Here is a 55,221-nt window from a genome sequence, read left to right as displayed (position 1 = left end):
CATCCAACATCCCACCCGCACCATTGATAGCAATCAGCCTTCGAGCTTGCTTTTCAGCAGTTCGTTGACCTGTTGCGGGTTGGCCTTGCCTTTGGACGCTTTCATGGCCTGGCCGACGAAGAAGCCGAACATCTTGCCGCGTTTGGCTTCGTCTGCCGCGCGGTATTGTTCAACCTGTTCGGCGTTGGCCGCGAGCATTTCGTCCAACACTGCCGAGATCGCGCCGGTGTCGGTCACTTGCTTCAGGCCGCGCTTGTCGATGATCTCGTCCGCGCTGCCTTCGCCGTTGGCCATGGCTTCAAACACCACTTTGGCGATTTTGCCGGAGATGGTGTTGTCGGTGATGCGCAACAGCATGCCGCCCAGTTGCTCGGCCGAGACCGGCGACTGGTCGATGTCCAGGCCCTGTTTGTTCAACAGGCTGCCCAGTTCAACCATCACCCAGTTGGCCGCCAGTTTGGCGTCGCCGCCGATGCTCGCGACTTTCTCGAAGTAATCGGCTTGCTCGCGGCTGGTGGCCAGGACGCTGGCGTCGTAGACCGACAGACCGAACTGCGCCTGGAAGCGCTCGCGTTTCTGCGGAGGCAATTCCGGCAGAGTGGCGCGCACGTCGTCGAGGAACGAGTTCTCGATGACCACCGGCAGCAAGTCCGGATCGGGGAAGTAACGGTAGTCGTTGGCTTCCTCTTTGCTGCGCATCGGACGGGTTTCGTCCTTGTTCGGATCGTACAGACGGGTCTGCTGGATCACCCGGCCGCCGTCTTCGATCAGCTCGATCTGACGTTGCACTTCGGTGTTGATCGCCTTCTCGATGAAGCGGAACGAGTTGACGTTCTTGATCTCGCAGCGCGTGCCGAACTCAACCTGGCCTTTCGGGCGGATCGACACGTTGCAGTCGCAGCGCAGCGAGCCTTCGGCCATGTTTCCGTCGCAGATGCCCAGGTAACGGACCAGCGCGTGGACCGCCTTGACGTAAGCCACGGCTTCCTTGGCGCTGCGCATGTCCGGCTCGGAGACGATTTCCAGCAGCGGTGTGCCGGCACGGTTCAAGTCGATGCCAGTGGCACCGTTGAACTCTTCGTGCAGGCTTTTACCGGCGTCTTCTTCCAGGTGCGCGCGGGTGATGCCGACGCGCTTGACCGTGCCGTCTTCCAGCGCGATGTCCAGGTGGCCTTTGCCAACGATCGGCAATTCCATCTGGCTGATCTGGTAGCCCTTGGGCAGGTCCGGGTAGAAATAGTTTTTACGGGCGAACACGTTGTGCTGGCCGATCTCGGCATCGATCGCCAGACCGAACATCACCGCCATGCGCACCGCTTCCTGGTTCAGCACCGGCAATACGCCGGGCATGCCGAGGTCAACCAGGCTGGCCTGGGTGTTCGGCTCGGAACCGAAGGTGGTGGAGCTACCGGAAAAGATTTTCGACCGGGTAGTGAGCTGGGTATGAATCTCCAGCCCGATCACGACTTCCCATTGCATGTGTTTCTCCTCAGAAGCCGGTTGGGGTGCGGGTGTGCCAGTCAGTGTTCAACTGATACTGGTGCGCAACATTGAGCAAACGGCCTTCCTGGAAGTACGGGGCGAGCAATTGCACGCCGACCGGCAGACCATCGACAAAACCGGCTGGCATGGACAAGCCCGGCAGGCCGGCGAGGTTGGCGGTGATGGTGTAGACGTCTTCCAGGTACGCAGCAACCGGGTCGCTGCTTTTGGCGCCAAGCTTCCAGGCCGGGTTTGGCGTGGTTGGGCCGAGGATGATGTCGACCTCATTGAAGGCCGCCATGAAGTCGTTCTTCACCAGGCGGCGAATCTTCTGCGCCTTCAGGTAGTAAGCGTCGTAGTAACCAGCGGACAACGCGTAGGCGCCGACCATGATCCGGCGCTGCACTTCCGGGCCGAAACCTTCGCCACGGGAACGCTTGTACAGGTCTTCCAGGTTTTTCGGGTCTTCGCAGCGATAGCCGAAACGCACACCGTCGAAACGTGACAGGTTGGAAGACGCTTCTGCCGGAGCGATCACGTAGTACGCAGGGATCGCGTGTTGCATGTTCGGCAGGCTGATTTCCTTGACCACGGCACCGAGCTTTTTCAGCTCTTCGACACTGGCCATGACCAGGTCGGCGATGCGCGGGTCGAGACCGGCGCTGAAATACTCTTTAGGCACGCCGATGCGCAGGCCTTGCAGCGAACCGTTGAGGCCGGCGCTGTAATCCGGCACGGGCTCGTCGATGCTGGTGGAGTCTTGCGGGTCGAAACCGGCCATGCCTTGCAGCAGGATCGCGCAGTCTTCGGCGGTGCGGGCCAATGGGCCGCCCTGATCGAGACTGGACGCGTAGGCGATCATGCCCCAGCGCGAAACGCGACCGTATGTCGGTTTCAGACCGGTCAGGTTGGTAAACGCGGCGGGCTGGCGGATCGAGCCGCCGGTGTCGGTCGCCGTGGCGGCCGGCAACAGGCGAGCGGCCACGGCCGCGGCCGAACCACCGGACGAACCGCCGGGCACGTGTTCCAGGTTCCACGGGTTTTTCACTGCGCCGTAGTAGCTCGACTCGTTGGCCGAACCCATGGCGAATTCGTCCATGTTGGTCTTGCCCAAGGTCACGGCACCCGCGGCGGCCAACTTGGCAACGACAGTGGCGTCGTACGGTGCTTTGAAGTTGTCGAGCATCTTCGAGCCGCAGCTGGTGCGGATGCCCTGGGTGCAGAACAGGTCTTTGTGGGCAATCGGCGCACCGAGCAGGGCGCCGCTCTCACCATTGGCCCGGCGTGCATCAGCGGCTTTCGCCTGCTGGAGCGCGAGGTCTTCGGTGAGGCTGATGAAACTGTTGAGCTGCGGATCGAGCTGGGCGATACGCGCCAGCAGGGTTTTGGTCAGCTCTTCGGAAGAAAACTTTTTATCGGCGAGACCGCGGGCGATCTCGGCCAGAGTCAATTGATGCATTGCAGGCTCTTTCCCTTTAGTCGATGACTTTCGGAACCAGGTACAGGCCGTTTTCGACCGCTGGTGCGATGGACTGATAAGCCTCGCGATGATTGGTCTCGGTCACGACGTCCGCACGCAGGCGCTGGCTGGCTTCCAGTGGGTGGGCGAGCGGCTCGATACCGTCGGTATTGACCGCCTGCATTTCGTCGACCAGCCCCAGAATGCTGTTCAGGGCCGAAGTGATGTGTGGAAGATCGGCATCATCAAGGCCAAGACAGGCCAAATGAGCGATTTTTTCCACGTCGGAGCGTTCAAGCGTCATGGGATTCTCCAGTGGAAGGAAAACAGAACGGATGCTATCCGTGTGTTAGATTGTCGGAACACTACCGCATTTCTACGGTCATAAGGCCGCGATTGTGGGGGTTGGTGCACAGAAAAGCGGCCAATTTAACATATTGGCGCCTTGCCCAAAATCCCTGTCGTTGTTAGAGTTTGCCGCACTTTTTTACCCACGCGTTGCCTAGGGTCCTTTCCCCATGTTCAAGAAACTGCGTGGCATGTTTTCCAGCGATCTCTCCATTGACCTGGGCACTGCCAACACCCTTATTTACGTGCGCGAGCGCGGAATCGTTCTGAATGAGCCATCGGTTGTGGCTATTCGGACACACGGTAACCAGAAAAGTGTCGTTGCTGTCGGCACCGAGGCCAAGCGCATGCTCGGCCGTACGCCGGGCAACATTGCTGCCATTCGTCCGATGAAGGATGGCGTGATCGCCGACTTCAGCGTTTGCGAAAAGATGCTGCAGTACTTTATCAACAAGGTTCACGAAAACAGTTTCCTGCAGCCTAGCCCTCGTGTGCTGATCTGTGTTCCATGCAAGTCCACCCAGGTTGAGCGTCGTGCCATCCGTGAGTCGGCCCTCGGTGCCGGTGCCCGTGAAGTGTTCCTGATCGAAGAGCCAATGGCGGCTGCGATCGGTGCCGGCCTTCCGGTTGAAGAAGCTCGCGGCTCGATGGTTGTCGATATCGGTGGCGGTACCACCGAAATCGCACTGATCTCCCTGAACGGTGTGGTTTACGCTGAATCCGTACGGGTTGGCGGCGACCGCTTCGACGAAGCGATCATCACTTACGTGCGTCGCAACTACGGCAGCCTGATCGGCGAATCCACTGCCGAGCGCATCAAACAGGAAATCGGTACTGCCTACCCGGGCGGCGAAGTTCGCGAAGTCGACGTTCGTGGCCGTAACCTGGCCGAAGGCGTTCCGCGCGCATTCACCCTGAACTCCAATGAAGTGCTGGAAGCTCTGCAAGAGTCCCTGGCCACCATCGTTCAGGCCGTGAAAAGTGCACTGGAGCAATCGCCTCCGGAACTGGCTTCCGATATCGCCGAGCGTGGTCTGGTACTGACCGGTGGTGGCGCCTTGCTGCGTGACCTCGACAAGTTGCTGGCCCAGGAAACCGGTCTGCCGGTGATCGTTGCCGAAGACCCGCTGACCTGCGTTGCTCGCGGCGGTGGCCGTGCGTTGGAAATGATGGATAAACACACCATGGATCTGCTTTCCAGCGAATAAGTCGCCGGATCGCCTCTATGCTGTTGGCGCGCAGGCAGCACTTTGCAGTGCTGCCTGTTGGCGTTTATCTTCTGTCAGTCTGCATCCAGGCCGGTTTGATGCCGTATGAATAAAGAGAACATTTGCCTGGGAGGAGCGGCTTATTAAACCGCTTTTCACCAAAGGGCCTTCACTGGGCGTGCGCTTGTTGGTGCTGGTCGTGCTATCGGTCGCACTGATGGTGGTCGATGCCCGCTTCACACTGCTCAAGCCAGTGCGTAGCCAAATGTCGCTGGCACTGATGCAGTCTTACTGGATCACTGACCTGCCGCAGCGGCTATGGCAGGGTGTGGCCAGCCAATTTGGCAGCCGGACCGAGCTCGTCGCCGAAAACGAAAAACTCAAAACCGAAAACCTGCTGTTGCAGGGCCGCATGCAAAAGCTTGCAGCCCTCACCGAGCAGAACGTTCGGCTGCGCGAGTTGCTCAACTCCTCCGCGCTGGTTAACGAGAAGGTCGAAGTGGCCGAACTGATCGGCATGGACCCCAACCCCTTCACCCACCGCATCATCATCAACAAAGGTGAGCGCGACGGCGTGGTCCTCGGTCAGCCGGTGCTCGATGCCCGTGGCCTGATGGGCCAGGTGGTCGAGTTGATGCCGTACACCTCTCGTGTGCTGTTGCTGACTGACACCACTCACAGCATTCCGGTGCAGGTGAACCGCAACGGTCTGCGGGCGATTGCCAGCGGCACCGGCAACCCGGAACGCCTGGAGCTGCGTCACGTGGCCGATACCGCCGATATCAAGGAAGGCGATCTGCTGGTCAGCTCCGGTCTGGGTCAGCGGTTCCCGGCGGGTTACCCGGTGGCGACGGTCAAGGAAGTGATTCACGATTCCGGTCAGCCGTTCGCAATCGTGCGCGCCGTGCCGACCGCCGCCTTGAACCGCAGCCGTTATCTGTTGCTGGTGTTCACCGACGGCCGCACAGCCGAAGAGCGCGCCAACGAAGCTGCCCAGGCTCAAGAAGCCTTGGACCAGCATGGTGGTGGCCCGATCATTCCAGCGACAGTACCGAAACCTGCCATCGTCCCGGCTGCTGTTGCTGCGCCCGTGACTGCGGTGGCGCCGACGGCTGCCCCGGCTGCCGCAACCCCGCCCAAACCTGCGGCAACTCATCCTGTCGCTGTGAAACCTGCTGCCAGCAAGCCGCCCGCGGCGCAACCTGCGGCGGCTAAACCGCCGGCCACGCCAGCCGCTGCTGTGAGGCCTGCTGCCAAACCGCCTGTTTCTGCGCCGGCTACCACTGGGGGACGAGAATAATGGTTGGTGCTACTGCCTCCCGAAACGGCTGGATAGTCTGGCTGACATTCGCCATAGGCCTGCTGCTCAGCGTTTCGCCGCTGCCGCAATTCATGGAAATCCTCCGTCCACTGTGGCTGGCCTTGCTGCTGGCATTCTGGGCGTTGGCCATGCCGCAGAAGGTCGGGATGGTCACCGCGTGGTGCCTGGGCCTGGCCGAAGACGTGCTTTATGGCACGCTGCTGGGCCAGAACGCGTTGATCCTGACGCTGATCACGTACCTGGTGCTGGCGCTGCAACAGCGCCTGCGCATGTTCCCGATGTGGCAACAGAGCCTGGTGATCCTGGTGATCTTCGGCCTCGCGCAGCTTGTTCAACTGTGGCTCAGCGCCCTGACCGGCAATCGTCAGCCGACGCTGGCGCTGGTCTTGCCGGCACTGGTCAGCGCATTGCTCTGGCCCTGGATCAGCTACGGTTTGCGCGGTTTGCTTCGACGCTACAAAATCAATTAATTCGGTCAGGCATTTGCCCGCACCTCGACAGGGAGATGTCTGGATGAAACAGCTTTACCTTGCCTCAGGCTCACCGCGTCGACGTGAGCTGCTTACGCAGATCGGCGTGCCGTTCTCCGCCGTCAGTGCGGACATCGATGAAACCCCTTTGGAAAATGAGACCCCGTCGGCCTATGTCGAGCGCCTGGCGCGCGGAAAGGCCGAGGCCGGACGCGGCGCGCTCGTGTCCGACGCAGATTCTTGTGTGCTGGGCGCCGATACCGCTGTGGTGCTGGACGGGAAAATTCTCGGCAAGCCGGTGGACGAAGCCGAGGCGTGCGCCATGCTTATGATGTTGTCCGGGTGTGAACATGAAGTCCTGACGGCGATTGCGGTACTCGACGGTGAGCGTTGCGAGTCTCGGGTGGTGCGCAGTCTGGTGCGCTTTCGTAGCATCAGTCGCGCCGAAGCGTTGGCCTACTGGGCCAGCGGCGAGCCGCAGGACAAGGCCGGCGGCTACGGCATTCAAGGGCTCGGCGCGGTGTTTGTTGCCGGCCTCAATGGCAGTTACTCGGCGGTGGTCGGGTTACCGCTGTGCGAAACCGCTGAGCTGCTCGGCCATTTCGGCATACCCTGTTGGCAAACCCTTAACGCGCGTTGAGCGTCGTACTGACAAGATGCGGCCATTATCGTGAACATGCCTGAACGAGACCCTGCCATGAGTGAAGAGATCCTGATCAACATCACGCCGATGGAATCGCGCGTGGCGGTGGTTGAAAACGGTGTTCTGCAAGAGGTCCACGTCGAGCGCACGCAAAAGCGCGGGATCGTCGGCAACATCTATAAAGGCAAGGTCGTGCGGGTATTGCCGGGCATGCAGGCGGCCTTCGTCGACATCGGCCTGGACCGCGCCGCTTTCATTCATGCCTCGGAAATCTCCCTGCGCGAAGGCCCGGCGGTCGAGAGCATCAGCGCTCTGGTTCACGAAGGCCAGAGCCTGGTGGTGCAAGTCACCAAGGACCCGATCGGCTCAAAAGGCGCACGCCTGACGACTCAGTTGTCGATTCCATCGCGTTATCTGGTGTACATGCCGCGCACCGCACACGTTGGCATTTCGTTGAAGATCGAAGACGAAGCCGAGCGCGAACGTCTCAAACAAGTGGTCACCGATTGCGTGGCCAAAGAAGGTATTCAAGAAGTCGGTGGTTTCATCCTGCGTACCGCTGCCGAAGGAGCTGGTGCCGATGAAATCCTCATGGACATTCGCTACCTGCGTCGTCTCTGGGATCAGATCAACGAGCAGATCAAAACCATCAGCGCGCCGAGTGTGATCTACGAAGACCTCGGCCTGGCGCTGCGCACCTTGCGTGACCTGGTGAGCCCGAAGATCGAGAAGATCCGGATCGACTCCCGGGAAACCTTCCAGAAAACCACACAGTTCGTCGCCGAGCTGATGCCGGAAATCGCCGATCGTCTTGAGCATTACCCGGGCGAGCGGCCGATCTTCGACCTGTACGGCGTCGAAGACGAAATCCAGAAAGCCCTGGAACGCAAAGTCCCGCTGAAGTCCGGCGGTTACCTGGTGGTCGATCCGGCGGAAGCCATGAGCACCATCGACGTCAACACCGGGGCGTTCGTCGGTCATCGCAATCTCGAAGAAACCATCTTCAAGACCAACCTCGAAGCTGCGACCGCCATTGCTCGCCAGCTGCGCCTGCGCAACCTGGGCGGGATCATCATCATCGACTTCATCGACATGGAAGATGAAGAACACCAGCGTCAGGTGCTGCGCACCCTCGAGAAGCAACTGGAGCGCGATCACGCCAAGACCAACATCATCGGCATCACCGAGTTAGGCCTGGTGCAGATGACTCGCAAGCGCACCCGCGAAAGTCTTGAACAAGTACTGTGCGAACCGTGCAGCAGCTGTCAGGGACGCGGCAAGCTGAAGACCCCGGAAACCGTTTGCTACGAGATTTTCCGCGAAATCCTCCGAGAAGCTCGCGCCTATCAGGCGGAAGGCTATCGTGTATTGGCAAACCAGAAAGTGGTCGACCGTTTGCTCGATGAAGAATCGGGCAATGTCGCCGAACTCGAAGGTTTTATCGGACGCACCATCCGGTTCCAGGTGGAAACCATGTATTCCCAGGAACAATACGACGTGGTGCTGCTCTGAATCGCTGTCTTTCAACCCGGACAGAACGGCTGGCCTCAGCTTTTTGCAGTTTTTTTGCCATGGGAGCCAACTGACATGGAGCGTCTGACACGCATTTTGGCCGCACTGACCCGCTGGGGGCTGGGGCTGTGTGCGTTGGTCTTGGTGGCGTTGGCGTTATATGTCAGCCTCGGCCGAGAGCTGACCCCGCTGGTGGCCGAGTACCGTGCCGAAGTCGAAGCCAAAGCCAGCGCGGCCTTGGGCATGCCGCTGAACATCGGCGAGCTGGAAGGTAGCTGGAGCGGTTTTGCTCCGATCATGCTGGCTCACGACGTGATGGTCGGCGAGGGTGCCAATGCCCTGCGTCTGGATCAGGTGCGCGTGGTGCCGGATCTGTGGGCCAGTCTGATGGCTCGTGAAGTGCGCGTCGCTCATCTGGAACTCAGCGGCCTGAAGATCAGCCTCAAGGAAGGTGAGGACGGCCATTGGGCGCTGGAAGGTTTACCGGTGCAGCAGGATCAGCCGCTGGATCCTGAGCAATTGCTCAATCGCATGCAGATGGTTCAGCAACTGTCGGTACTCGATAGCCAAGTCACTTTGCAGCCACTGCAAGAGCAACCGCTGACCCTGACTTACGTCGGACTGAGTCTGAAAACCGGCGTCTCCCGCCAGCGACTCGACGCCCGTTTGACCCTGCCTGACGGGCAGCCGGTGGCCATCAGCCTGCGTACCCGTCTGCGCGCCAGCGAATGGAAAGACGGCGAGGCTGAAGCTTATTTGAGCCTGCCGCAAAGCGACTGGTCGAAATGGTTGCCTGAGCGCTTGACCCAACAATGGAATTTTTCCGAGTTCAAGGCCGGCGGCGAGCTTTGGGTGAACTGGAACAAGGGCGCCCTGCAGAGTGCGGCGATTCGCTTGAACGCGCCGCAACTCAAGGGCGCGTACGCCGAGCGCAAGCCGATCCAGATCAACAACCTGGCGCTCAACGGCTATTTCCAGCGCAGTTCCGAAGGCGCACTGATCACCCTGGATTCGCTGGCCATGAACCTTGGCGAGACCCGTTGGGAATCGCATCTGCAACTCAAACAGACCAAGGCCACAGAAAAGTCTGAAGAGCTTTGGCACCTGCAAGCCGACCGCCTCGACCTCACCCCGGTCACCCCGATATTGAATGCCTTGGGACCGCTGCCCGAAGGCGTTGCTACGGCCGTCGAGCGACTCAAGGTGACCGGTGGCCTGCGCAACGTGCTGATCGACTTCCGACCCAATGCCACCGACGACAGCAAATTCAGCTTTGCCGCCAACCTGGATCGGGTCGGCTTCGATGCCTATCACGGCGCACCGGCGGCGCGAAATGTCAGTGGCAGCATCAGCGGCGATCTGGGTAGTGGTGAGCTGCGCATGGACAGCAAGGACTTTTCCCTGCACCTGGACCCGATCTTTGCCAAACCATGGCAGTACATTCAGGCCAATGCCCGTCTGACCTGGAAACTCGATAAAGAAGCCTTCACCTTGATCGCGCCATACCTGAAGGTGCTGGGCGAGGAGGGCAAGATTGCTGGCGACTTCCTTATTCGTCTGCATTTCGACCACACCCAGGAAGACTACATGGACCTGCGGGTCGGTCTGGTGGACGGCGACGGTCGTTACACCGCCAAGTACTTGCCGACGATGCTCAGCCCCGGGCTGGACGAATGGCTGCGTACGGCGATTCTCAAAGGTGCGGTGGACGAAGGCTTCTTCCAGTACCAGGGTTCGCTGAACCATGGGGCCGCCGACACAGCCCGCAGCATCAGCCTGTTCTTCAAGGTTCACGATGCCGAACTGGCCTTCCAGCCAGGCTGGCCACATGTCAGTAATGTCACGGGTGACGTATTTGTTGAAGACAGCGGTGTGCGGATCCTGGCCAGCAAGGGCCAACTGCTCAATACCCAGGTCAATGACATTTACGTCAATATTCCCCGTGCGCCAGCGGGGCAAAGCGTCCATCTGTTCCTCGATGGCGGATTTGCCGGCGGGTTGGGCGATGGCCTGAAGATTCTCCAGGAAGCGCCGATCGGCACCGCCGCCACCTTTGCCGGCTGGGAAGGCGAGGGCGATCTGCGAGGCAAACTGAAACTGGACATTCCATTGGTCAAAGGCGAACAGCCAAAGATCCTCGTCGACTTCAAGACCGCCAAGGCTCGCCTGAAACTGGCTGAGCCAACCCTGGAGCTGACTCAGCTCAAGGGCGATTTCCGTTTCGACAGCACCAAGGGTTTGAGCGGGCAAAACATCACCGCGCGAGCCTTTGATAAACCGGTTAGCGCGCAGATTTTCGCCGAGGGCAGCCCCGGCAACCTCAAGACTCGCGTCGTCGGCTATGGCCAGGTCGAGGTCAAGAAACTGACTGACTGGCTGAGTGTTACTCAGCCGTTGCCAGTGTCCGGTGTGATCCCTTATCAGCTGCAACTGAACCTTGACGGGGCCGACAGTCAATTGATGGTCAGCTCCAACCTGAAGGGTGTAGCAGTCGATTTGCCGGCGCCTTTCGGCATGACGGCCGATGTCGGCCGCGACACCACATTCCGAATGACCTTGCAGGGGGCGGAGCGGCGCTACTGGGTCAACTACGGTGAGCTGGCTAACTTTACGTTTGCGGCACCGCCCGGCAATTTTGCCGATGGGCGCGGCGAGTTGTTCCTGGGGGGCGGCAATGCCGTGCTACCTGGCGCTAAAGGCTTGCGAGTGCGCGGTGTGCTGTCGGAACTGGATGTCCGCCCCTGGAAGGACCTGGTCGACAAATACGCCGGCCAGGATCCGGGCGGCAACGCCAAGCAGTTGCTGAGCAGCGCGGACTTCAAGGTCGGCAAACTCAGCGGTGTCGGCACCACGCTCGATCAGGCGTCGGTGCAGTTGAACCGCAAACCTGCCGCGTGGGCTTTGCAACTCGACAGTCAGCAGGTCAAGGGCAGTGCCGGCATCCCCGACGCGAAAGGCGCGCCCATTGCGATCAATCTGCAATACGTGCGTTTGCCGGCACCAGACCCCACGGTCCTGGCCGACGAAAATTCGCCGGATCCGCTGGCCTCGGTGGATCCGACGAAGATCCCGGCACTGGATATCACCATCAATCAGCTGTTCCAGGGCAAGGACCTCGTCGGAGCGTGGTATCTGAAAGTCCGTCCGACCGCCAAGGGCATTGCGCTTAACACGCTGGATCTGGGCCTCAAGGGCATTCTCCTGCAGGGCAGCGGCGGTTGGGAAGGTGTGCCCGGTTCCAGCAGCAGTTGGTACAAGGGCCGGATCAGCGGCAAGAATCTCGCCGATGTGTTGAAGGGCTGGGGTTATGCGCCAAGTGTCACCAGTGAAGAGTTTCATATGGATGTCGATGGTCGCTGGCCGGGTTCTCCGGCCTGGCTGGCCAGCAAGCGGTTCTCCGGCACCCTTGATGCATCGCTCAAAAAAGGCCAGTTCGTTGAAGTCGAGGGCAGCGCCCAGGCCTTGCGGGTATTTGGCCTGCTGAACTTCAACTCCATTGGTCGCCGGCTGCGACTGGACTTCTCCGATCTGTTCGGCAAAGGCTTGAGTTATGACCGGGTCAAAGGCCTGCTCGTCGCGACCAACGGCGTTTACGTGACCAAGGAGCCGATCCAGATGACCGGTCCGTCGAGTAATGTTGAACTCAACGGCACGTTGAACCTGGTGGGTGACCAGATCGATGCCAAGTTGCTGGTGACGTTGCCTGTGACCAACAACCTGCCGATTGCCGCGCTGATCGTCGGCGCGCCGGCTATTGGTGGTGCGCTGTTCCTGATCGATAAGCTGATCGGTGACCGTGTGGCGCGTTTCGCCAGCGTCCAATACACGGTCAAGGGGCCGTGGAAAGAGCCGAAGATCACCTTCGACAAGCCTTTTTGACTGTCTTTTTGAAAAGCCATGCACGGGGCCGATGGAGTAGCATGACCACACAGAGCGGCGCAGATCTCCTGTAGCAGCTGGCGAAGCCTGCGTTCGGCTGCGCAGCAGTCGTAAAATCAGACACCGCGGTCTTTCAGATAAACCGTGCATCCCGGATTTACGACTGCTGCGCAGCCGAACGCAGGCTTCGCCAGCTGCTACAGGTCGGTGTACAGATTTCAAGAAGGAAAGGCCATGTCTGTAGCGGTGATTCAAATGGTCAGCCAGAGCGATGTGCTGGCCAATCTGGCCCAGGCCCGTCGGCTGCTCGAGCAAGCGGCAGCCGGTGGTGCGCAACTGGCTGTGCTTCCGGAAAATTTCGCCGCCATGGGCCGTCGCGACATTGCCGACATCGGCCGCGCCGAGGCGTTGGGCGAAGGCCCGATCCTGCCATGGTTGAAACAGGCCGCCCGTGACCTCAAGTTATGGATCGTGGCCGGCACATTGCCGTTGCCGCCGGTGGATCAACCGACGGCCAAAGTGCATGCCTGCTCGCTGCTGGTGGATGATCACGGCGAAACCGTTGCACGGTATGACAAAGTGCACCTTTTCGATGTCGATGTGGCGGACAATCGCGGGCGTTATCGCGAATCCGATGACTATGCTTATGGCAGCGGGGTAGTCGTGGCGGACACGCCCGTCGGTCGAGTCGGGCTGACGGTGTGTTACGACCTGCGCTTCCCGGAGCTGTACAGCGAATTACGCGCCGCCGGTGCAGAGTTGATTACCGCGCCGTCGGCCTTTACCGCGGTGACCGGCGCAGCGCATTGGGAAATACTGATTCGCGCGCGGGCCATCGAAACCCAATGTTATGTGCTCGCGGCCGCCCAGGGTGGGACGCATCCGGGGCCACGAGAAACCTTTGGTCATGCCGCGATTATCGACCCGTGGGGACGTGTGCTGGCGCAACAGGATCAAGGCGAGGCCGTGCTGCTGGCCGAACGCGATAGCAGCGAACAGGCGTCCATCAGGGCGCGGATGCCGGTGTCCAGTCACCGGCGCTTTTTCTCGCAGGGCGCCCGGCGACCTGCCTCAGAACGATGAATTTAAGGCGTAAAGCATATGAGCGAGTTGTTGTCCTCAGTCAGTGAACACCTCCTGGCGCCCGGCGGCGTAACCATCGAGAGCCTGCAAGGTGTGCTTGGCGATCTGGCCGGCCCGGGCATCGATGCGGCCGACCTGTATTTCCAGGGGCAGATTTCCGAGTCGTGGGCGCTGGAAGACGGGATCGTCAAGGAAGGCAGCTTCAATCTCGACCAAGGTGTCGGTGTGCGTGCGCAATCGGGTGAGAAAACCGGTTTTGCCTACAGCAATGCCATTACCCTCGAAGCCCTCGGCGCCGCGGCCCGTGCTGCACGTTCGATCTCCCGCGCCGGTCAGAACGGCGCGGTGCAAGCCTTCACCACTCAGGATGTCGCCCAGTTGTACGGGCCGGATAATCCACTGGAAGTGATGAGCCGTGCCGAGAAGGTCGAACTGCTCAAGCGTATCGACGTCGCGACTCGCGCCCTCGACCCGCGTATCCAGCAAGTCACCGTAAGCATGGCCGGCGTCTGGGAACGAATCCTCGTGGCCTCGACCGACGGCGGCCTGGCTGCCGATGTACGGCCGCTGGTACGTTTTAACGTCAGCGTGATCGTCGAGCAGAACGGTCGCCGTGAGCGCGGCGGTCATGGCGGTGGCGGTCGTACCGATTACCGTTATTTCCTCAGCGATGACCGCGCCATGAGCTATGCCCGTGAAGCGCTGCGTCAGGCGTTGGTGAATCTGGAAGCCATCCCTGCGCCGGCCGGCACGTTGCCGGTGGTATTGGGTTCGGGCTGGTCCGGCGTGCTGCTGCACGAAGCGGTCGGCCATGGTCTGGAAGGCGATTTCAACCGCAAGGGCAGTTCGGCCTACAGCGGGCGCATGGGCGAAATGGTTGCGTCCAAGCTCTGCACCATCGTCGATGATGGCACGCTGGCCGGTCGTCGCGGCTCCCTGAGCGTCGATGATGAAGGCACGCCGACCGAGTGCACGACGTTGATCGAAAACGGCGTACTCAAAGGCTATATGCAGGACAAACTCAACGCCCGCCTGATGGGCGTGGCCCGTACTGGCAACGGTCGTCGCGAATCCTACGCGCATCTGCCAATGCCGCGCATGACCAACACCTACATGCTGGCGGGCGAAAGCGACCCGGCAGAAATCATCGCCTCGGTGAAACGCGGCATCTACTGCGCCAACCTCGGCGGCGGGCAGGTGGACATCACCAGCGGCAAATTCGTGTTCTCCACCAGCGAGGCGTACCTGATCGAAGACGGCAAGATCACGGCCCCGGTCAAGGGCGCGACATTGATCGGTAACGGTCCGGAAGCGATGAGCAAGGTGTCGATGGTCGGTAACGATCTGGCGCTGGACAGCGGCGTGGGGACGTGTGGCAAGGATGGGCAGTCGGTGCCGGTGGGTGTCGGCCAGCCAACGCTGAAAATCGATGCGATCACTGTGGGTGGCACAGGATCTTGAGGGATGGAGCTTTGGGTGAACCGCTTGGCGGCTCACCCGAGAAGGGACTTAACGCAGACCGCGTTGAGTCTCGTCCAGCTCACGGATGTACTTGAAGATTTTACGGCTCGATGCCGGTGGCTTGTTGGTCGCCAGTTCGTGCTGGGCCTGACGGATCAGGGAGCGCAATTGTTGACGATCAGCCTCCGGGAAGTCGACCACGAACTTCTCCAGGACCGCATCGTCGCCCGCGATCAAGCGATCGCGCCAGCGTTCCAGGCCATGGAAACGTTCGTTGTACTGCCGAGTGGAGGCATCGAGTTGATCGAGCAGCGTCAGAATGGCGTCAGTGTCCTGATCGCGCATCAGTTTGCCGATGAACATAAGGTGCCGTTTACGCGCGATATTCGCGGTGTGCTTGGGCGCATCAGCCAGTGCCCGGCGCATAGCGTCGGTCAACGGCAGTTTTGCCAGCAAGTCAGGCTTGAGCGTTGTAAGGCGCTCGCCGAGGTCAACCAGAGCATGAAGCTCGCGTTTAACCTGGGATTTGCTTTTTTCTCCCGTATCGAGGGAGTCGTCGTAAGAATCAACCATGGTGGCCGTCCGCAAAGAAACGCCGCCATGATAACCAGTCGGGGGCCGCTTGTCCGGCCCGGTCGCTCGAAGGCCCTAGCCGAAAGCAGAATTTGAGTGGAGAACAGCATGAGTGCAGTTGAAAGCGTCGGCCCACAAGCGTTGCCGGCACTGCAAGAACAAGTCGAGCAGATCATCGCTGAAGCCAAGCGCCAGGGCGCCAGTGCCTGTGAAGTGGCGGTGTCCCTGGAGCAGGGCCTTTCCACCTCCGTGCGTCAGCGTGAAGTCGAAACCGTCGAATTCAACCGCGATCAGGGCTTTGGCATCACCTTGTACGTCGGTCAGCGCAAAGGCTCGGCCAGCACGTCCGCCAGCGGTCCGGAGGCGATTCGCGAAACCGTCGCCGCCGCCCTGGCCATCGCCAGGCACACGTCAGAAGACGAGGCTTCGGGCCTGGCGGATGCCGCCCTGATGGCGAAAGATCTGCAGGATTTCGACCTGTTCCACCAATGGGACATCACCCCGGAGCAAGCCATCGAGCAGGCCCTGGCCTGTGAAGCGGCGGCGTTCGCCACGGACAGCCGGATCAAGAACGCCGACGGCACCACCCTCAGCACCCATCAGGGCTGCCGTGTCTACGGCAACAGCCACGGTTTTATTGGCGGTTACGCGTCGACCCGGCACAGCCTGAGCTGCGTAATGATCGCCGAGGCCGACGGCCAGATGCAGCGCGATTACTGGTACGACGTGAACCGTCAGGGCAATTTGCTGGCCTCTCCAGAGAGCATCGGCCAGCGTGCCGCGCAACGGGCGGCGAGCCGTCTGGGCGCACGTCCGGTTCCGACCTGCGAAGTGCCGGTGCTGTTTTCCGCGGAGTTGGCCGGTGGCTTGTTCGGCAGTTTCCTCTCGGCGATTTCCGGCGGCAGTCTGTATCGCAAATCCTCATTCCTTGAAGGGACGTTGGGGCAGAAACTGTTCCCGGAATGGCTGACCATCGATGAGCGTCCGCACCTGATGCGAGCCATGGGCAGTTCTGCATTCGATGGTGATGGGCTGGCCACTTACGCCAAGCCGTTCGTCGAAAAAGGCGAGTTGGTTTCCTACATTCTCGGCACGTACTCCGGCCGTAAGCTTGGAATGCCGAGCACCGCCAACGCTGGCGGCGTGCACAACCTGTTCGTCACCCATGGCGACGAAGACCAGGCAGCCTTGCTGCGCCGCATGGGACGCGGCCTGCTGGTGACTGAATTGATGGGCCAGGGCCTGAACATGGTTACTGGCGATTACTCCCGTGGCGCGGCGGGTTACTGGGTCGAGAACGGCGAAATCCAGTTTGCGGTCCAGGAAGTGACCATCGCCGGCAACATGCGTGACATGTTCAAGCAGATCGTTGCGGTCGGTAATGACCTGGAACTGCGCAGCAACATTCGTACAGGTTCGGTGCTGATCGAGCGGATGACGGTGGCGGGTAGCTAACCCGTACCGACACACAAAAAGGCGTGCCACCCATTGGGTGGCGCGCCTTTTTTTATTGTTGCTGCACGATCCCCAGTGGGAGCGGGCTTGCTCGCGAAGGGGACTTCACATCCAACATTTTTGTTGGCTGGTAAACCGCCTTCGCGAGCAAGCCCGCTCCCACAATAAGCACTGAGCGTTTTGCTACTCTTGTGTTGGTTCTCATTATCATCTAATAATAAATCTCATTACCGAATGAGCCCGGATCATGAGTTCTGCCTTGCACGAGCAGCCTTACCTCGAAAGCTGGCGCTGGATGAGTCGCCAGATCCGTTGCGCGATGGACCCTGATGAACCTCGCCTGATCGAACATTACCTGGCTGAAGGCCGGTATCTCGCCTGCTGCACGGCAACCTCGCCCTGGACCATCGCCGAAACTTCTTTCCGTCTGTTGCTCGACACCGCCGCCGATGTCGCGCTGCCCTGGCACTGGCGAACCTACTGCCTGGATCAGGCCTGGCGGCCGTTGCGCGATCTGGAACGCCTCTCATTGTGCAAGTGTCGCCTCAAGCGCTGGCAGAGCTACACCTGGCAACTGGCGACCTGCGAGTTGCAGCCCTCGATTCCTCTCATAGAACTGGTGCAAGGATTTACAGATGACCAAGACTCGTATTGAGCGCGACAGCATGGGCGAGCTCCAGGTCCCGGTGGACGCCCTTTATGGCGCGCAGACCCAGCGTGCGGTGGATAACTTCCCCATCAGCGGCAAACCGATGCCCGTGCAGTTCATTCGTGCGCTGATCCTGGCGAAAGCCGCCGCTGCCCGAGCCAACGTCGAGCTCAAGCAAATCAGCGAGTCCCAGGGCAAAGCCATCGTCGATGCGGCACTGGGCCTGCTTCAGGACGACTTCATGCAGCACTTCCCGGTGGATATTTTCCAGACCGGTTCCGGCACCAGTTCGAACATGAACGCCAACGAAGTGATCGCCACCCTGGCCAGCCGCCTGCTCGGTGAGCCGGTGAACCCCAACGATCACGTGAATTGCGGCCAAAGCAGCAACGACATCATCCCAACCACCATCCACGTCAGTGCCGCGTTGGCTTTGCATGAGCAATTGTTGCCGGCACTGGTGGGTCTGGTTCAGGTGATCGAGCGCAAGGCCGATGAGGTTCATCACCACGTCAAAACCGGCCGCACTCACCTGATGGACGCCATGCCGGTGCGCATGAGCCAGGTGCTCAACGGTTGGGCGCAGCAGCTCAAGGCCAACATCGGTCATCTGAACGATTTGCTGCCGAGTCTGCAATCCCTGGCTCAGGGCGGCACGGCGGTGGGCACAGGGATCAACGCTCACCCACAATTCGCAGCGCGTTTCAGTGAGCAACTGAGCAAGCTGACCCAGGTGCAATTCAAACCGGGTGAGGATCTGTTTGCGCTGATCGGCTCTCAGGACACGGCGGTCAGTGTTTCCGGTCAGCTCAAGGCCACGGCCGTTTCGCTGATGAAAATCGCCAACGACCTGCGCTGGATGAACTCCGGCCCGTTGGCCGGTCTTGGTGAAATCGAACTCGAAGCCTTGCAGCCGGGCTCTTCGATCATGCCAGGCAAGGTCAACCCGGTGATCCCGGAAGCGACGGCCATGGTCGCCGCACAGGTCATCGGTAACGACACGGTTATCACCATCGCCGGTCAATCGGGCAATTTCGAGCTGAACGTGATGCTGCCGATCATCGCCCAGAACCTGCTGAGCAGCATCGAGTTGCTGGCCAACTCCAGCCATTTGCTGGGTGAAAAAGCCATCGCCAGCTTCAAGGTCAACGAAGCCAGGCTCAAGGAAGCGTTGTCGCGTAACCCGATTCTGGTCACCGCACTCAACCCGATCATTGGTTACCAAAAAGCCGCGGAGATCGCCAAGAAGGCCTATCAACAAGGCCGGCCGGTGATCGATGTCGCTCTGGAACACACCGACCTGACGCGCAGCCAACTGGAAGAGTTGCTCAATCCAGAGAAGCTCACCGCAGGCGGCGTGTAATCACCGCTACCGCTTTGGAGGCTCACCATGGAGCACTGGAAACGCACGATCGAAAGGGCTAATCGTTGTTTCATGCTGGGCGAACTGGTCGATGCCCGCGAGGCTTACTTGCAGGCATTGGCCCTGGCCCAGGTGTTGTTCGAGCGCTGGGCGGATGCCGACGAAGCGGTGGCAGCCTGCGTGATTTCCCACCACAACCTGGCAGACCTGCATTTGCGTCTGAACCAGCCGGAGGAGAGCGCCGAGTACCTGTGCGCCATCCATCAGCGATTGTTGCAGACCATGCAGGATCCACGACTGGCGCCCGCCCTGCGTGAAGCAGCGTTGCGCCAGAGCAGCAAAACTTACGTCGAGCTGCTGAATTTCATCAGCGAACACGGCGAATACCCGCGTACGCATCGACTGCTGCACATCGATGCCGCCTCGCCTGTGCCCCTACATCACGGAGTTCATTGAAATGGCTTTTACCTTGCCTGCCTTGCCCTACGCCTACGATGCCCTGGAACCGCACATCGATGCGCAGACCATGGAAATCCACTACACCAGGCACCACCAGACCTACATCAACAACCTCAACGCTGCGGTCGAAGGCACCGAGTTTGCCGAATGGCCGGTGGAGAAACTGGTGTCTGCGGTCCAGCAGCTGCCGGAGAAGCTGCGCGCGGCGGTGATTAATCAGGGCGGCGGGCACGCGAACCATTCGCTGTTCTGGAAAGTAATGGCGCCCAACGGCGGCGGCGAGCCCGAAGGCTCACTGGCGGCGGCGATCGACGAGCAACTGGGCGGCTTGAGCAGCTTCAAGGAAGCCTTCACCAAAGCCGCGCTGACTCGTTTCGGCAGCGGCTGGGCGTGGCTCAGTGTGACGCCGCAAAAGATGCTGGTCGTTGAAAGCAGCGGCAATCAGGACAGTCCATTAATGAACGGCAATACGCCCATCCTCGGCCTGGATGTCTGGGAGCACGCGTATTACCTGCAATACCAGAACCGTCGCCCGGAATACATCAACGCGTTCTACAACGTGATCAATTGGCCTGAAGTCGCTACGCGCTATCAGGCTGCACTGGTTTAAGACTTCTGCAAAAGCAATCCAGGGCTGGCTATGAGCACTGAAACACTGGCGATCGGTAGTGGACGAATGTTTCGTTACGCGTTCGGATCGCTGTTACTGCTGGCAGGCATGACGTTGTTGGTGGCTCAAGGCCTGGCGTGGCTGGACCTTGAGCCGAAACTGCTGCGCGCGTTGCAAGGCGGGGCGATCTGCGCCTTGGGCACAGCCTTGGGCGCGGTGCCCGTGCTGGTCATTCGACGGATGCCTCAAGTGCTCAGCGATACGCTGCTCGGCTTTGGGGCCGGGGTGATGCTCGCAGCGACAGCGTTTTCGTTGATCGTTCCGGGGATCACTGCCGCTGAAAGCTTGGGGCTGACGCCTTGGGCGGCCAGCGGACTGATCAGTTTCGGCATCATGCTGGGGGCGTTTGGATTGTTCCTGGTGGATCGCAAGGTGTCGGGTGCATCGCCGGAAATGCTCGTAGGCACGCTGGAACGACCGGTCATCCCGCCGCGAATCTGGTTGTTTGTGTTTGCGATCATTGCCCACAACATCCCCGAAGGCATGGCGGTCGGTGTGTCAGCGGGAGGTGGCATGTCCGACGCCGATAGCCTGGCCATGGGCATCGCCTTGCAGGATGTGCCGGAAGGTCTGGTGATCGCGTTGGTACTGGCCGGGGCAGGGATGTCGCGGGTCAAGGCGTTCCTGATCGGAGCTGCGTCAGGTCTGGTCGAGCCGGGCTTTGCGTTGTTGTGCGCCTGGCTGGTGAGCCTGGCCGAATTGTTGTTGCCCTTGGGGTTGGCGCTGGCGGCCGGGGCAATGTTGCTGGTGGTCACCCATGAAGTCATTCCCGAGTCGCGCCGCAATGGTCACGACAAGCTTGCAAGTCTCGGGTTGCTGATCGGGTTTTGCTTGATGATGGTGATGGATACGGCGTTGGCTTAGCGCGGATATGTAGCAGCAGGCTTCGCCGGCTGCTACAGGGCGAGGTGTTATTCGCCTTCGCCGAAGTAGTCATTGATCAAATTCACCAATGCCTGCAGCGCCTCATCAGCCTGTTCGCCTTCGGTGCTCAGGTGGATTCTGGTGCCCTTGCCCGCAGCGAGCATCATCATTGCCATGATGCTTTTTCCGTCGACCGTGGATTCCGGCGTGCGTCCTACCCTGATCGTGCAATTCTTGAACTCACCGGCGACGCCAACGAATTTTGCAGAAGCGCGGGCATGCAGGCCCAGCTTGTTGATGATTTCAATTTCCAGAGCAGGCATCGCGGTGTGAATCCTTTAGCTGAGGTCGCGGTGGCGAACCTGGACGTTCTTCAGGGATTTTTGCAGGGCCTGGCCCAGACGTTCGGTCAGGTAGACGGAGCGGTGATGGCCGCCGGTGCAGCCAATGGCAATGGTGACATAAGCGCGGTTGCTGGCGGCAAAGCGGGGTAGCCACTTTAACAAGTAGGTGGAGATGTCCTGGAACATCTCTTCGACGTCCGGCTGTGCCGCCAGGTAATCGGCAACCGGTTGGTCGAGACCCGATTGATCGCGCAACTCTGGCTTCCAGTAAGGGTTCGGCAGGCAGCGCACGTCGAACACCAGATCAGCGTCCACCGGCATTCCACGCTTGAAGCCGAAAGATTCCACCAGGAACGCCGTACCGGATTCCGGCTGGTTCAACAGGCGCAGCTTGATGGTATCTCGCAGTTGATACAGGTTCAGGTTGGTGGTGTTTACCTTGAGATCGGCGAGATCGGCAATCGGCCCGAGCAGGGCGGTCTCATCGTTGATGGCCTCGGCCAGCGAGCGATTGGAATTGCTCAGCGGGTGACGACGGCGGGTTTCCGAGAAACGCTTGAGCAAGGTTTCTTCGTCGGCGTCCAGATAAAGCACATCACACTGGATATGCCGGCTGCGCACTTCTTCCAGCAGTTCGGGAAAACGCGACAAGTGACTCGGCAAGTTGCGCGCATCGATCGATACGGCCACCAGCGGTTGCGCCAGCTCAGTATGGATCAGCGCACGTTCGGCCAGTTCCGGCAGCAGGCCGGCGGGCAGGTTGTCGATGCAGTAGAAGCCGTTGTCCTCGAGAACATCGAGTGCGGTACTTTTACCTGAGCCGGAACGGCCACTGACGATGATCAAGCGCATGATTAATGACCGTTTTGCTCGTCCAGGACAACCTGATACAAGGCTTCATTGCTCGGGGCGCTGCGCAGCTTTTCGCGCACTTCCTTGCGGTCGAGCATGCTGGCGATCTGGCGCAGCAACTCCAGGTGCGCATCGGTAGCGGCTTCCGGGACCAGCAGAACGAACAGCAGGTCAACCGGGGCGCCGTCGATGGCGTCGAAATCGATGGGTGCATCAAGGTGCATCAGGGCGCTGATGGGCGAGGTACAGCCCTTCAGGCGGCAGTGGGGAATGGCAATGCCGTTGCCAAAGCCGGTTGAGCCGAGTTTTTCACGGGCAATCAGAGCCTCGAAGACATCTTGCATCTCCAGATCCGGTACTTCTTTATGGATAAGGTTGGCAATTTGCTCGAGGGCTTTCTTTTTACTGCCGCCCGGCACGTTCACGAGGGAACGGCCGGGGGTCAGGATGCTTTCAAGTCGGATCATGGGTAGGGAGTGTTAACGACCGGTCGCGCCCTGGAGGAGGCTTTGGGTCTTTTCCTTATGCTTTTTGAGTTGTTTATCCAGCTTGTCGGTCAGTGCGTCGATCGCCGCGTACATATCGGTATGCTCCGCGTTTGCGACCACTTCATTGCCGGGAATATGCAGCGTGGCTTCGATTTTCTGCTTGAGCTTTTCGACCGTCATCGTGACCTGCACGTTGGTGATTTTGTCGAAATGCCTCTCTAATCGTTCGAGTTTTTCGCCGATGTAAGTGCGAAGAGGTTCGGTCACTTCCAGTTGGTGTCCACTGATGTTGACTTGCATACAGCTTCTCCTTCGTTGCCAGTGCATAAAGCGGCAGGCAGAAATACCTGCCACTGGAACGCTGTGGCGTGGCTCTACATCAACCGCTTGCGTTCGCTCGAAGGCGCGATCCCGAGGGATTCGCGGTACTTGGCGACGGTGCGGCGAGCCACCTGAATGCCTTGTGCCTCCAGTAAACCAGCGATCTTGCTGTCACTCAACGGCTTTTTCTGATTTTCCGCGGCAACCAGTTTTTTGATGATCGCGCGGATTGCCGTGGACGAGCATTCACCGCCCTCGGAGGTGCTGACGTGGCTGGAAAAAAAGTATTTCAGTTCATATATGCCCCGTGGGGTATGCATGAATTTTTGCGTGGTTACCCGTGAAATCGTCGACTCGTGCATCCCTACCGCTTCGGCGATGTCATGCAGGACCAGCGGTTTCATGGCTTCGTCGCCGTATTCAAGGAAACCGCGCTGATGCTCGACGATTTGCGTGGCCACTTTCATCAGGGTTTCGTTGCGGCTTTGCAGGCTCTTGATGAACCAGCGGGCTTCTTGCAACTGATTGCGCATGAAGGTGTTGTCGGCGCTGGTGTCGGCGCGGCGCACGAAGCCGGCGTATTGAGCGTTGACCCGCAGTCGTGGCACGGATTCCTGGTTCAGCTCCACCAGCCAGCGCTCGTTGTCCTTGCGTACGATCACGTCGGGAACGACGTATTCGGCTTCGCTGGACTCGATTTGCGAGCCTGGGCGCGGGTTGAGGCTCTGCACCAGTTCAATCACCTGACGCAGTTCGTCTTCCTTGAGCTTCATGCGACGCATCAGCTGGCTGTAATCGCGACTGCCGAGCAGGTCGATGTACTCGGTGACCAGGCGTTTGGCCTCGACCAGCCAAGGTGTCTTGGCGGGCAATTGGCGCAATTGCAGCAGCAGGCATTCGCCCAGGTTACGGGCGCCGATACCGGCAGGTTCGAATTGCTGGATACGGTGCAGGACGGCTTCGATTTCGTCCAGTTCGATGTCCAGTTCCGGGTCGAAGGCTTCGAGAATCTCCTCGAGGGTCTCGTCCAGGTAGCCCTGATTGTTGATGCAATCGATCAGGGTCACGGCGATCAGGCGATCGGTGTCGGACATCGGCGCCAGGTTCAGTTGCCACAGCAGGTGGCTTTGCAGGCTTTCGCCGGCCGATGTCCGGGTGGTGAAGTCCCACTCGTCGTCATCGTTGCTCGGCAGGCTGCTGGCGCTGGTCTGGTAGACGTCTTCCCATGCGGTATCGACGGGCAGTTCGTTGGGGATGCGCTCGTTCCAGTCACCTTCATCGAGGTTATCAACCGTCGGGGCGGTTTCCTGGTAGGAGGGTTCCGAAACATCGGCGTTGGGTAGCTGTTCGGCTTTGTCGGCCAAGGGGTCGGCGTTATCGAAGTCGTCGCCTTCTTCCTGGCGTTCGAGCATCGGATTGGACTCCAGGGCCTCCTGGATTTCCTGTTGCAGGTCCAGGGTCGACAATTGGAGCAGGCGGATGGCCTGTTGCAGCTGCGGTGTCATCGTCAGCTGCTGGCCCATTCTCAAGACTAGCGATGGTTTCATGGCAGGGGCTTAACACCTTATTCGCCGGCGCACATGCGCCATCCACTACAGGGCGCCGGAGCGCCAAACATAAGCAAATTATATGCCCGAAACTGCAGCGTTTGCCTAGAGCGCTGTAACAATAAAAAAATGTTGATTTTTTATCGAGACAAGCGCCCGGGCAACCAGCCAGACACCTGAGTGCTTACAGGCGGAACTCATGGCCCAGATACACTTCCTTGACCAGGTCGTTGGCCAGGATGGTGGCAGAGTCACCTTCGGCGATCAGCTGGCCATCGTTGACGATGTAGGCGGTTTCGCAGATATCCAGGGTTTCACGGACGTTGTGGTCAGTGATCAGCACACCAATGCCCTTGGCCTTGAGGTGATAGATGATCTGCTTGATGTCGCCCACCGAAATCGGGTCCACGCCGGCGAATGGTTCGTCGAGCAGGATGAATTTCGGGTTGGTAGCCAGTGCCCGGGCGATCTCCACGCGGCGGCGTTCACCACCGGACAGGCTCATCCCGAGGTTGTCGCGGATGTGGCTGATGTGGAATTCCTGCAGCAGACTTTCCAGCTCCTGGCGACGACCGGCCTTGTCGAGTTCCTTGCGGGTCTCGAGGATCGCCATGATGTTGTCGGCTACCGAGAGTTTGCGGAAGATCGATGCTTCTTGCGGAAGATAGCCGATGCCGGCCTTCGCACGACCGTGCATAGGCTGGTGACTGACATCCAGGTCGTCAATCAGTACGCGGCCCTGATCGGCCTGTACCAGGCCGACAATCATGTAAAAGCAGGTGGTCTTGCCGGCGCCGTTGGGACCCAGCAGGCCGACGATCTGACCGCTGTCGATCGACAGGCTGACGTCACGCACGACCTGGCGGCTCTTGTAGCTCTTGGCCAGATGCTGAGCTTTCAGAGTTGCCATTACTGGGCCTTTTGCTCGTCGGTTTTCTTCTTCGGCTGGATCACCATGTCGATGCGCGGACGCGACTCGGTAACCTTGTTGCCCGTCGCACGACCGGCGCTGGCAAGCTTTTTCACCGTGTCGTAGACGATTTTCTCGCCTTGGGTGACGTTGTTGTCCTTGTCGATGACTTTGGCGCGATCGATCAGTACGACGCGGTTTTGCGAGGCGTGGTACTGGATGGTCACTCCGTAGCCCTGAACCGGCTTGGTGTCGCCAGCCGTCTGCATCTGCTCGAAGTAGGCCAGATTGCCCACCGATGTCACCACGTCGATGTCGCCGGCCGGCGTGCGGGTGATGGTCACAGTATTGCCTTTAACGATCATCGAGCCCTGGGTAATGATCACGTCACCTTTATAGGTGGCAACACCATTCTTGTCGTCCAGCTGGGCATCGTCGGCCTGGATGCGGATAGGCTGCTCTTGATCGTTCGGCAGAGCCCAGGCGCTCACGCTTCCCAGTGCTGCGCTCAGACCGAGCAAAATAGGGAGGGTTTTAACGAGCCTCATACTGTCCTCTTACGTTCGATAGCAGGTGTATCCTGCTTTCTTTCAAATACGCTTTCATTCCCTTGCCAGTCGACACACCACCAGCGCCGTCGATTCTAACGGGTTGCTCGGTCTGCGCATATTGCTGCTGCGGGAACACTGTCATGCGGGTGGTGGTAATCAGGGTCTTGCGGTTTTTCTCGTCGAAGCGCGTGATGCGCACCGAGTCAATCAGTTCGACCTGGGTGCCGTCGGGGTTCACTTCGCCGTGCTCGCTCTGCACATGCCATGGGAACTCGGTGCCGCGGAACATGTTCAGGTCGGGGTTGGTCAACAGCGTCACTTCGGTGGCTTTCAGGTGTTCAACCTTGTCGGACGTCATTTCGTATTGCAGTTTGCCGTCCGGCAGATATTGCACGCTGTGGGCGTTGATCGCGTAATAGTCGATCGCCGTTTCATCGATCTTTGCCACCGGCTTGTCGAGGAAGCGTTCCGGGCTGATGTTCCAGTAGCCGACCGCGGCGAATATCGCTGCGATGCAACCGAACACCAGGAATTTGCGAATCTTTTTGCTCAGCATAGTTGGCTCACAGGTACGCGGCGTTTGCCGCATCGAGGCGGCCCTGCGCGCGCAGGATCAATTCGCAGAATTCGCGAGCGGCACCCTCGCCGCCGCGGGCCTGGGTGATGCCGTGGGCATGTTCACGGACGAAACTGGCAGCGCTTGCCACCGCCATGCCCAGGCCGACGCGGCGAATCACCGGCAGGTCCGGCAGGTCGTCACCGAGATAGGCGACTTGCTCATAGCTTAGGTTGAGTTGGGCAAGAAGCTCGTCCAGCACCACCAGTTTGTCTTCGCGCCCCTGGTACACGTGTGGAATACCGAGGTTCTTCGCGCGTCGCTCGACCACCGGGGTCTTGCGGCCGCTGATGATAGCGGTCTGCACGCCAGCTGCCATCAACATCTTGATGCCTTGGCCGTCGAGGGTGTTGAACGTCTTGAATTCGCTGCCGTCTTCGAGGAAGTACAGGCGTCCGTCGGTCAGTACGCCATCGACGTCAAAAACTGCCAGTTTGATGTTCTTGCCGCGTTGCAGCAGGTCGGTGCTCATCACATTACTCCTGCGCGCAGCAGATCGGACAGGTTGAAGGCGCCGATCGGTCGGTCCTCCTTGTCCACCACCACCAGCGCGTTGATTCGATGGTCTTCCATGATTTTCAGAGCCTCGGCTGCGAGCATGTCGGCCCGGGCGGTCTTGCCGTGGACGGTCATGACCTCGTCGATGGTCGTATGGTGGATGTCGATGGTCCGGTCAAGGGTGCGGCGCAAGTCGCCGTCGGTGAAGATCCCGGCCAGTTTGCCGTCGGCCTCCACGATCGCGGTCATGCCCAGGCCCTTGCGGGTCATTTCCATCAAGGCGTCCTTGAGTAGCGTGCCACGTTGCACCTGGGGCAGTTCTGCGCCGGCGTGCATGACGGTTTCCACTTTCAGCAGCAGGCGTCGGCCAAGCGCGCCGCCAGGGTGGGAAAAGGCGAAATCTTCGGCGGTAAAACCGCGGGCTTCCAGCAGCGCAACGGCCAGGGCGTCGCCCATGACCAGCGCGGCGGTGGTCGACGAGGTCGGTGCCAGGTTGAGCGGACAGGCTTCATGCTCGACATGCACGTTGAGGTTGACCTCGGCAGCCTTCGCCAGCGGTGAGTCAGGATTGCCGGTCATGCTGATCAATTGAATGCCCAGGCGTTTGATCAGCGGCAGCAGGGTGACGATTTCATTGGTAGAGCCGGAGTTCGACAGCGCCAGGATGATGTCGTCGCGGGTGATCATGCCCATGTCGCCGTGGCTGGCTTCGGCCGGGTGCACGAAAAAGGCCGTGGTGCCGGTGCTGGCCAGGGTGGCGGCGATCTTGTTGCCGATGTGCCCCGATTTGCCCATGCCGACCACGACCACGCGCCCTTTGCTGGCCAGAATCATCTCGCAAGCGCGTACGAAATCTGCGTCGATACGGGGCAGCAAGCCTTGTACGGCTTCCAGTTCGAGGCGGACGGTGCGTTGTGCTGATTGAATCAGGTCGCTGGATTGGCTCATGTCAGAAATCGTATAGCCTGATGAAAAGGCGGCGATTATAACGGTAATGATCGAAACCCTCACGCAAGTTCGTCGCGCTTTGTCATTCCCTGTTACCGAATACGCCCAAATAGAAGCTTTTACCCCTTCATGTTGCTCAACATGGCCTGGCTTGGGCCTTGGGCGCTTGGCCTTTGCAGTGATATAGTTCGCCGCCAGTTCGGCCTGCCCGGGAGGTATGTGCTTTCGCCAGAAAGCCAGGCGTCCGAGTGAGAGGCTGCATCGCAAGGAGTTTAGATGAGTGCCGATAAAGCCTACGCGGTCGAGCTGAAGGGACTGACCTTCAAGCGCGGAACGCGCAGCATTTTCAATAACGTCGATATACGTATCCCGCGCGGCAAGGTCACCGGCATCATGGGCCCTTCCGGGTGTGGCAAGACTACGCTGCTGCGGCTGATGGGCGCACAGTTGCGGCCCACCAAAGGCGAAGTCTGGGTCAATGGACAGAACCTGCCGAAACTGTCGCGCAGTGACCTGTTCGATGCGCGAAAGCACATGGGCGTGCTGTTTCAGAGTGGTGCGCTGTTCACCGATCTCGATGTGTTCGAGAACGTTGCCTTTCCGCTACGCGTTCATACCGAGCTGCCGGAAGAAATGATCCGGGACATCGTCCTGCTCAAATTGCAGGCAGTGGGCTTGCGTGGCGCCATCGACCTGATGCCTGACGAGTTGTCCGGCGGCATGAAACGTCGTGTCGCTCTGGCCCGGGCGATTGCCCTCGATCCGCAAATCCTCATGTATGACGAGCCCTTTGTCGGCCAGGACCCCATCGCCATGGGTGTGCTGGTGCGCCTGATCCGCCTGCTCAACGATGCGCTGGGCATCACCAGTATCGTGGTCTCCCACGACTTGGCCGAGACTGCGAGCATCGCCGATTACATCTATGTCGTCGGCGAAGGCCAGGTATTGGGGCAGGGCACTCCCGAGGAACTGATGAACTCGCAGGAGCCACGCATCCGTCAATTCATGACAGGCGAGCCTGACGGTCCCGTCGCCTATCACTTTCCAGCGACGGATTACCGCGCAGATCTTCTGGGGAAGCGTTGATGCGCAAGATTTCACTGATAGAACGGGTTCGCAGGTTCGGCCACTCTGGCATTGACGTGCTGGGAGTGTTCGGCCGTTCGGCGATATTCCTGTTTCATGCCTTGCTTGGCCGTGGCGGCATTGGCGGCGGTTTTGGCTTGCTGATCAAGCAACTGCATTCGGTGGGCGTGATGTCCCTGGTGATCATTGTGGTCTCCGGGGTATTCATCGGCATGGTGCTGGCGCTGCAAGGCTTCAATATTCTGTCCAGCTACGGTTCGGAGCAGGCGGTCGGCCAGATGGTTGCGCTGACGCTGTTGCGCGAACTGGGGCCTGTGGTCACGGCATTGCTGTTCGCCGGGCGCGCCGGTTCGGCTTTGACTGCCGAAATCGGCAACATGAAGTCCACCGAGCAGTTGTCCAGTCTGGAAATGATTGGTGTCGACCCGCTCAAGTACATCATTGCCCCGCGCCTGTGGGCCGGCTTCATTTCCCTGCCGGTGCTGGCGATGATCTTCAGCGTGGTGGGCATCTGGGGTGGTTCGTGGGTGGCCGTCGACTGGCTGGGGGTCTATGAAGGTTCCTACTGGTCCAACATGCAGAACAGCGTGACCTTTGCTGACGATGTGCTCAACGGCATCATCAAAAGCATCGTTTTCGCCTTTGTCGTGACCTGGATTGCCGTATTCCAAGGCTATGACTGCGAGCCCACTTCCGAGGGGATCAGTCGTGCCACTACCAAGACCGTGGTGTATGCCTCTTTGGCTGTACTCGGCCTGGACTTTATTCTGACCGCCTTGATGTTTGGAGATTTCTGATGCAAAACCGCACCCTGGAAATCGGTGTCGGCCTTTTCTTGCTGGCTGGCATCCTGGCTTTGCTGTTGCTGGCGTTGCGGGTAAGTGGCCTGTCCCCGAGCGCAACCACCGACACTTATAAACTTTATGCGTATTTCGACAATATCGCCGGTTTGACTGTCAGAGCTAAAGTGACCATGGCCGGTGTGACCATCGGCAAGGTCACGGCAATCGATCTGGACCGCGACAGTTTCACCGGCCGAGTGACCATGCAGCTGGAAAAACGCGTAGATAACCTGCCGACTGATTCCACTGCATCTATCCTGACCGCTGGCCTGTTGGGCGAGAAGTACATTGGTCTCAGCGTGGGCGGCGAAGAAGGCTTGCTCAAGGATGGCTCAACCATCCACGACACACAGTCGTCGCTGGTACTCGAAGACCTGATCGGTAAATTTCTGCTCAATACCGTTAGTAAAGACGCCAAATGAGGAGCCTTTGAATGATCTCTACCTTGCGACGTGGCCTGTTGGTATTACTCGCGGCCCTGCCGTTGATGGCTAACGCCGTGGCAGCGCCCTCAGCGCACGATATCGTGCAGGACACCACCAATCGGCTACTTGCCGATCTGTCGGCCAATAAAGAGAAGTACAAGCAAGACCCGCAAGACTTCTATGCGGCGCTGAACACCATCGTCGGACCTGTTGTGGATGCCGAGGGCATTTCCAAGAGCATCATGACGGTCAAATATTCGCGCAAAGCCACGCCTGCGCAAATGAAGACCTTTGAAGAAAACTTCAAAAAGGGTCTGTTCCAGTTCTATGGCAACGCTTTGCTCGAGTACAACAATCAGGGGATCGTCGTCGATCCTGCCAAGGATGAGTCGGGAAACCGTACAAGTGTTGCCATGACGGTCAAGGGCACCAACGGCGCGATCTATCCTGTGTCCTACACACTCGAAAAGATCAACGGCGAGTGGAAGTTGCGCAACGTGATCATCAACGGCATCAACATCGGCAAGCTGTTCCGCGATCAGTTCGCTGATGCGATGCAGCGCAATGGCAACGACCTGGACAAGACCATCAATGGTTGGGCCGGGGAAGTCGCCAAGGCCAAGGAAGCCAGCCAGAAGCAAGCACCCGAGACGCAAGCTCAATGAGCGTGTCGGCGATTCGCATGAGCGAATCCGGCGAGCTGATGCTCAGCGGCATGCTGGATTACCGCACTGGCCCCGGTTTGCGTAAACAGGGGCAGGCGCTGATTAAATCCAGCAAGGCCGCTGCGCTGGTAGTCGATTGCTCGGCAGTGTTGAAGTCCAGCAGTGTCGGCTTGTCGCTGCTGCTGTGCTTCATGCGTGATGCAGAGGCGGCCGGCAAGGCGCTGAGCATCCGCGGGATGCCAGAAGACATGCGTGAAATCGCTCAGGTCAGTGAACTGACCGAGTTGTTGGCGCATCCCTAACCGCATCTATAAAGAAGCCCCCCGTCAGAGTCCTGCTTCGCGGGGTTCGCAGGCGCGGGGCTTTTTTGTATGATGTCCGACCCGCGCGCACAGGGCGCCGATTGAGGTTGAGCATGCAGGCCGTAGAAGTGAAGAGCTTCCTTGAAGGAAAGCTGCCAGGAACCCTAGTAGAAGTCGAGGGCGAAGGCTGCAACTTTCAGCTGAACGTGATTAGCGATGAACTGGCGGCGTTGAGCCCGGTGAAGCGTCAGCAGCAGATCTATGCCCATTTGAACCCGTGGATCACCGATGGCAGCATCCATGCGGTCACTATGAAATTTTTCAGCAGCGCGGCCTGGGCCGAGCGCACCTGAGCCCAAGGGCGTCGAGATTCTTATGGATAAATTGATAATTACCGGTGGCGTTCGTCTTGATGGCGAAATCCGCATCTCCGGGGCAAAGAACTCTGCCCTGCCGATCCTGGCTGCAACCTTGCTGTGCGATGGCCCGGTGACCGTTGCCAACCTGCCGCACCTGCACGACATCACCACCATGATCGAGCTGTTCGGTCGTATGGGCATCGAGCCGGTGATCGACGAGAAACTCAGCGTCGAAATCGACCCGCGCACCATCAAGACCCTGATCGCTCCGTACGAACTGGTGAAAACCATGCGTGCGTCGATCCTGGTGCTGGGGCCGATGGTTGCACGTTTCGGTGAAGCCGAAGTCGCACTGCCTGGCGGTTGCGCCATTGGTTCGCGTCCGGTTGACCTGCACATTCGTGGCCTCGAAGCCATGGGCGCTGTCATCGACGTCGAAGGCGGCTACATCAAGGCCAAGGCACCTGAAGGTGGCCTGCGCGGTGCGCACTTCTTCTTCGACACCGTCAGTGTGACCGGTACCGAAAACATCATGATGGCAGCCGCTCTGGCCAAGGGCCGCAGCGTTCTGGCAAACGCCGCTCGCGAGCCTGAAGTCATCGACCTGGCGAACTTCCTGATCGCCATGGGCGCCAAGATCACTGGCGCCGGCACCGACACCATCACCATCGATGGCGTCGAGCGTCTGCACCCGACCACTTACAAGGTGATGCCTGACCGTATCGAGACCGGCACCTACCTGGTCGCAGCTGCTGTGACCGGCGGCCGTGTGAAGGTCAAGGACACCGATCCGACCATTCTCGAAGCCGTTCTTGAGAAACTCAAGGAATCGGGTGCCGAAATCACCTGCGGCGAAGACTGGATCGAGCTGAACATGCACGGCAAGCGGCCAAAAGCCGTTAACGTGCGTACCGCTCCATACCCGGCGTTCCCGACCGACATGCAGGCGCAGTTCATCTCCCTCAACGCCATTGCCGAAGGCACTGGCGCTGTGATCGAGACGATCTTCGAAAACCGCTTCATGCACGTTTACGAACTGCACCGCATGGGCGCTCACATCCAGGTCGAAGGCAACACCGCCATCGTTACCGGCATCGAAAAGCTCAAGGGCGCGCCAGTGATGGCCACCGACCTGCGTGCTTCGGCCAGCCTGGTGATCTCGGCATTGATCGCTGAAGGTGACACCTTGATCGACCGCATCTACCACATCGACCGTGGTTACGAGTGCATCGAAGAGAAACTGCAGATGCTCGGCGCCAAGATCCGCCGCGTACCGGGCTAGTTTCTGCTGCATGGGCGCAGGGACGCGCCCGTTGAATTCGTTTCAAGTCGAGCCGTTTCCGGCTCGATGTGTGTCCGGCGCCATTTGCGACCGGGCATGAGTACCTTGATAAGGATTGACGTTTCCCATGTTGACCATCGCACTGTCCAAGGGCCGCATCCTTGACGACACCCTGCCGCTTCTGGCTGAAGCGGGCATCGTGCCGACCGAGAATCCGGACAAGAGCCGCAAGCTGATCATCCCCACGACCCAGGCCGATGTACGTCTGCTGATCGTGCGCGCCACCGATGTACCGACTTACGTCGAACATGGTGCCGCTGACCTGGGCGTCGCCGGTAAAGATGTGCTGATGGAATATGGCGGCCAGGGTTTGTACGAGCCGTTGGACCTGCGAATTGCCCTCTGCAAGTTGATGACCGCCGGCCGTGTCGGTGATGTCGAGCCCAAGGGCCGCCTGCGTGTGGCGACCAAATTCGTCAACGTTGCCAAGCGCTACTACGCCGAACAGGGCCGTCAGGTCGACATCATCAAGCTCTATGGCTCGATGGAACTGGCGCCGCTGATCGGTCTGGCAGACAAGATCATCGACGTGGTCGACACCGGCAACACCCTGCGCGCCAATGGCCTGGAACCCCAGGATTTCATTGCCGACATCAGCTCCCGGCTGATCGTGAACAAAGCTTCGATGAAAATGCAGCATGCCCGTATCCAGGCGTTGATCGACACCCTGCGCAAGGCAGTGGAGTCTCGACACCGCGGCTGATTTACCTGCGCGACGTTAAGTCGCGCCCGTCTATCCGCCTCATAGCCAGAATACTCAGGTGCCCAAGCGGATCGATGGTAGCTTCGGGTACCTGAGTTTTTTGCCATTCCTATGAGGCTCTCGCTATGACCGCACCGACTGCAATTCGCCGACTCAACGCTGCTGACCCGGATTTTGCACATCATCTGGATCATCTGCTGAGCTGGGAAAGTGTGTCTGACGACTCGGTCAATCAGCGGGTGCTGGACATCATCAAGGCCGTGCGCGAGCGTGGCGATGCGGCGCTGGTGGAGTTCACCCAGAAGTTCGACGGCCTGCAGGTCGCGTCCATGGCGGACCTGATCCTGCCTCGTGAGCGCCTGGAACTGGCCCTGACCCGAATCACCGTGCCGCAGCGTGAAGCGCTGGAAAAAGCCGCGTCCCGAGTACGCAGCTACCACGAGAAACAGAAGCAGGATTCCTGGACCTACACCGAAGCCGACGGCACCGTGCTCGGCCAGAAGGTCACGCCGCTGGATCGCGCCGGTCTGTACGTACCCGGCGGCAAGGCGTCGTACCCGTCCTCGGTACTGATGAACGCGATTCCGGCCAAGGTGGCCGGCGTGACCGAAGTGGTCATGGTAGTGCCGACGCCGCGTGGCGAAATCAACGAGCTGGTGCTGGCCGCCGCTTGCATCGCCGGCGTCGACCGCGTGTTCACCATCGGCGGCGCCCAAGCGGTCGCGGCGCTGGCTTACGGCACCGAAAGCGTGCCGAAGGTCGACAAGGTGGTCGGTCCGGGCAACATCTATGTTGCCACCGCCAAGCGCCACGTGTTCGGTCAGGTCGGCATCGACATGATCGCCGGCCCCTCCGAAATCCTCGTGGTCTGCGACGGTCAGACGGATCCGGACTGGATCGCCATGGACCTGTTCTCCCAGGCCGAGCACGACGAAGACGCCCAGGCGATCCTGGTCAGCCCGGACGCCGAGTTCCTCGACAAGGTCGCCGCCAGCATCGCCAAACTGCTGCCGACCATGGAACGCGCCGAGATCATCGAAACGTCGATCAATGGCCGTGGTGCGCTGATCAAGGTCCGCGACATGGACCAGGCCATGGAAGTGGCCAACCGCATCGCACCGGAACACCTTGAGTTGTCCGTTGCTGATCCGCAGGCCTGGCTGCCGAAGATTCGCCACGCGGGTGCGATCTTCATGGGTCGTCACACCTCCGAGGCCTTGGGCGACTACTGCGCCGGCCCGAACCACGTGCTGCCGACCTCCGGCACCGCGCGTTTCTCCTCGCCGCTGGGTGTCTACGACTTCCAGAAGCGTTCGTCGATCATCTTCTGCTCCGAGCAGGGTGCGTCGGAACTGGGCAAAACCGCTTCCGTGCTGGCCCGTGGCGAGTCGTTGACCGCTCACGCGCGCAGTGCCGAATACCGCATCGTTGACGATAAGAAGGACAGCTAAGCATGAGTAAATTCTGGAGTCCCTTCGTCAAGAATCTGGTGCCTTACGTGCCGGGCGAGCAGCCGAAACTGGCGAAACTGGTGAAGCTCAACACCAACGAAAACCCGTACGGTCCATCGCCAAAAGCCTTGGCGGCGATGCAGACCGAACTGAATGACAACTTGCGTCTGTACCCGGACCCGAACAGCGATCTGCTGAAAAACGCAGTAGCCAGTTATTACGGCGTGCAGAGCAATCAGGTATTTCTCGGCAACGGTTCCGACGAAGTACTGGCGCACATCTTTCACGGCTTGCTGCAACACGATCATCCAGTGCTGTTCCCGGACATCAGCTACAGCTTCTATCCGGTTTACTGCGGGTTGTACGGCATTGCCTTCGACGCGGTGCCGCTGGACGAGCAATTCCAGATCAACCCGGCGGACTACGCCAAGCCGAACGGCGGGATCATCTTCCCGAATCCGAACGCACCGACGGGCTGCCTGTTGGCGCTGGACGCGGTTGAGCAAATCCTCAAGGCGAGCCCGGATTCAGTAGTCGTGGTGGATGAGGCTTACATCGATTTCGGTGGTGAGACGGCGATCAGTCTGGTGGACCGTTATCCAAACCTGCTGGTGACCCAGACCCTGTCCAAGTCCCGTTCGCTGGCCGGCCTGAGGGTGGGGCTGGCGGTGGGGCACCCGGATCTGATCGAGGCGCTGGAGCGGATCAAGAACAGCTTCAACTCCTATCCGCTGGATCGTCTGGCAAATGTCGGTGCAGCCGCAGCGTTCGAAGATCGCGAGTACTTCGACAAGACCTGCCGGTTGGTCATCGAGAATCGTGAAAAGGTCGTTGCGCAACTGCAAGCGAAAGGCTTTGAAGTGTTGCCGTCGGCGGCGAACTTCATCTTCGCCCGTCATCCGAAACACGATGCGGCAGGGCTGGCGGCGAAGTTGCGTGAGCAAGGCGTGATCGTTCGGCACTTCAAGCAGGAACGGATTGCCCAGTTCCTGCGGATTTCCATCGGTACGCCAGAGCAGAATCAGGCGCTGATCGACGGCCTCGGCGACCTGTAAGACTTCCCCGATCCTGTGGGAGCGTGGCTTGCCCGCGATAAACGATAACGCGGTCTACCTATTGCACCGCGGTGTCCCCATCGCGGGCAAGCCTCGCTCCTACAGGGGTTTGTGGGTTACTCGTGATGCGCTTCGCCGAGGAAGGTCAGCGACGTGAACAGCCCACGCGTGGCCACATCCGGGTTGTCCTTCAGCGAAATCTCCATCTGCGCCGAAATCACATTCAACCCTTCATTACGCACCAATACTTGCGCCCGGCCCTCTGCGTCGGTCTCGGTGCTCAAGGTATTCGGCGCGCTACGATAGTCGCCTACCAACTTCACGCCCGCCGCCGGCTTACCATCCAATAGCACTCGAACCGGTAACGATTTACCCGGCCCGACAGTCAACGGATCAACCTCCGGCAGAATCAGCAGTTTCATCTGATCAAGCTTCGGCAGTTTCGCCCCCGGCTGGTAGATCGCCAGGCTGTACTTGAAGGTCTGGGTCGACTCAATGGCCCCCGGTACTTTGCTGCGTCCTTCGTTGATCCATTTTTTATCCGGCGTCTGCGACCACATGCCATTGTCCAGCGCCACGGCCATCACCGCCGGCGGTTTCAACGGCTGCAGGCGGGCGTGGTCGGCCAGCCGTTGCACGCTCACCGGGATCATTTTGCCGGCGACGTCATAAGCCCACGCGCCACTGATTTTCTGCGCCTTGAAGGCGTTATCTTCGGCGCCGTGGCCGTAGATGACTTCAATGTTGCCGCGACGTTCTTCGGTCCACAGGCCATGGGCCGAGACTTCAGTGGCGAACAGCAGTCCAAGCAGCGCCAGGGGTTTGAGGTTTTGCATGGTGATTTCCTTTTACAGATTGAGTGTCAGGCTGACGGTGAAATTGCGCGGCTCGCCGGGGTTGACCCAGTAGTTGCTGTAAGAGCGCTCGAAGTATTTTTCGTCGAAAAGGTTGTTCAGGTTCAGGCCCACGGTGACGTTTTCGCTGGCCTTGTAATGGGCCAGCAGGTCGACGGTGTGGTAGGCCGGCAGTTCGAAATCGCTGCCGGCTTCGCCCGACCGATCACCGACATAGGTGAACGCTGCGCCAAGGTCCGAGCCGCGCAAATGACCATTCTGAAATTCATAAACGCCCAGCACACTGCCGCTGCGTTTGGCCACGCCGAGAATTCGGCTGCCGGTGGGAATCACCTTGTCGCCTTGGGTGACTTCGGCGTCGATGTAAGCGAAAGCACCGATCACTCGCACGGCATCGGTGACTTGCCCGGTGACTTGCAGGTCGACACCCTGGCTGCGAGCCTTGCCCATGGCGCGGCTGGAATCAGTCGCCGGATCGAGCGCCAGGACGTTTTCCTTTTCGATATGGAAGGCGGCGAGGGTGCTGCTCAAGCGGTCGTCGAACAGTTCGCTCTTGAGCCCGACTTCATAACCGACGCCTTCTTCCGGGTCGAAGGATTTGCCGGCGGCATCCAGGCCGTTGTTCGGTTTGAACGAGGTGGAGACGTTGGTGAATAACCCCACTTCGGGCGTCAATTGGTAGAGCAGCCCGGCCCGTTGGGTCAGTGCGTCGTGGCGCTGGCGGCTGGTCGCATTGCGGCTGTGATCGTCGATGCTTTGTTCGAAATGTTCGAAGCGCGCACCGAGCATGCCGCGCAGTTTGTCGGTGAAGACGATCTGGTCTTGAAGGTTCAACGCCCGACTTTCGACGTGCTCGAAGAAGTCGGTCCCGGAGCGTGCGCCATTGGGTTTCGGCTGGCCATAAATCGGCCGGTAGATATCGATGGCGTAAGGACCGCCGGCAATGGTTGTGACCCGTTCGTTCTTGCGGAAATTCTCGTATTCGCTGCAGATCAGCAGTTCGTGTTGCCAGCTGCCGATGTCGAACATACCGCGCAGTTCGAGCTGGGTGATGCTGTCGTGCCAGTTGGTGTCGCGCTCGCGATAGCGGCGGTTGACGGTATGGCCGTCGGCGTTCAAGGGGCGAGTTTCGGAGGCGGAGCCCCAGAGCTTGCCTTCCTTGTAATGGCTGGCGAGGCGTAGTTTCCAGCGGTCGTTGAGATGATGTTCGAGGGCGGCTTGCAGCAGATTGTTGTGGTTGTCGATGTTGCCGTCGTTGGGTTCGCCAAGAAAGGTCGAACGGGAGACACCGCTCCATTTATTGTTCGGCGCGACGATACCGCGATCGAAGGTCGAGCTGTGGCGCACGAACTCGCTCTCCACCAACAGGCTGGTGTCCGGGTTCAGTTGCCAGCTGAACGAAGGCGCAACGAACACGCGCTGACTGTCGATGTGATCGCGGAAGCTGTGGTTGTCCTCGACAGCCAGGTTCACCCGGGACAGAACATTGCCGTCAGCATCCAGCGGTGTGTTGACGTCCACGGCGGTGCGATAACGATCCCAACTGCCGGCGCTGGTTTGCAGTGTGGTGAAGGCTTCGGGCTGGGGTTTCTTGGTGACGATGTTCACCGTGCCGCCCGGATCGCCACGACCGTAGAGGCTGGCGGCCGGGCCTTTGAGCACTTCGATGCGTTCGACGTTGGCCACGTCCGGCGAGCTTGGATAGCCGCGGTTGGCGCTGAAACCATCCTTGTAGAACTCCGACGTGGTGAAGCCGCGCACGCTGTATTCGTAGAGTGTCAGGCCGCCGAAGTTGTTCTGTTTCGACACGCCACCGGCAAAATCCAGCGCGCGTTCGACGCTGGTGCTGCCCAAGTCCTTGAGCACGCTGACGGGAATCACACTGATCGATTGCGGGATATCGCGAAGGGCGGTGTCGGTTTTGGTTGCGCTGGAGGAGCGCGTGGCGCGGTAACCCTGGACCGGGCCAGTGGGGGATTCGTAGTCGGAGGTGACGCTGATGGCGTCCAGCTCAACGGTTTGCGCTTCTTCGGCGAAGACCGGATCCCCCAGAAAACCGAGGGCCAGGCCGGCGAGGGAAACCATTGTTCGAGACGACATGTTATGTTGTTCCAATAGTGATATTGAAACAATATAACATGCCTAATGAGAATGTCTGCTGTTAACGGCTTTGCAGTTATGGAGCTGCTGAGGCCGCAGCTCCTCTCGGCTTACTCTTGTTCTTTTTCCTTGATGGGAGCAGGTGGCGGACGCAGACCGATCTCGGCGGTGAGCTTGAGCTCTTTGCCGTTGCGCATCACCTGGATCGTCACCTTGTCGGTCGGTTTGATCCGCGCGACCTGGTTCATCGAACGACGACCATCGCCGGCCGGTTCGCCGTCGATGCTAAGGATCACGTCGCCCAGTTGCAGGCCGGCCTTCTGTGCCGGGCCGTCACGGAAAATCCCCGCGACCACAATGCCCGGGCGCCCCGACAGGCCAAACGATTCCGCCAGTTCCTGGCTCAGCGGCTGCACTTCGATACCGAGCCAGCCGCGAATCACCTGGCCGTGCTCGATGATCGACTTCATCACTTCCATGGCCAGTTTCACCGGGATGGCGAAACCGATGCCCTGCGAACCGCCGGACTTGGAGAAGATCGCCGTGTTGATGCCGGTCAGGTTGCCGTTGGCATCCACCAGTGCACCACCGGAGTTGCCGGGGTTGATCGCCGCGTCGGTCTGGATGAAGTCTTCGTAGTTGTTCAGGCCCAGCTGATTGCGCCCGGTGGCGCTAATGATGCCCATGGTCACGGTCTGGCCGACGCCGAACGGATTGCCGATGGCCAACGCCACGTCGCCGATGCGGATATTGTCGGAACGACCGACAGTGATCGATGGAAGATTCTTCAAGTCGATCTTCAGCACCGCGAGGTCGGTTTCCGGGTCGCTGCCGATCACTCGGGCCAGGGTTTCACGCCCGTCCTTGAGCGCCACCACAATCTGGTCGGCGCCGCTGGTCACGTGGTTGTTGGTCAGCAGGTAACCTTCCGGGCTCATGATCACGCCGGAGCCAAGGCTCGACTCCATGCGCTTCTGTTTGGGCGAGTTGTCGCCGAAGAAGCGGCGAAACTGTGGGTCCTCGAACAGCGGATGGTTCGGTTTGTTGACGACTTTGGTGGTGTACAGGTTGACCACCGAGGGCGCAGCCGTGGTCACCGCGTCGGCATAGGACACCGGACCCTGTTGCATGGTGGTGGTTTGCGGGGCTTGTTGCATGTTGACGTCAAGGCTTGGAAGCCCGACCCACTCCGGGTAACGCTGGATGATTAACAGAGCGATAAGCACGCCGGCCAACAGCGGCCAGCCGGAAAAACGCAGCGCCTTGAGCATTAAGCACGTCCTGAGAGGTTGCAGGCGGTATGAGACCGCCCATAATGTCGCGCATTATACGAGGCGAAACGTGCCTCTGAACGGGATATTTAGGAGTCTTTTATGGCCGTCGCCCTGAGCACCCTGGTCGAAGAAGCCGACCGTTACCTTAACAGTGCAAAGATTGCCGATTACTGCCCCAATGGGTTGCAGGTCGAAGGCCGGCCGCAGGTCATGCGCATCGTCAGTGGCGTCACCGCCAGCCAGGCATTGCTCGACGCCGCTGTGGAAGTCCGCGCCGACCTGATACTGGTGCATCACGGCTATTTCTGGAAGGGCGAGAATCCGTGCATCACCGGGATGAAGCAGCGCCGGTTGAAAACCCTGCTCAAGCACGATATCAGCCTGTTGTCTTATCACTTGCCGCTGGATCTGCACCCGGAAGTCGGCAATAACGTTCAGCTGGCACGTCAGCTCGATATCACTGTGGAAGGTCCATTGGATCCGGACAACCTTAAAGTTGTCGGTCTGGTCGGTTCATTGAACGAGCCGGTGACGGCCCGGGATTTTGCCCGTCGCGTACAGGAAGTCATGGGCCGCGAACCGTTGCTGATCGAAGGCAGCGAGATGATTCGCCGCGTTGGCTGGTGCACTGGTGGCGGCCAGGGTTACATCGATCAGGCCGTGCTGGCTGGCGTTGACTTGTACCTCAGCGGCGAGGCGTCCGAGCAGACCTTCCACAGCGCCCGGGAAAACGACATCAGTTTCATCGCCGCCGGTCATCACGCCACCGAGCGTTATGGCGTGCAGGCGTTGGGCGATTATCTGGCCCGGCGCTTTGCCCTCGAGCACATCTTCATCGATTGCCCGAATCCTATCTGAATCACCCATACCCACTGTAGGAGCGAGCCTGCTCGCGATGGCTGCGTCACATTCGACATTGATGCGACTGACACACCGCTATCGCGAGCAGGCTTACTCCCACAGGACCCGGTGCACCCGAACGGGCAGGTATATTCATATACCCTTTCGATCTAGTCGGCGTCCTGATTAGAAGAGGACGCTGTGCTAGGATTCCTCGCTCGAACACGGCCCGCTGGCCGTCCATAAGATCGTTTTCGTGAGTAGCCATGGTCGACAAACTGACGCATCTGAAACAGCTGGAGGCCGAAAGCATCCACATCATCCGCGAGGTCGCCGCCGAGTTCGATAACCCGGTGATGCTGTACTCCGTCGGTAAAGACTCCGCCGTGATGCTGCACCTTGCGCGCAAGGCATTCTTCCCGGGCAAGCTGCCGTTCCCGGTGATGCACGTCGACACCCGGTGGAAGTTCAAGGAAATGTACGCGTTCCGCGACCGCATGGTCGAAGAGCTCGGCCTTGACCTGCTGGTACACGTGAATCCCGAGGGTGTTGCGCAGGGCATCAACCCGCTCACCCACGGCAGCGCCAAGCACACCGATATCATGAAAACCGAAGGCCTCAAGCAGGCCCTCGACAAGTACGGTTTCGACGCCGCTTTCGGTGGTGCCCGTCGTGACGAAGAGAAATCCCGTGCCAAAGAGCGCGTGTATTCCTTCCGTGACACCAAGCACCGCTGGGACCCGAAAAACCAGCGTCCAGAGTTGTGGAACGTCTACAACGGCAAGGTCAACAAGGGCGAATCGATCCGTGTTTTCCCGTTGTCGAACTGGACCGAACTGGACATCTGGCAGTACATCTACCTCGAAGGCATCCCGATTGTGCCGCTGTATTTCGCCGCCGAGCGCGACGTCATCGAGATGAACGGCACCTGGATCATGATCGACGACGAACGCCTGCTCAATCACCTGAGCGATGAAGACAAGGCGCGCATCGTCAAGAAAAAGGTCCGCTTCCGTACGCTGGGCGACTACCCGTTGACCGGTGCGGTCGAGTCCGAGGCCACCAGCCTGACCGACATCATTCAGGAAATGCTCCTGACGCGAACTTCCGAACGCCAGGGCCGGGTCATCGATCACGATGGCGCAGGCTCGATGGAAGAAAAGAAACGTCAGGGTTATTTCTAAGGGGTTGTCATGTCGCACGCATCTGATTTGATCAGCGAGGACATCCTCGCCTACCTGGGCCAGCACGAACGCAAGGAAATGCTGCGCTTTCTGACCTGTGGCAACGTCGACGACGGCAAGAGCACCCTGATCGGGCGCCTGCTGCACGACTCCAAGATGATCTACGAAGATCACCTGGAAGCCATCACCCGCGACTCGAAAAAAGTCGGCACCACTGGCGATGACATCGACCTGGCACTGCTGGTCGACGGCCTGCAGGCCGAGCGTGAGCAGGGCATCACCATCGATGTCGCTTACCGCTACTTCTCCACCGCCAAGCGCAAATTCATCATCGCCGACACCCCTGGCCATGAGCAGTACACCCGCAACATGGCCACCGGTGCGTCCACCTGTGACCTGGCGATCATCCTGGTCGACGCCCGTTACGGCGTGCAGACCCAGACCCGTCGCCACAGCTTTATTGCCTCGTTGCTCGGCATCAAACACATCGTTGTTGCCATCAACAAGATGGACCTCAACGGTTTCGACGAAACAGTCTTCGAGTCGATCAAGGCCGATTACCTGAAGTTCGCCGACGGCATCGCGTTCAAGCCGACCACCATGGCTTTCGTTCCGATGTCGGCGCTGAAAGGCGACAACGTGGTGAACAAATCCGAGCGCTCGCCGTGGTACACCGGCCAGTCGCTGATGGAAATCCTTGAAACCGTCGAAATCGCCAGCGACCGCAACTACACCGACCTGCGTTTCCCGGTGCAGTACGTTAACCGTCCGAACCTGAACTTCCGTGGTTTCGCCGGTACCCTGGCCAGCGGCGTCGTGCACAAGGGCGACGAAGTCGTGGTGTTGCCATCGGGCAAGAGCAGCCGTGTGAAGTCCATCGTCACCTTCGAAGGTGAACTGGAGCACGCCGGTCCTGGTCAAGCGGTGACGCTGACCATGGAAGACGAGATCGACATCTCCCGCGGTGACTTGCTGGTGCACGCCGACAACCAGCCGCAAGTGACCGATGCCTTCGACGCCATGCTGGTGTGGATGGCCGAAGAGCCGATGCTGCCGGGCAAGAAATACGACATCAAGCGCGCCACCACTTACGTGCCGGGTTCGATCACCAGCATCGTCAACCGCGTTGACGTGAACACCTTGGAAGAAGGTCCGGCCAGTTCGTTGCACCTGAACGAAATCGGTCGGGTGAAGATCAGCCTCGACGCGGCCATTGCGCTGGACGGTTACGCGAGCAACCGCACCACCGGTTCGTTCATCGTCATCGATCGACTGACCAATGGCACCGTCGCGGCCGGCATGATCATCGCTCAGCCGTTGAGCCATGGCACCAGCACGCATCACGGCAAACTGGCGCACGTCGCCACCGAAGAACGCGCCCAGCGCTTCGGTCAGCAACCGGCCACCGTGTTGTTCAGCGGCTTGTCGGGCGCCGGCAAAAGCACTTTGGCTTACGCCGTTGAACGCAAGCTGTTCGATATGGGCCGCGCGGTGTTTGTACTCGATGGCCAGAACCTGCGTCACGACCTGAACAAAGGTCTGCCACAGGATCGCGCCGGGCGTACCGAGAACTGGCGTCGTGCGGCACACGTTGCGCGTCAGTTCAACGAAGCCGGCTTGCTGACCTTGGCAGCCTTCGTTGCGCCGAGTGCCGAAGGTCGTGAGCAGGCTCGCGAGCTGATCGGCAAGGAGCGTCTGCTGACGGTCTACGTCCAGGCCTCGCCGACAGTCTGTGCCGAGCGTGACCCACAAGGCCTGTACGCGGCGGCCGGGGATAACATCCCGGGCGATTCCTTCCCGTACGACGTGCCGCTGGACGCCGACCTCGTGGTCGATACCCAGTCGCTGTCGCTGGAAGAAAGCGTCAAGCAAGTGCTGGATCTGCTGCGCAAGCGTGGCGCGATCTAAGCGATAGCCGTTAATGAAAAACCCGCCGATGAGTGATCATCGGCGGGTTTTTTTGTGTCTGGTCGGACGCCATCGCGGGCAAGCCCGCTCCCACAGAAATCGCGTCGTACGCGAGAGATGTGAACACCTCAAAACCTGTGGGAGCGGGCTTGCCCGCGATGAGGCCAGTGCAAACACCTCAAGCGTTGGCGGGATACTCACGATGCATCTGCCCCAGCAGCGCATCCTTGTCCTGCCACAACTGGTTGATCCAGCCCTGAAACTGCAAGCGATACTCCCCGTCCTGGTCGTAGTTCTTGCCGATGAACTGCGGCGGAATCTTCAGCTCCTGAAAATGCACCACCACATCCTTCACGTTCCCACAGAGCAAATCCCAGTAACCAGGACGGCCGGCCGGATAGTGAATGGTCACGTTGACGATGGCTTCCAGCTGCTCACCCATGGCATCCAGCACAAACGCAATGCCGCCAGCCTTGGGCTTGAGCAGATGCTTGAACGGCGATTTCTGCTGGGCATGCTTGCCTTCGGTGAAGCGCGTGCCTTCGACGAAGTTGAAAATCCCCACCGGGTTATGGCGGAACTTGTCGCAGGTCTTGCGGGTGGTCTCCAGGTCTTTGCCTTTCTTCTCCGGGTGCTTCTCCAGGTAGGCCTTGGAGTAGCGCTTCATGAACGGAAAGCCGAGCGCCCACCACGCCAGGCCAATCACCGGCACCCAGATCAGTTGCTGTTTGAGGAAGAACTTCAGCGGGCGAATCTTCCGGTTCAGCACGTATTGCAACACCATGATGTCGACCCAACTCTGGTGGTTGCTGGTGATCAGATACGAGTGCTGATAGTCCAGGCCTTCCAGGCCGCTGAGTGTCCAGCGCGTGTGTCCGAGCAAGTCCATCCAGGCCTTGTTGTTGCTGATCCAGGCTTCGTGAATATGGCTCATCAGCCAATCGGTAAAACGCTGGGCGGCGGGGAAGGGCAATAACAGTTTGAAAATCGCCACGATGAACAGCGGTGTGCAGCAGGCAATCGTGTTCAGCGCCAACAGCAGCGAGGCAATGACGCCTCGCAGCGGTGCGGGTAGGGAGTCCAGCATTTAAAGATCCAAAGGTCGGTTGGCAGCTTGAATCGCGGTCAACGCGATGGTGTAGACGATGTCATCGACTTGCGCGCCGCGCGGCAGGTCGTTCACCGGTTTGCGCAGGCCTTGCAGCATCGGCCCGAGGCTGACGCAGTCGGCGCTGCGTTGCACGGCTTTGTGGGTGGTGTTGCCGGTGTTCAGGTCGGGGAACACGAACACGGTGGCGCGACCGGCGACCTGGCTGTTCGGCGCCAATTGCCGGGCAACGGTTTCGTTGGCGGCGGCGTCGTATTGCAATGGGCCGTCGATCAGCAGCGAGTTCTGTTGTTCATGGGCGAGCAACGTCGCTTCGCGCACCTTCTCGACTTCTTCGCCGCTGGCCGACTCACCGCTGGAATAGCTGATCATTGCCACGCGCGGGGTGATGCCGAAGGCGGCTGCCGAGTCGGCGCTTTGCAGCGCGATCTCGGCCAGTTCGCTGGCGCTCGGGTGCGGGTTCATCACGCAGTCGCCGTAGACCAGCACTTCCTCGGGGAAGAGCATGAAGAACACCGACGACACCAACGTGCAGCCCGGCGCGGTCTTGATCAGTTGCAGGGCCGGGCGGATGGTGTTGGCGGTCGAGTGAATGACCCCGGACACCAATCCGTCGACCTCATCCAGCGCCAGCATCATGGTGCCGATCACCACGGTGTCTTCCAGTTGCTGCTCGGCCATCGGCGCGTTGAGGCTTTTGGTTTTGCGCAGGGCGACCATCGGCTCGACGTAACGCTCGCGAATCAGGTCCGGGTCGAGGATTTCCAGTCCCGGGGGCAACTCGATGCCTTGGGCGCGAGCCACGGCTTCGACGTCTGCCGGTTTGGCCAGCAACACGCAGCGAGCGATCCCGCGCGCCTGACAGATCGCGGCGGCTTGCACGGTCAACGGCTCGCTGCCTTCGGGCAGGACGATGCGCTTGTTGGCGGCCTGGGCGCGCTGGATCAATTGATAACGGAACACGGCGGGCGACAGGCGCATTTCCCGTGGCGTGCCGCAACGTTGATGCAGCCACTTGGCGTCGAGGTGGCTGGCAACGAAATCGGTGATGATCTCCGCGCGCTCGCGGTCGTCGATCGGGATTTCCTTGTTCAAACCGTTCAACTGGTTGGCGGTGTCGTAGGAACCGGTGCTCACCGACAACACCGGCAGGCCAGCCTGCAACGCGCCACGACAGAGGTCCATGATGCGCGGGTCGGGCAGGGTGTCACTGGTCAGCAACAGGCCGGCCAGCGGCACGCCGTTCATGGCGGCGAGGCTGACGGCGAGGATGATGTCGTCGCGATCACCGGGCGTCACCACCAACACGCCGGGCTTGAGCAGCTCCACGGTGTTACGCACGGTGCGGGCGCAGATGATGATGTTGGTCATGCGCCGGGTTTCGTAATCACCGGCATTGAGAATCTGCGCGCCCATCAGGTCGGCGACGTCGCGGGTGCGCGGGGCGTTCAATTCCGGCTGGAACGGGATGCAGCCCAGCAGACGGAAATCGCCACTGCGCAGCAAGGGCGAATGCTCTTTCAAGCGCGAGGCGAAGGCCTCCATGCTCTCGTCGGTTTTGACCTTGTTGAGGATCACGCCGAGGACTTTCGGGTCTTTGGGGCCGCCGAACAATTGCGCCTGCAATTCCACTCGGCCAGACAGTTCGGTCAACACTTCGTTTTCCGGAGCCGAGACCAGGATCACTTCGGCGTCGAGGCTTTTCGCCAAATGCAGATTGACCCGTGCGGCATAACTGGCGCTGCGGGTCGGCACCATGCCTTCGACGATCAGCACATCCTTGCCGATTGCCGCCTGCTGATAGAGGGTGATGATTTCTTCGAGCAGCTCGTCCAGCTGACCGTCGCCAAGCATGCGCTCGACGTGCGCCAGGCCAAGCGGCTGAGGCGGTTTCAAACCGTGGGTGCGCGCCACCAGCTCAGTGGACCGTTCAGGCCCGGTGTCACCCGGATGCGGCTGGGCAATCGGTTTGAAAAAGCCGACTTTGAGGCCGGCCCGCTCAAGGGTACGTACCAGCCCGAGGCTGATGGAGGTCAGACCCACACCAAAATCGGTGGGCGCGATAAAAAAAGTTTGCATGCGAATTCTCTGGAGGTGCATGGCAATGGTGACGGCCTATGTCTGGCCGTTTACCGAATTTCAGTCGCCAAGGTTATCGCTAACCGAGCCTTGTGCGCACCAACCGCAATCAAAGGGTTGGCCTATTTTTTCAATACGCAGCAAAGGGTCCAGTACCCAGGCCCGGGATTGCCACGGTGGCTGGTGCCGCAAGTGCTGGGTGTGACCGCAGGAAAGCTCGGCCACCCAGTGCCCGTCCTCATCTTGATGGAAGCCTGTGACCGTCGAGCCTTTCGCCGTCATCCGTCTGTCCGGGTTGTGTTCGCTTTCGGGCGATTGCTTCGCTAAACTTGGCCATTCTTCATTCTTATGCAAAAGGTCTCGCCCCATGCTGATCGCCGCCAATAAGGCTGTCTCCATCGACTATACCCTGACCAACGACGCTGGTGAGGTCATCGACAGCTCCGCCGGCGGCGCGCCGCTGGTCTACCTGCAAGGCGCAGGTAACATCATCCCGGGCCTGGAAAAGGCACTGGAAGGCAAAACAGTCGGCGACGAGCTGACCGTAGCCGTTGAACCTGAAGATGCCTACGGCGAATACGCTGCCGAACTGGTCAGCACCTTGAGCCGCAGCATGTTCGAAGGCGTCGACGAGCTGGAAGTGGGCATGCAGTTCCACGCATCCGCTCCGGACGGCCAGATGCAGATCGTCACCATTCGCGATCTGGACGGCGACGATGTCACCGTCGACGGCAACCACCCGTTGGCGGGTCAGCGTCTGAATTTCCAGGTCAAGATCATCGACATCCGCGATGCCAGCCAGGAAGAAATCGCTCATGGTCACGTCCATGGCGAAGGTGGCCATCACCACTGATTTTCTGCGCTAAGCTTTCGAGAACTGGAGAGGCGCCCGAGGGGCGCCTTTTTTAGTCCGCGGCTGTCCCTGGTGACACCGCCAAGTGGCTGTTTCGAGAAGAACACGGGAATCTGGAGTTCGTCATGAGTGCTTTTCACGACCTTAAATTGACAGGCCTGGATGGTCAGGAACTACCTCTGGCGCCCTTCAAGGGGCTCGTCGTGCTGGTGGTCAACGTCGCCTCCAAATGTGGCTTGACCCCACAATACGCGGCGCTGGAAAACCTCTACCAGCAATACAAGGACAAAGGCTTCAGCGTACTGGGCCTGCCGTGCAACCAGTTTGCCGGGCAGGAACCGGGTACCGAGCAAGAGATCCAGGAGTTTTGCAGCCTCAACTACGGTGTGAGTTTTCCGTTGTCCAGCAAGCTGGAGGTCAACGGTCATGACCGTCATCAGCTGTACCGTCTGCTGGCGGGCGAGGGTGCTGAATTTCCCGGTGACATTACCTGGAACTTCGAGAAATTCCTGCTGGGCAAGGATGGTCGCGTGCTGGCGCGGTTCTCGCCGCGCACGGCGCCGGATGATCCGACTGTCGTTCATGCGATCGAAAAAGCGCTGAGTTGAACCAAAAAAATCGCAGCCACCGAGCTGCGATTTTTTATGCCTGCCTTTTGAACCTTAATCACCACAATCAATAGTGCTGTGCATCGCTTGTCGCTCCGCATATTATCGCCGTCATAAAATCTCTGTCCCGTCGATACCGTTTTCGTGGAGCGTCCCATGCCCGTCAAAGCCCTGTTCAAACCGTTCCACCTCGGCACCCTCGAATTGCCGACCCGCGTCGTCATGGCGCCGATGACCCGTTCGTTTTCGCCGGGTGGCGTGCCCAATTCCAAAGTGATCGAGTACTACCGTCGCCGCGCCGCTGCGGGTGTGGGCCTGATCATCACCGAAGGCACCACCGTCGGCCACAAGGCTTCCAACGGTTACCCGAACGTGCCGCATTTCTACGGTGAAGCGGCGCTGGCCGGCTGGAAAAAAGTAGTCGACGCGGTTCATGCCGAGGGCGGCAAGATCGTTCCTCAGCTGTGGCATGTCGGCAGCGTGCGCCGTATCGGCACCGAGCCGGACGCCAGCGTGCCGGGTTACGGTCCGTCGGAGAAACTGAAGGACGGTCAGGTCGTAGTTCACGGCATGACCCAGCAAGATATCCAGGACGTGATCGCCGCATTTGCCCAGGCCGCCAAAGATGCCAAGAGCATCGGCATGGACGGCGTGGAGATCCACGGTGCCCACGGCTACCTCGTGGACCAGTTCTTCTGGGAAGGCAGCAACCAGCGCACTGATGAATACGGCGGTAGCCTGGCCAACCGTTCGCGTTTTGCCATCGAATTGATTCAAGCCGTGCGTGCCGCGGTCGGCGAAGGCTTTCCGATCATCTTCCGCTTCTCGCAGTGGAAGCAGCAGGATTACACCGCGCGTCTGGTGCAAACACCCGAAGCGTTGGGCGAATTTCTCAAGCCGTTGTCCGACGCCGGCGTGGATATTTTCCACTGCTCGACGCGTCGTTTCTGGGAGCCGGAGTTCGACGGCTCCGAGCTGAACCTGGCCGGCTGGACCCGTAAGCTCACTGGCAAACCGACCATCACCGTGGGCAGTGTCGGCCTTGATGGCGAGTTCCTGCAGTTCATGGTCAACACCGACAAGATCGCGCAGCCGGCCAGCCTGGAAAAACTGCTGGAGCGTTTGAACAATGATGAGTTCGATCTGGTGGCGGTAGGTCGTGCGCTGCTGGTGGACCCGGACTGGGCGCAGAAAGTGCGTGACGGCCGTGAAGAAGACATCCTGCCGTTCAGCCGTGAGGCGTTGATGACCCTGGTTTAAGCGTTGGCAGGGCCCTTTCGCGAGCAGGCTCGCTCCCACTTTCAACCGAGTTCTACCTCAAGAATGCGGTCAACTGTGGGAGCGAACCTGCTCGCGAAGGCGGACTCAAGAACACTGAAGAGTCAGAGTACCGTCGGTGCATTCGGCACCACTTGCTCCCCCATACAAGCCCCGCGCAACTGCCCTTCAAACTGCTCGATAATCGCTGCCCACCCTTGGCGACTCGCATGCTGGCGCGCATTGAGCCGCACGCAACGCAAGGTTTCGCGCTTCTCCAGCAGCCAGCACGCCGCATCGCAAAACGCCTCTTCGTCCCCCGGCATCGCCAGTACGCCGTTGTAGCCATGGCGAACGTGCTGGGCCGCCGCCGCTTGATCGTAAGCCACCACACCCAAACCCGAAGCCAGTGCCTCAAGCACCACGTTGCCGAACGTCTCGGTCAGGCTCGGAAACAGAAACACATCCCCCGACGCATAGTGACTGGCCAAGGCTTCGCCGCGTTGAGAGCCACAGAAAATCGCCTCGGGCAGTTCTTTCTCCAGGACCGCTCGTTGCGGGCCGTCGCCGATCACGATCAACTTCAGGTTTTTCTGTGGATAAGTCGTACGCAGCTTTTCGAAACTGCGCTTGAGCAGGCCAAGATTTTTCTCCGGTGCCAGGCGACCGACATGGATGATGGCAATGTCACTGTCGGCCAGACCCCACTGTTCGCGCAGCGACGCCAGCCGCTTGGTCGGGTGAAACAACTGGCTGTCGACCCCGCGCGACAGCAGCGCCAGGCGCTCGAAATGCCGGCGCTCCAGTTCCATTCTTTGACTCGCGCTCGGCACCAGGGTCAGCGTCGAACGATTGTGAAACCAGCGCAGGTAGTGGGTCAGCAATCGCGTCAGCAGACCAAGCCCATACTGGCTGGAGTACTGCTGGAAATTAGTGTGAAAGCCGCTGACCACGGCAATCCCCAAGCGCCGTGCCGCGCGCAACGCGGACAATCCCAGCGGTCCTTCCGTGGCGATGTACAAAACGTCCGGCCGATGACGCTTCCAGCGCCGCAGCAGTTTGTGCATCGACGACTGGCCCCATTGCAAGCCGGGATACCCCGGCAGCGGCCAGCCCCGGCACAGCAACAACGCATCGTCGCTGCCCAGTTGCTGATCGCAACCCTGTCGTGGCCGCACCAGTTCGACCTGATGCCCGCGCGCGCGCAAGCCGTCACACAAGCGGCCGAGGGTGTTGGCCACTCCGTTGATTTCGGGAGGGAAGGTTTCGGTGATCAGGGTGATATGCAGAGCTGTCGTCATGACCTCAGTGTCGGCTGAGGCCATGTCGTCAATGTGACGGTGGGATGATGAATTTGTGACCGGATCAGCGCTGGACCACCAGGTTTTCCGCGCCGCGTTCACGCACCCAGAACAGCGTCGCACCCGCCACCGCGGCCGGCATCATCAGGATGTTGACCACCGGAATCAGCAGCACCAGATAAACGCTGCCGCCAAAACTCATGCTCTGCCAGCGCTTCTCGCGCAGCCAGGCGAGCATCTCGTTCCAGCCCAGTTTGTGGTTATCCGCCGGGTAGTCGATGTACTGGATCGCCATCATCCACACCCCGAACAGCAGCCACAATGGCGCGGCAATGATGTTCACCACCGGGATGAACGAAAGGATGAACAGCCCGATGGCGCGAGGCAGGAAGTAGCCGAGTTTGCGCATCTCGCGGGACAGGGTGCGGGGGATCATGGCGATCAGTTCGCCCCAGCTGAAGGCCGGGAAGTCGTCGGTGCCGCGTACCACCACTTCGACTTTCTCGGCGAGGAAGCCATTGAACGGTGCAGCGATGACGTTGGCGAGCATGGTGAAGGTGAAAAACACCATAAAAACGACAAGCACGACAAAAATCGGCCACAGGATGTAACTGAGAAAACTCAGCCAATCGGGCAGGGACGGCATCAACGTATCGACCCACAGGCTGAATTGATGGCTGGCCAGATAGATCAATCCGACGAACAGCACCAGGTTGATCACCAAGGGCAACAGCACGAACAAACGCAGGCTTGGGCTCAAGACCAACTTGAGGCCTTCGCGCAGGTATTGTGGGCCGGACAGAACGGGGGCGGGCATAACGTGCTCCGAGCAAAGGGGAAACGCGCCGACCTTACCGGCTTTGCCTGACGGACGAAAGCGCGGTAGCAGCATCGACATTAACTGTAACAAAGGCGCCTATGTATCCATCGTGACCGGATAGAGACCGCCTATGAGCTGGATTGTTAAACCGTATTTCCTTAATCTTCGCCCCCTCGATACGCTGCACCCCATACTTTTTACAGGACTGTCGAGCCCAAGCCTTCCCCAAGTGCTTTCAACGGTCCTTTTTTTATTCCCGCCGGCAACCCGGCGTTCCGCGCCAGAAGTTTCGGGCCGGTCAACAGGAGCAGGTCATGTCTGAAGTCCGTCATTCGCGAGTGATTATTCTCGGTTCCGGCCCTGCCGGTTACAGCGCCGCAGTCTATGCCGCCCGTGCCAACCTCAAGCCACTGCTGATCACCGGCATGCAAGCCGGCGGTCAACTGACCACCACCACCGAAGTCGACAACTGGCCTGGCGACGTCCACGGCCTGACCGGCCCGGCGCTGATGGACCGCATGAAAGAGCACGCCGAGCGCTTTGAAACCGAAATCGTCTTCGATCACATCAATGCCGTGGACTTCGCTGCCAAGCCGTACACCCTGACCGGTGACAGCGCAACTTACACCTGCGACGCGCTGATCATCGCCACCGGCGCCAGCGCTCGTTACCTGGGCCTGCCGTCGGAAGAAACGTTCATGGGCAAAGGCGTTTCGGCCTGCGCGACCTGCGACGGTTTCTTCTACCGCAACAAGCCAGTGGCTGTGGTCGGTGGCGGTAACACCGCGGTTGAAGAGGCGCTGTACCTGGCCAACATCGCCAGCAAGGTCACCCTGATCCACCGTCGCGAAACTTTCCGCGCCGAGAAGATCCTGATCGACAAGCTCAATGCCCGGGTTGCCGAAGGCAAAATCGTCTTGAAGCTGAACGCGACGCTGGACGAAGTCCTGGGCGACAACATGGGCGTGACCGGTGCCCGCCTGAAGAACAACGATGGCAGCTTCGACGAGCTGACCGTCGACGGCGTGTTCATCGCCATCGGCCACACCCCGAACACGTCGCTGTTCGAAGGCCAGCTGACGTTGAAAGACGGCTACCTGGTTGTACAGGGCGGCCGTGACGGCAACGCTACTACCACCAGCCTCGAAGGTATCTTTGCCGCCGGTGACGTGGCTGACCACGTTTACCGTCAGGCCATCACCTCGGCCGGCGCTGGCTGCATGGCGGCACTGGACGCCGAGCGCTACCTCGACGACCTGCAGAACGCTTGATTCTGATTCTGTAGAAACAAAAAACCGGCTTCGGCCGGTTTTTTTGTGCCCACAAAAGATCCCTGTAGCAGCTGGCGAAGCCTGCGTTCGGCTGCGAAGCAGTCGCGAAATCAGACAATACGGTGTGTCAGGCAGAACTCGCACTCAAGTTTTACGACTGCTTCGCAGCCGAACGCAGGCTTCGCCAGCTGCTACAGGAGTGCGTTTACCTTGGTGGATACAGTTCAGCCCTTCAACCCTTCAGCCGTTCCTGAACGAAATCCATGACCTTCAACGATTGATAAATGGCATTGGCGGCAATCCGTCCGAACGGTCCGCCGTTCCAGTCCAGCAAGTACGGTTTGAACAGCTGATGACGCGCACTTTCCCCGCACACCGCTTCGGCGATGACCCTGCCGCCAATCGAACCGGTATTCAGGCCATGGCCACCAAACGAGGTGCAGGCCCAGACGCCCGGTTCGAGCAATCCCAGGTTGGGCATCTTGTTGGTGGAATAACCCATCAGGCCCGACCAGGCCAATTCGATTTTGACCGGGGCCAGTTGTGGATAGACCGACACCATGTCGGCCTTGAGCATGGTCGCGAGGGCCTTTTCGTTCTGTTCGTTGCGGGTGGTGATGCGTCCGCCCCAGAGCAGGCGGTCGCCTTCGACCACGCGGTAGTAATCCGAGGCGCGACGGTCGTCGGAGAACGCGGCGCCGGAGTCGAGGACGTTTTTGATCGAGTCGCCCAGGTGTTCAGTCAGCACCACATAGGTCGCGATGGGCAGGTAGGCGCGGCTGAGTTTTTGTAACTCCGGGCCGCCGTAGCCGCCGGCGCAGAACACCAGGTCCTGGCAGCGCACGGTGCCGTTGGCGGTCTGGACAATTTTGTCGTCGCCTTCGCGATGCCAGGCGAGCATTTTTGACTGTTCGTAAATCCGGCCTCCAGCCGCTTCGATGGCGAGAGCCAGGCCCAGGCAATAATTCAGCGGATGGAAGTGCAGGGCGTTCGGATCTTCGACACCCTGGAAATAACGCAAGGTGTGTGCGCGTTCGCGAACCTGGGCTGTATCGAGGAAATTGAGTTCATAACCGAAGTCGCGGCGCATGGTCTCGATATGGTTTTGCACCTCGGCGCCGTCGTCGTAACGCTTGACCCGGATCGTGCCTGCCGATGGCGCGCAACCGGTCAGAGCCAGTTCGGCAATGTTGTGGCGGACGATCTCGACGCCCTCGACTGACATTTGGAATAACGCCTTGGCCTGCTCCAGACCCAGTTTCTTGCGGATCGCCCCCGACCCTTCAGCCCAGCCTGGCGAGACCACGCCGCCGTTTCGACCGGACGCGCCCCAGGCGACTTGCTGGGCTTCGAGGATGATCACGCGTTTGCCGCGCCGGGTCAGCTCCAGGGCAGCGGTGAGGCCCGCGATCCCGGCGCCGATGATGCAGACGTCGCAGGTTTCATCGGCGTTCAATTCGGACCTGGCCGCGCGGGGCAGCGAGGTTTGGGAGTACCAGGTGGTGGGGAAGGACATGGTCAATCCTTGAAAAATTGCTTTTTTGTGGGAGTGAGCCGGCT

The 55,221-nt window shown here is 59.8% G+C and carries 54 protein-coding genes; 31 read left to right on the top strand and 23 right to left on the bottom strand.

The genetic code is table 11. The features are described 5' to 3' along the window. Positions 1 to 33: 33 nt before the first annotated feature. The 3 genes from gatB to gatC are packed head-to-tail and all read right to left on the bottom strand — an operon-like array spanning position 34 to position 3,245. The gene (gene gatB, locus ACQ4OB_RS25655; RefSeq protein WP_074873768.1) at positions 34 to 1,479 is read right to left on the bottom strand and encodes an Asp-tRNA(Asn)/Glu-tRNA(Gln) amidotransferase subunit GatB; all 1,446 of its coding nucleotides are present in this window, start codon (positions 1,477 to 1,479) and stop codon (positions 34 to 36) included. 10 nt (positions 1,480 to 1,489) lie between these two features. Further along, positions 1,490 to 2,941, bottom strand: coding sequence for an Asp-tRNA(Asn)/Glu-tRNA(Gln) amidotransferase subunit GatA (gene gatA, locus ACQ4OB_RS25650; RefSeq protein ID WP_074873769.1), 1,452 nt, complete (start codon positions 2,939 to 2,941; stop codon positions 1,490 to 1,492). Positions 2,942 to 2,957: 16 nt separating this feature from the next. Next, the gene (gatC, locus tag ACQ4OB_RS25645; RefSeq protein WP_074873770.1) at positions 2,958 to 3,245 is read right to left on the bottom strand and encodes an Asp-tRNA(Asn)/Glu-tRNA(Gln) amidotransferase subunit GatC; all 288 of its coding nucleotides are present in this window, start codon (positions 3,243 to 3,245) and stop codon (positions 2,958 to 2,960) included. Positions 3,246 to 3,459: 214 nt separating this feature from the next. Between gatC and mreB the strand changes: the two genes are divergently transcribed. The 8 genes from mreB (at position 3,460) to tldD (ending at position 14,866) form a co-directional block, all read left to right on the top strand. Continuing rightward, a complete protein-coding gene (gene mreB / locus ACQ4OB_RS25640; protein WP_002555108.1) occupies positions 3,460 to 4,497 on the top strand; it encodes a rod shape-determining protein MreB in 1,038 nt (345 codons plus the stop codon). Between the two features lie 142 nt (positions 4,498 to 4,639). Continuing rightward, positions 4,640 to 5,797 carry a rod shape-determining protein MreC gene (mreC, locus tag ACQ4OB_RS25635; RefSeq protein WP_430956700.1) on the top strand — a complete coding sequence of 386 codons (1,158 nt, stop codon included), beginning with the start codon at positions 4,640 to 4,642 and terminating at the stop codon, positions 5,795 to 5,797. Next, complete coding sequence (mreD, locus tag ACQ4OB_RS25630) at positions 5,797 to 6,288, top strand: rod shape-determining protein MreD (protein WP_074873774.1); 492 nt, start codon at positions 5,797 to 5,799, stop codon at positions 6,286 to 6,288. The genes mreC and mreD overlap by 1 nt, the downstream gene beginning before the upstream one ends. A gap of 43 nt (positions 6,289 to 6,331) precedes the next feature. Further along, positions 6,332 to 6,928: a Maf family protein gene (locus tag ACQ4OB_RS25625; protein WP_430956699.1), complete on the top strand. Its 597-nt coding sequence runs from the start codon at positions 6,332 to 6,334 to the stop codon at positions 6,926 to 6,928. A gap of 57 nt (positions 6,929 to 6,985) precedes the next feature. Further along, positions 6,986 to 8,443: a ribonuclease G gene (rng, locus tag ACQ4OB_RS25620; RefSeq protein ID WP_074873778.1), complete on the top strand. Its 1,458-nt coding sequence runs from the start codon at positions 6,986 to 6,988 to the stop codon at positions 8,441 to 8,443. A 75-nt stretch (positions 8,444 to 8,518) separates the two neighbouring features. Beyond that, complete coding sequence (locus tag ACQ4OB_RS25615) at positions 8,519 to 12,322, top strand: YhdP family protein (protein WP_430956698.1); 3,804 nt, start codon at positions 8,519 to 8,521, stop codon at positions 12,320 to 12,322. Positions 12,323 to 12,556: 234 nt separating this feature from the next. Continuing rightward, positions 12,557 to 13,405: a carbon-nitrogen hydrolase family protein gene (locus ACQ4OB_RS25610; RefSeq protein ID WP_430956697.1), complete on the top strand. Its 849-nt coding sequence runs from the start codon at positions 12,557 to 12,559 to the stop codon at positions 13,403 to 13,405. Positions 13,406 to 13,423: 18 nt separating this feature from the next. Continuing rightward, positions 13,424 to 14,866, top strand: a complete 1,443-nt coding sequence (tldD, locus tag ACQ4OB_RS25605; protein ID WP_076028647.1) for a metalloprotease TldD — start codon at positions 13,424 to 13,426, stop codon at positions 14,864 to 14,866. Between the two features lie 48 nt (positions 14,867 to 14,914). Here tldD and yjgA read toward each other — a convergent pair whose 3' ends face one another. Continuing rightward, positions 14,915 to 15,439 (bottom strand): ribosome biogenesis factor YjgA, encoded by a 525-nt coding sequence (gene yjgA / locus ACQ4OB_RS25600; RefSeq protein ID WP_074873785.1) that lies wholly within the window; start codon positions 15,437 to 15,439, stop codon positions 14,915 to 14,917. A gap of 108 nt (positions 15,440 to 15,547) precedes the next feature. Here yjgA and pmbA point away from each other — a divergent pair, with 108 nt between their 5' ends. From pmbA to ACQ4OB_RS25570, 6 genes are all read left to right on the top strand, one after another. Further along, positions 15,548 to 16,894 carry a metalloprotease PmbA gene (gene pmbA, locus ACQ4OB_RS25595; RefSeq protein ID WP_076028646.1) on the top strand — a complete coding sequence of 449 codons (1,347 nt, stop codon included), beginning with the start codon at positions 15,548 to 15,550 and terminating at the stop codon, positions 16,892 to 16,894. A 247-nt stretch (positions 16,895 to 17,141) separates the two neighbouring features. Further along, the gene (locus tag ACQ4OB_RS25590; RefSeq protein ID WP_074873786.1) at positions 17,142 to 17,549 is read left to right on the top strand and encodes a FagA protein; all 408 of its coding nucleotides are present in this window, start codon (positions 17,142 to 17,144) and stop codon (positions 17,547 to 17,549) included. Beyond that, positions 17,530 to 18,906, top strand: a complete 1,377-nt coding sequence (locus ACQ4OB_RS25585; RefSeq protein WP_074873787.1) for a class II fumarate hydratase — start codon at positions 17,530 to 17,532, stop codon at positions 18,904 to 18,906. Before ACQ4OB_RS25590 ends, ACQ4OB_RS25585 begins: the two co-directional genes overlap by 20 nt. Positions 18,907 to 18,933: 27 nt before the next feature. Beyond that, positions 18,934 to 19,362, top strand: coding sequence for a hypothetical protein (locus tag ACQ4OB_RS25580; RefSeq protein ID WP_074873788.1), 429 nt, complete (start codon positions 18,934 to 18,936; stop codon positions 19,360 to 19,362). Between the two features lies 1 nt (position 19,363). After that, on the top strand, positions 19,364 to 19,975 hold the full coding sequence (locus tag ACQ4OB_RS25575) for a superoxide dismutase (RefSeq protein WP_430956696.1): 612 nt from the start codon (positions 19,364 to 19,366) through the stop codon (positions 19,973 to 19,975). Between the two features lie 30 nt (positions 19,976 to 20,005). After that, complete coding sequence (locus ACQ4OB_RS25570) at positions 20,006 to 20,899, top strand: ZIP family metal transporter (protein ID WP_430956695.1); 894 nt, start codon at positions 20,006 to 20,008, stop codon at positions 20,897 to 20,899. Between the two features lie 47 nt (positions 20,900 to 20,946). Here ACQ4OB_RS25570 and ACQ4OB_RS25565 read toward each other — a convergent pair whose 3' ends face one another. The 10 genes from ACQ4OB_RS25565 to ACQ4OB_RS25520 all read right to left on the bottom strand — a co-directional run bounded on the left by ACQ4OB_RS25565 (position 20,947) and on the right by ACQ4OB_RS25520 (position 27,974). Next, positions 20,947 to 21,222 (bottom strand): HPr family phosphocarrier protein, encoded by a 276-nt coding sequence (locus ACQ4OB_RS25565; protein ID WP_102615078.1) that lies wholly within the window; start codon positions 21,220 to 21,222, stop codon positions 20,947 to 20,949. Positions 21,223 to 21,237: 15 nt separating this feature from the next. Continuing rightward, complete coding sequence (gene rapZ / locus ACQ4OB_RS25560) at positions 21,238 to 22,095, bottom strand: RNase adapter RapZ (protein WP_076028641.1); 858 nt, start codon at positions 22,093 to 22,095, stop codon at positions 21,238 to 21,240. A gap of 2 nt (positions 22,096 to 22,097) precedes the next feature. Beyond that, positions 22,098 to 22,562, bottom strand: a complete 465-nt coding sequence (gene ptsN / locus ACQ4OB_RS25555; RefSeq protein ID WP_056742951.1) for a PTS IIA-like nitrogen regulatory protein PtsN — start codon at positions 22,560 to 22,562, stop codon at positions 22,098 to 22,100. Between the two features lie 12 nt (positions 22,563 to 22,574). After that, positions 22,575 to 22,883: a ribosome hibernation-promoting factor, HPF/YfiA family gene (gene hpf, locus ACQ4OB_RS25550; RefSeq protein ID WP_007941242.1), complete on the bottom strand. Its 309-nt coding sequence runs from the start codon at positions 22,881 to 22,883 to the stop codon at positions 22,575 to 22,577. A gap of 74 nt (positions 22,884 to 22,957) precedes the next feature. Then, on the bottom strand, positions 22,958 to 24,451 hold the full coding sequence (locus ACQ4OB_RS25545) for an RNA polymerase factor sigma-54 (protein ID WP_074873793.1): 1,494 nt from the start codon (positions 24,449 to 24,451) through the stop codon (positions 22,958 to 22,960). Positions 24,452 to 24,635: 184 nt separating this feature from the next. Further along, complete coding sequence (lptB, locus tag ACQ4OB_RS25540; protein ID WP_008150757.1) at positions 24,636 to 25,361, bottom strand: LPS export ABC transporter ATP-binding protein; 726 nt, start codon at positions 25,359 to 25,361, stop codon at positions 24,636 to 24,638. Continuing rightward, positions 25,361 to 25,909 carry a lipopolysaccharide transport periplasmic protein LptA gene (gene lptA / locus ACQ4OB_RS25535; RefSeq protein WP_046052886.1) on the bottom strand — a complete coding sequence of 183 codons (549 nt, stop codon included), beginning with the start codon at positions 25,907 to 25,909 and terminating at the stop codon, positions 25,361 to 25,363. The genes lptB and lptA overlap by 1 nt, the downstream gene beginning before the upstream one ends. After that, positions 25,896 to 26,468 (bottom strand): LPS export ABC transporter periplasmic protein LptC, encoded by a 573-nt coding sequence (gene lptC, locus ACQ4OB_RS25530; RefSeq protein ID WP_046052887.1) that lies wholly within the window; start codon positions 26,466 to 26,468, stop codon positions 25,896 to 25,898. Before lptC ends, lptA begins: the two co-directional genes overlap by 14 nt. Before the next feature lie 7 nt (positions 26,469 to 26,475). Next, entirely contained in the window at positions 26,476 to 27,000 is a 525-nt protein-coding gene (locus tag ACQ4OB_RS25525; protein WP_076028639.1) for a KdsC family phosphatase, read from the bottom strand. Further along, entirely contained in the window at positions 27,000 to 27,974 is a 975-nt protein-coding gene (locus tag ACQ4OB_RS25520) for a KpsF/GutQ family sugar-phosphate isomerase (protein ID WP_074873795.1), read from the bottom strand. The genes ACQ4OB_RS25525 and ACQ4OB_RS25520 overlap by 1 nt, the downstream gene beginning before the upstream one ends. 276 nt (positions 27,975 to 28,250) lie before the next feature. Between ACQ4OB_RS25520 and ACQ4OB_RS25515 the strand changes: the two genes are divergently transcribed. The 10 genes from ACQ4OB_RS25515 (at position 28,251) to hisC (ending at position 36,204) form a co-directional block, all read left to right on the top strand. After that, complete coding sequence (locus tag ACQ4OB_RS25515) at positions 28,251 to 29,060, top strand: ATP-binding cassette domain-containing protein (protein ID WP_046045860.1); 810 nt, start codon at positions 28,251 to 28,253, stop codon at positions 29,058 to 29,060. Further along, positions 29,060 to 29,857, top strand: coding sequence for a lipid asymmetry maintenance ABC transporter permease subunit MlaE (gene mlaE, locus ACQ4OB_RS25510; RefSeq protein ID WP_008150745.1), 798 nt, complete (start codon positions 29,060 to 29,062; stop codon positions 29,855 to 29,857). The genes ACQ4OB_RS25515 and mlaE overlap by 1 nt, the downstream gene beginning before the upstream one ends. Continuing rightward, the gene (gene mlaD / locus ACQ4OB_RS25505) at positions 29,857 to 30,324 is read left to right on the top strand and encodes an outer membrane lipid asymmetry maintenance protein MlaD (RefSeq protein WP_008150743.1); all 468 of its coding nucleotides are present in this window, start codon (positions 29,857 to 29,859) and stop codon (positions 30,322 to 30,324) included. Before mlaE ends, mlaD begins: the two co-directional genes overlap by 1 nt. 11 nt (positions 30,325 to 30,335) lie before the next feature. Further along, positions 30,336 to 30,992, top strand: coding sequence for an MlaC/ttg2D family ABC transporter substrate-binding protein (locus ACQ4OB_RS25500; RefSeq protein ID WP_074873796.1), 657 nt, complete (start codon positions 30,336 to 30,338; stop codon positions 30,990 to 30,992). Then, the gene (locus tag ACQ4OB_RS25495; protein ID WP_074873797.1) at positions 30,989 to 31,294 is read left to right on the top strand and encodes an STAS domain-containing protein; all 306 of its coding nucleotides are present in this window, start codon (positions 30,989 to 30,991) and stop codon (positions 31,292 to 31,294) included. The genes ACQ4OB_RS25500 and ACQ4OB_RS25495 overlap by 4 nt, the downstream gene beginning before the upstream one ends. A 113-nt stretch (positions 31,295 to 31,407) precedes the next feature. Beyond that, on the top strand, positions 31,408 to 31,647 hold the full coding sequence (locus tag ACQ4OB_RS25490) for a BolA family protein (protein ID WP_007912386.1): 240 nt from the start codon (positions 31,408 to 31,410) through the stop codon (positions 31,645 to 31,647). Positions 31,648 to 31,669: 22 nt separating this feature from the next. Beyond that, the gene (murA, locus tag ACQ4OB_RS25485) at positions 31,670 to 32,935 is read left to right on the top strand and encodes a UDP-N-acetylglucosamine 1-carboxyvinyltransferase (protein WP_046052892.1); all 1,266 of its coding nucleotides are present in this window, start codon (positions 31,670 to 31,672) and stop codon (positions 32,933 to 32,935) included. A 127-nt stretch (positions 32,936 to 33,062) separates the two neighbouring features. After that, positions 33,063 to 33,698, top strand: a complete 636-nt coding sequence (hisG, locus tag ACQ4OB_RS25480) for an ATP phosphoribosyltransferase (protein ID WP_007901570.1) — start codon at positions 33,063 to 33,065, stop codon at positions 33,696 to 33,698. Between the two features lie 125 nt (positions 33,699 to 33,823). After that, positions 33,824 to 35,149 (top strand): histidinol dehydrogenase, encoded by a 1,326-nt coding sequence (hisD, locus tag ACQ4OB_RS25475; protein WP_074873798.1) that lies wholly within the window; start codon positions 33,824 to 33,826, stop codon positions 35,147 to 35,149. A 2-nt stretch (positions 35,150 to 35,151) separates the two neighbouring features. Then, the gene (gene hisC, locus ACQ4OB_RS25470) at positions 35,152 to 36,204 is read left to right on the top strand and encodes a histidinol-phosphate transaminase (RefSeq protein WP_430956694.1); all 1,053 of its coding nucleotides are present in this window, start codon (positions 35,152 to 35,154) and stop codon (positions 36,202 to 36,204) included. A gap of 116 nt (positions 36,205 to 36,320) precedes the next feature. Here hisC and ACQ4OB_RS25465 read toward each other — a convergent pair whose 3' ends face one another. The 3 genes from ACQ4OB_RS25465 to algW all read right to left on the bottom strand — a co-directional run bounded on the left by ACQ4OB_RS25465 (position 36,321) and on the right by algW (position 40,429). Further along, positions 36,321 to 37,040: a DUF4198 domain-containing protein gene (locus ACQ4OB_RS25465; RefSeq protein WP_074873800.1), complete on the bottom strand. Its 720-nt coding sequence runs from the start codon at positions 37,038 to 37,040 to the stop codon at positions 36,321 to 36,323. Positions 37,041 to 37,052: 12 nt separating this feature from the next. Beyond that, positions 37,053 to 39,158, bottom strand: a complete 2,106-nt coding sequence (locus ACQ4OB_RS25460) for a TonB-dependent siderophore receptor (RefSeq protein ID WP_430956693.1) — start codon at positions 39,156 to 39,158, stop codon at positions 37,053 to 37,055. A gap of 110 nt (positions 39,159 to 39,268) precedes the next feature. After that, positions 39,269 to 40,429: a Do family serine endopeptidase AlgW gene (algW, locus tag ACQ4OB_RS25455; RefSeq protein WP_074873802.1), complete on the bottom strand. Its 1,161-nt coding sequence runs from the start codon at positions 40,427 to 40,429 to the stop codon at positions 39,269 to 39,271. Between the two features lie 102 nt (positions 40,430 to 40,531). Here algW and ACQ4OB_RS25450 point away from each other — a divergent pair, with 102 nt between their 5' ends. From ACQ4OB_RS25450 to cysN, 3 genes are all read left to right on the top strand, one after another. Next, entirely contained in the window at positions 40,532 to 41,290 is a 759-nt protein-coding gene (locus ACQ4OB_RS25450) for a Nif3-like dinuclear metal center hexameric protein (RefSeq protein ID WP_074873803.1), read from the top strand. 248 nt (positions 41,291 to 41,538) lie between these two features. Next, positions 41,539 to 42,456, top strand: a complete 918-nt coding sequence (gene cysD / locus ACQ4OB_RS25445) for a sulfate adenylyltransferase subunit CysD (protein ID WP_030128620.1) — start codon at positions 41,539 to 41,541, stop codon at positions 42,454 to 42,456. Between the two features lie 9 nt (positions 42,457 to 42,465). Beyond that, positions 42,466 to 44,364: a sulfate adenylyltransferase subunit CysN gene (gene cysN, locus ACQ4OB_RS25440; protein WP_074873805.1), complete on the top strand. Its 1,899-nt coding sequence runs from the start codon at positions 42,466 to 42,468 to the stop codon at positions 44,362 to 44,364. Positions 44,365 to 44,542: 178 nt separating this feature from the next. Here cysN and ACQ4OB_RS25435 read toward each other — a convergent pair whose 3' ends face one another. From ACQ4OB_RS25435 to ACQ4OB_RS25425, 3 genes are read right to left on the bottom strand one after another with little or no spacing between them, the layout of a single operon-like run. Further along, a complete protein-coding gene (locus tag ACQ4OB_RS25435; RefSeq protein WP_430956692.1) occupies positions 44,543 to 45,451 on the bottom strand; it encodes an acyltransferase in 909 nt (302 codons plus the stop codon). Further along, the gene (gene pta / locus ACQ4OB_RS25430) at positions 45,452 to 47,551 is read right to left on the bottom strand and encodes a phosphate acetyltransferase (protein ID WP_102615073.1); all 2,100 of its coding nucleotides are present in this window, start codon (positions 47,549 to 47,551) and stop codon (positions 45,452 to 45,454) included. A gap of 60 nt (positions 47,552 to 47,611) precedes the next feature. Next, positions 47,612 to 47,950, bottom strand: a complete 339-nt coding sequence (locus ACQ4OB_RS25425; RefSeq protein ID WP_074873808.1) for a DUF3565 domain-containing protein — start codon at positions 47,948 to 47,950, stop codon at positions 47,612 to 47,614. Between ACQ4OB_RS25425 and ACQ4OB_RS25420 the strand changes: the two genes are divergently transcribed. The 3 genes from ACQ4OB_RS25420 to ACQ4OB_RS25410 all read left to right on the top strand — a co-directional run bounded on the left by ACQ4OB_RS25420 (position 47,919) and on the right by ACQ4OB_RS25410 (position 50,272). Next, the gene (locus tag ACQ4OB_RS25420) at positions 47,919 to 48,404 is read left to right on the top strand and encodes an FKBP-type peptidyl-prolyl cis-trans isomerase (protein WP_008150718.1); all 486 of its coding nucleotides are present in this window, start codon (positions 47,919 to 47,921) and stop codon (positions 48,402 to 48,404) included. The two genes, ACQ4OB_RS25425 and ACQ4OB_RS25420, sit on opposite strands and share 32 nt — an antisense overlap. Positions 48,405 to 48,529: 125 nt before the next feature. After that, the gene (locus ACQ4OB_RS25415; RefSeq protein WP_430956691.1) at positions 48,530 to 49,012 is read left to right on the top strand and encodes a glutathione peroxidase; all 483 of its coding nucleotides are present in this window, start codon (positions 48,530 to 48,532) and stop codon (positions 49,010 to 49,012) included. Positions 49,013 to 49,168: 156 nt separating this feature from the next. Then, a complete protein-coding gene (locus tag ACQ4OB_RS25410) occupies positions 49,169 to 50,272 on the top strand; it encodes an NADH:flavin oxidoreductase (RefSeq protein ID WP_430956690.1) in 1,104 nt (367 codons plus the stop codon). Between the two features lie 122 nt (positions 50,273 to 50,394). Here ACQ4OB_RS25410 and ACQ4OB_RS25405 read toward each other — a convergent pair whose 3' ends face one another. Together ACQ4OB_RS25405 and cysZ are read right to left on the bottom strand one after the other, a co-directional pair. Further along, positions 50,395 to 51,594 carry a glycosyltransferase family 4 protein gene (locus ACQ4OB_RS25405; protein WP_102615072.1) on the bottom strand — a complete coding sequence of 400 codons (1,200 nt, stop codon included), beginning with the start codon at positions 51,592 to 51,594 and terminating at the stop codon, positions 50,395 to 50,397. Between the two features lie 40 nt (positions 51,595 to 51,634). Next, positions 51,635 to 52,387 carry a sulfate transporter CysZ gene (gene cysZ, locus ACQ4OB_RS25400; protein WP_076028627.1) on the bottom strand — a complete coding sequence of 251 codons (753 nt, stop codon included), beginning with the start codon at positions 52,385 to 52,387 and terminating at the stop codon, positions 51,635 to 51,637. 317 nt (positions 52,388 to 52,704) lie between these two features. Between cysZ and trxB the strand changes: the two genes are divergently transcribed. Further along, positions 52,705 to 53,661: a thioredoxin-disulfide reductase gene (gene trxB / locus ACQ4OB_RS25395; RefSeq protein WP_430956689.1), complete on the top strand. Its 957-nt coding sequence runs from the start codon at positions 52,705 to 52,707 to the stop codon at positions 53,659 to 53,661. A gap of 232 nt (positions 53,662 to 53,893) precedes the next feature. Here the strand turns inward: trxB and ACQ4OB_RS25390 are convergent, their stop codons facing one another. Then, entirely contained in the window at positions 53,894 to 55,177 is a 1,284-nt protein-coding gene (locus ACQ4OB_RS25390) for an NAD(P)/FAD-dependent oxidoreductase (RefSeq protein WP_430956688.1), read from the bottom strand. Positions 55,178 to 55,221: the final 44 nt, after the last annotated feature.

The sequence above is a fragment of the Pseudomonas sp. ES4 genome (genome assembly GCF_050586665.1).
Taxonomy (GTDB): domain Bacteria; phylum Pseudomonadota; class Gammaproteobacteria; order Pseudomonadales; family Pseudomonadaceae; genus Aquipseudomonas; species Aquipseudomonas frederiksbergensis.
Note: the sequence above shows the minus strand (reverse complement) of the source record. Positions and strands in the feature narration are given on the sequence as shown.

Excerpts from the sequence above, each read along its gene's own strand:
- gatB (WP_074873768.1), bottom strand. The coding sequence starts at position 1,479 with ATGCAATGGGAAGTCGTGATCGGGCTGGAGATTCATACCCAGCTCACT.
- gatA (WP_074873769.1), bottom strand. The coding sequence starts at position 2,941 with ATGCATCAATTGACTCTGGCCGAGATCGCCCGCGGTCTCGCCGATAAA.
- gatC (WP_074873770.1), bottom strand. The coding sequence starts at position 3,245 with ATGACGCTTGAACGCTCCGACGTGGAAAAAATCGCTCATTTGGCCTGT.
- mreB (WP_002555108.1), top strand. The coding sequence starts at position 3,460 with ATGTTCAAGAAACTGCGTGGCATGTTTTCCAGCGATCTCTCCATTGAC.
- mreD (WP_074873774.1), top strand. The coding sequence starts at position 5,797 with ATGGTTGGTGCTACTGCCTCCCGAAACGGCTGGATAGTCTGGCTGACA.
- ACQ4OB_RS25625 (WP_430956699.1), top strand. The coding sequence starts at position 6,332 with ATGAAACAGCTTTACCTTGCCTCAGGCTCACCGCGTCGACGTGAGCTG.
- rng (WP_074873778.1), top strand. The coding sequence starts at position 6,986 with ATGAGTGAAGAGATCCTGATCAACATCACGCCGATGGAATCGCGCGTG.
- ACQ4OB_RS25615 (WP_430956698.1), top strand. The coding sequence starts at position 8,519 with ATGGAGCGTCTGACACGCATTTTGGCCGCACTGACCCGCTGGGGGCTG.
- ACQ4OB_RS25610 (WP_430956697.1), top strand. The coding sequence starts at position 12,557 with ATGTCTGTAGCGGTGATTCAAATGGTCAGCCAGAGCGATGTGCTGGCC.
- tldD (WP_076028647.1), top strand. The coding sequence starts at position 13,424 with ATGAGCGAGTTGTTGTCCTCAGTCAGTGAACACCTCCTGGCGCCCGGC.
- yjgA (WP_074873785.1), bottom strand. The coding sequence starts at position 15,439 with ATGGTTGATTCTTACGACGACTCCCTCGATACGGGAGAAAAAAGCAAA.
- pmbA (WP_076028646.1), top strand. The coding sequence starts at position 15,548 with ATGAGTGCAGTTGAAAGCGTCGGCCCACAAGCGTTGCCGGCACTGCAA.
- ACQ4OB_RS25590 (WP_074873786.1), top strand. The coding sequence starts at position 17,142 with ATGAGTTCTGCCTTGCACGAGCAGCCTTACCTCGAAAGCTGGCGCTGG.
- ACQ4OB_RS25585 (WP_074873787.1), top strand. The coding sequence starts at position 17,530 with ATGACCAAGACTCGTATTGAGCGCGACAGCATGGGCGAGCTCCAGGTC.
- ACQ4OB_RS25580 (WP_074873788.1), top strand. The coding sequence starts at position 18,934 with ATGGAGCACTGGAAACGCACGATCGAAAGGGCTAATCGTTGTTTCATG.
- ACQ4OB_RS25575 (WP_430956696.1), top strand. The coding sequence starts at position 19,364 with ATGGCTTTTACCTTGCCTGCCTTGCCCTACGCCTACGATGCCCTGGAA.
- ACQ4OB_RS25570 (WP_430956695.1), top strand. The coding sequence starts at position 20,006 with ATGAGCACTGAAACACTGGCGATCGGTAGTGGACGAATGTTTCGTTAC.
- ACQ4OB_RS25565 (WP_102615078.1), bottom strand. The coding sequence starts at position 21,222 with ATGCCTGCTCTGGAAATTGAAATCATCAACAAGCTGGGCCTGCATGCC.
- rapZ (WP_076028641.1), bottom strand. The coding sequence starts at position 22,095 with ATGCGCTTGATCATCGTCAGTGGCCGTTCCGGCTCAGGTAAAAGTACC.
- ptsN (WP_056742951.1), bottom strand. The coding sequence starts at position 22,562 with ATGATCCGACTTGAAAGCATCCTGACCCCCGGCCGTTCCCTCGTGAAC.
- hpf (WP_007941242.1), bottom strand. The coding sequence starts at position 22,883 with ATGCAAGTCAACATCAGTGGACACCAACTGGAAGTGACCGAACCTCTT.
- ACQ4OB_RS25545 (WP_074873793.1), bottom strand. The coding sequence starts at position 24,451 with ATGAAACCATCGCTAGTCTTGAGAATGGGCCAGCAGCTGACGATGACA.
- lptB (WP_008150757.1), bottom strand. The coding sequence starts at position 25,361 with ATGGCAACTCTGAAAGCTCAGCATCTGGCCAAGAGCTACAAGAGCCGC.
- lptA (WP_046052886.1), bottom strand. The coding sequence starts at position 25,909 with ATGAGGCTCGTTAAAACCCTCCCTATTTTGCTCGGTCTGAGCGCAGCA.
- lptC (WP_046052887.1), bottom strand. The coding sequence starts at position 26,468 with ATGCTGAGCAAAAAGATTCGCAAATTCCTGGTGTTCGGTTGCATCGCA.
- ACQ4OB_RS25525 (WP_076028639.1), bottom strand. The coding sequence starts at position 27,000 with ATGAGCACCGACCTGCTGCAACGCGGCAAGAACATCAAACTGGCAGTT.
- ACQ4OB_RS25520 (WP_074873795.1), bottom strand. The coding sequence starts at position 27,974 with ATGAGCCAATCCAGCGACCTGATTCAATCAGCACAACGCACCGTCCGC.
- ACQ4OB_RS25515 (WP_046045860.1), top strand. The coding sequence starts at position 28,251 with ATGAGTGCCGATAAAGCCTACGCGGTCGAGCTGAAGGGACTGACCTTC.
- mlaE (WP_008150745.1), top strand. The coding sequence starts at position 29,060 with ATGCGCAAGATTTCACTGATAGAACGGGTTCGCAGGTTCGGCCACTCT.
- mlaD (WP_008150743.1), top strand. The coding sequence starts at position 29,857 with ATGCAAAACCGCACCCTGGAAATCGGTGTCGGCCTTTTCTTGCTGGCT.
- ACQ4OB_RS25500 (WP_074873796.1), top strand. The coding sequence starts at position 30,336 with ATGATCTCTACCTTGCGACGTGGCCTGTTGGTATTACTCGCGGCCCTG.
- ACQ4OB_RS25495 (WP_074873797.1), top strand. The coding sequence starts at position 30,989 with ATGAGCGTGTCGGCGATTCGCATGAGCGAATCCGGCGAGCTGATGCTC.
- ACQ4OB_RS25490 (WP_007912386.1), top strand. The coding sequence starts at position 31,408 with ATGCAGGCCGTAGAAGTGAAGAGCTTCCTTGAAGGAAAGCTGCCAGGA.
- murA (WP_046052892.1), top strand. The coding sequence starts at position 31,670 with ATGGATAAATTGATAATTACCGGTGGCGTTCGTCTTGATGGCGAAATC.
- hisG (WP_007901570.1), top strand. The coding sequence starts at position 33,063 with ATGTTGACCATCGCACTGTCCAAGGGCCGCATCCTTGACGACACCCTG.
- hisD (WP_074873798.1), top strand. The coding sequence starts at position 33,824 with ATGACCGCACCGACTGCAATTCGCCGACTCAACGCTGCTGACCCGGAT.
- hisC (WP_430956694.1), top strand. The coding sequence starts at position 35,152 with ATGAGTAAATTCTGGAGTCCCTTCGTCAAGAATCTGGTGCCTTACGTG.
- ACQ4OB_RS25465 (WP_074873800.1), bottom strand. The coding sequence starts at position 37,040 with ATGCAAAACCTCAAACCCCTGGCGCTGCTTGGACTGCTGTTCGCCACT.
- ACQ4OB_RS25460 (WP_430956693.1), bottom strand. The coding sequence starts at position 39,158 with ATGTCGTCTCGAACAATGGTTTCCCTCGCCGGCCTGGCCCTCGGTTTT.
- algW (WP_074873802.1), bottom strand. The coding sequence starts at position 40,429 with ATGCTCAAGGCGCTGCGTTTTTCCGGCTGGCCGCTGTTGGCCGGCGTG.
- ACQ4OB_RS25450 (WP_074873803.1), top strand. The coding sequence starts at position 40,532 with ATGGCCGTCGCCCTGAGCACCCTGGTCGAAGAAGCCGACCGTTACCTT.
- cysD (WP_030128620.1), top strand. The coding sequence starts at position 41,539 with ATGGTCGACAAACTGACGCATCTGAAACAGCTGGAGGCCGAAAGCATC.
- cysN (WP_074873805.1), top strand. The coding sequence starts at position 42,466 with ATGTCGCACGCATCTGATTTGATCAGCGAGGACATCCTCGCCTACCTG.
- ACQ4OB_RS25435 (WP_430956692.1), bottom strand. The coding sequence starts at position 45,451 with ATGCTGGACTCCCTACCCGCACCGCTGCGAGGCGTCATTGCCTCGCTG.
- pta (WP_102615073.1), bottom strand. The coding sequence starts at position 47,551 with ATGCAAACTTTTTTTATCGCGCCCACCGATTTTGGTGTGGGTCTGACC.
- ACQ4OB_RS25420 (WP_008150718.1), top strand. The coding sequence starts at position 47,919 with ATGCTGATCGCCGCCAATAAGGCTGTCTCCATCGACTATACCCTGACC.
- ACQ4OB_RS25425 (WP_074873808.1), bottom strand. The coding sequence starts at position 47,950 with ATGGAGACAGCCTTATTGGCGGCGATCAGCATGGGGCGAGACCTTTTG.
- ACQ4OB_RS25415 (WP_430956691.1), top strand. The coding sequence starts at position 48,530 with ATGAGTGCTTTTCACGACCTTAAATTGACAGGCCTGGATGGTCAGGAA.
- ACQ4OB_RS25410 (WP_430956690.1), top strand. The coding sequence starts at position 49,169 with ATGCCCGTCAAAGCCCTGTTCAAACCGTTCCACCTCGGCACCCTCGAA.
- ACQ4OB_RS25405 (WP_102615072.1), bottom strand. The coding sequence starts at position 51,594 with ATGGCCTCAGCCGACACTGAGGTCATGACGACAGCTCTGCATATCACC.
- cysZ (WP_076028627.1), bottom strand. The coding sequence starts at position 52,387 with ATGCCCGCCCCCGTTCTGTCCGGCCCACAATACCTGCGCGAAGGCCTC.
- trxB (WP_430956689.1), top strand. The coding sequence starts at position 52,705 with ATGTCTGAAGTCCGTCATTCGCGAGTGATTATTCTCGGTTCCGGCCCT.
- ACQ4OB_RS25390 (WP_430956688.1), bottom strand. The coding sequence starts at position 55,177 with ATGTCCTTCCCCACCACCTGGTACTCCCAAACCTCGCTGCCCCGCGCG.